This is a genomic window from Streptomyces sp. NPDC049585, from assembly GCF_040675615.1.
GTDB lineage: Bacteria > Actinomycetota > Actinomycetes > Streptomycetales > Streptomycetaceae > Streptomyces > Streptomyces luteosporeus.
Genome location: NZ_JBFAPE010000004.1, coordinates 227,748 through 285,418 on the forward strand (window position 1 = coordinate 227,748; position 57,671 = coordinate 285,418).

The 57,671-nt window shown below is 72.3% G+C and carries 50 protein-coding genes (2 of these 50 cut by a window edge); 27 read left to right on the plus strand and 23 right to left on the minus strand.

Annotation, left to right across the window (positions count from 1 at the left end; genetic code table 11):
* From AB0K17_RS06890 to AB0K17_RS06900, 3 genes are all read left to right on the plus strand, one after another.
* Positions 1-524, plus strand: partial view of an SDR family NAD(P)-dependent oxidoreductase gene (locus AB0K17_RS06890; RefSeq protein WP_365982342.1) — the 3' portion only. The gene continues 6,379 nt to the left of window position 1, outside the view; 524 of the gene's 6,903 nt are visible here — the last part of the coding sequence; its start codon lies off the left edge, out of view; its stop codon occupies positions 522-524.
* Entirely contained in the window at positions 521-9,607 is a 9,087-nt protein-coding gene (locus AB0K17_RS06895; protein WP_365982343.1) for an SDR family NAD(P)-dependent oxidoreductase, read from the plus strand. Before AB0K17_RS06890 ends, AB0K17_RS06895 begins: the two co-directional genes overlap by 4 nt.
* A gap of 470 nt (positions 9,608-10,077) precedes the next feature.
* Positions 10,078-11,796 (plus strand): mycolysin, encoded by a 1,719-nt coding sequence (locus AB0K17_RS06900; protein WP_365982344.1) that lies wholly within the window; start codon positions 10,078-10,080, stop codon positions 11,794-11,796.
* A gap of 181 nt (positions 11,797-11,977) precedes the next feature.
* Here AB0K17_RS06900 and AB0K17_RS06905 read toward each other — a convergent pair whose 3' ends face one another.
* The 4 genes from AB0K17_RS06905 to AB0K17_RS06920 form a co-directional block, all read right to left on the minus strand.
* Positions 11,978-12,496 carry a hypothetical protein gene (locus tag AB0K17_RS06905; RefSeq protein ID WP_365982345.1) on the minus strand — a complete coding sequence of 173 codons (519 nt, stop codon included), beginning with the start codon at positions 12,494-12,496 and terminating at the stop codon, positions 11,978-11,980.
* A gap of 23 nt (positions 12,497-12,519) precedes the next feature.
* The gene (locus AB0K17_RS06910; protein WP_365982346.1) at positions 12,520-13,620 is read right to left on the minus strand and encodes a hypothetical protein; all 1,101 of its coding nucleotides are present in this window, start codon (positions 13,618-13,620) and stop codon (positions 12,520-12,522) included.
* A 150-nt stretch (positions 13,621-13,770) separates the two neighbouring features.
* Positions 13,771-14,538: a carotenoid oxygenase family protein gene (locus AB0K17_RS06915; RefSeq protein WP_365982347.1), complete on the minus strand. Its 768-nt coding sequence runs from the start codon at positions 14,536-14,538 to the stop codon at positions 13,771-13,773.
* A gap of 115 nt (positions 14,539-14,653) precedes the next feature.
* A complete protein-coding gene (locus AB0K17_RS06920; RefSeq protein WP_365964627.1) occupies positions 14,654-15,646 on the minus strand; it encodes a helix-turn-helix transcriptional regulator in 993 nt (330 codons plus the stop codon).
* Between the two features lie 733 nt (positions 15,647-16,379).
* On the opposite strand from AB0K17_RS06920, the gene AB0K17_RS06925 reads away from it, so the two are divergent.
* The 7 genes from AB0K17_RS06925 to AB0K17_RS06955 all read left to right on the plus strand — a co-directional run bounded on the left by AB0K17_RS06925 (position 16,380) and on the right by AB0K17_RS06955 (position 24,590).
* Positions 16,380-17,402 carry an HEXXH motif-containing putative peptide modification protein gene (locus AB0K17_RS06925; RefSeq protein WP_365982348.1) on the plus strand — a complete coding sequence of 341 codons (1,023 nt, stop codon included), beginning with the start codon at positions 16,380-16,382 and terminating at the stop codon, positions 17,400-17,402.
* Positions 17,403-17,457: 55 nt separating this feature from the next.
* Positions 17,458-18,477 (plus strand): HEXXH motif-containing putative peptide modification protein, encoded by a 1,020-nt coding sequence (locus AB0K17_RS06930; RefSeq protein ID WP_365964625.1) that lies wholly within the window; start codon positions 17,458-17,460, stop codon positions 18,475-18,477.
* Complete coding sequence (locus tag AB0K17_RS06935; protein ID WP_365982349.1) at positions 18,467-19,408, plus strand: hypothetical protein; 942 nt, start codon at positions 18,467-18,469, stop codon at positions 19,406-19,408. Before AB0K17_RS06930 ends, AB0K17_RS06935 begins: the two co-directional genes overlap by 11 nt.
* A gap of 53 nt (positions 19,409-19,461) precedes the next feature.
* Complete coding sequence (locus AB0K17_RS06940) at positions 19,462-20,367, plus strand: class I SAM-dependent methyltransferase (RefSeq protein WP_365964623.1); 906 nt, start codon at positions 19,462-19,464, stop codon at positions 20,365-20,367.
* Positions 20,368-20,418: 51 nt separating this feature from the next.
* Positions 20,419-21,642 (plus strand): MFS transporter, encoded by a 1,224-nt coding sequence (locus tag AB0K17_RS06945; RefSeq protein ID WP_365982350.1) that lies wholly within the window; start codon positions 20,419-20,421, stop codon positions 21,640-21,642.
* An 821-nt stretch (positions 21,643-22,463) separates the two neighbouring features.
* Complete coding sequence (locus AB0K17_RS06950; RefSeq protein ID WP_365982351.1) at positions 22,464-22,865, plus strand: hypothetical protein; 402 nt, start codon at positions 22,464-22,466, stop codon at positions 22,863-22,865.
* A 1,071-nt stretch (positions 22,866-23,936) separates the two neighbouring features.
* Positions 23,937-24,590, plus strand: a complete 654-nt coding sequence (locus tag AB0K17_RS06955; RefSeq protein ID WP_365982352.1) for a LysE family translocator — start codon at positions 23,937-23,939, stop codon at positions 24,588-24,590.
* 91 nt (positions 24,591-24,681) lie between these two features.
* On the opposite strand, the gene AB0K17_RS06960 is transcribed toward AB0K17_RS06955, so the two are convergent.
* The gene (locus tag AB0K17_RS06960) at positions 24,682-25,077 is read right to left on the minus strand and encodes a hypothetical protein (protein ID WP_365982353.1); all 396 of its coding nucleotides are present in this window, start codon (positions 25,075-25,077) and stop codon (positions 24,682-24,684) included.
* Between the two features lie 86 nt (positions 25,078-25,163).
* Between AB0K17_RS06960 and sigJ the strand changes: the two genes are divergently transcribed.
* From sigJ to AB0K17_RS07005, 9 genes are all read left to right on the plus strand, one after another.
* Positions 25,164-26,054 (plus strand): RNA polymerase sigma factor SigJ, encoded by an 891-nt coding sequence (gene sigJ, locus AB0K17_RS06965; RefSeq protein ID WP_365982354.1) that lies wholly within the window; start codon positions 25,164-25,166, stop codon positions 26,052-26,054.
* An 85-nt stretch (positions 26,055-26,139) separates the two neighbouring features.
* Positions 26,140-26,574, plus strand: coding sequence for a hypothetical protein (locus tag AB0K17_RS06970; RefSeq protein ID WP_365982355.1), 435 nt, complete (start codon positions 26,140-26,142; stop codon positions 26,572-26,574).
* A 258-nt stretch (positions 26,575-26,832) separates the two neighbouring features.
* Positions 26,833-27,174, plus strand: coding sequence for a hydrophobin family protein (locus AB0K17_RS06975; protein ID WP_365982356.1), 342 nt, complete (start codon positions 26,833-26,835; stop codon positions 27,172-27,174).
* Between the two features lie 197 nt (positions 27,175-27,371).
* Positions 27,372-28,289 carry a GDSL-type esterase/lipase family protein gene (locus AB0K17_RS06980; RefSeq protein ID WP_365982357.1) on the plus strand — a complete coding sequence of 306 codons (918 nt, stop codon included), beginning with the start codon at positions 27,372-27,374 and terminating at the stop codon, positions 28,287-28,289.
* Complete coding sequence (locus AB0K17_RS06985) at positions 28,286-28,603, plus strand: hypothetical protein (protein WP_365982358.1); 318 nt, start codon at positions 28,286-28,288, stop codon at positions 28,601-28,603. The genes AB0K17_RS06980 and AB0K17_RS06985 overlap by 4 nt, the downstream gene beginning before the upstream one ends.
* A 116-nt stretch (positions 28,604-28,719) precedes the next feature.
* The gene (gene gap, locus AB0K17_RS06990) at positions 28,720-29,718 is read left to right on the plus strand and encodes a type I glyceraldehyde-3-phosphate dehydrogenase (protein ID WP_365964608.1); all 999 of its coding nucleotides are present in this window, start codon (positions 28,720-28,722) and stop codon (positions 29,716-29,718) included.
* Between the two features lie 242 nt (positions 29,719-29,960).
* Complete coding sequence (locus AB0K17_RS06995) at positions 29,961-30,731, plus strand: GNAT family N-acetyltransferase (RefSeq protein WP_365982359.1); 771 nt, start codon at positions 29,961-29,963, stop codon at positions 30,729-30,731.
* A gap of 77 nt (positions 30,732-30,808) precedes the next feature.
* Entirely contained in the window at positions 30,809-31,033 is a 225-nt protein-coding gene (gene infA, locus AB0K17_RS07000) for a translation initiation factor IF-1 (protein ID WP_365964606.1), read from the plus strand.
* Positions 31,030-31,623: an SMI1/KNR4 family protein gene (locus tag AB0K17_RS07005; RefSeq protein ID WP_365982360.1), complete on the plus strand. Its 594-nt coding sequence runs from the start codon at positions 31,030-31,032 to the stop codon at positions 31,621-31,623. The genes infA and AB0K17_RS07005 overlap by 4 nt, the downstream gene beginning before the upstream one ends.
* Positions 31,624-31,640: 17 nt before the next feature.
* On the opposite strand, the gene AB0K17_RS07010 is transcribed toward AB0K17_RS07005, so the two are convergent.
* From AB0K17_RS07010 to AB0K17_RS07030, 5 genes are all read right to left on the minus strand, one after another.
* A complete protein-coding gene (locus tag AB0K17_RS07010; protein WP_365982361.1) occupies positions 31,641-33,233 on the minus strand; it encodes a phosphodiester glycosidase family protein in 1,593 nt (530 codons plus the stop codon).
* A 330-nt stretch (positions 33,234-33,563) separates the two neighbouring features.
* A complete protein-coding gene (locus AB0K17_RS07015; RefSeq protein WP_365982362.1) occupies positions 33,564-34,076 on the minus strand; it encodes a VanZ family protein in 513 nt (170 codons plus the stop codon).
* A gap of 178 nt (positions 34,077-34,254) precedes the next feature.
* Positions 34,255-35,355 carry a PP2C family protein-serine/threonine phosphatase gene (locus AB0K17_RS07020; RefSeq protein ID WP_365982363.1) on the minus strand — a complete coding sequence of 367 codons (1,101 nt, stop codon included), beginning with the start codon at positions 35,353-35,355 and terminating at the stop codon, positions 34,255-34,257.
* Positions 35,356-35,708: 353 nt separating this feature from the next.
* Positions 35,709-36,365, minus strand: coding sequence for a hypothetical protein (locus tag AB0K17_RS07025; RefSeq protein WP_365982364.1), 657 nt, complete (start codon positions 36,363-36,365; stop codon positions 35,709-35,711).
* An 80-nt stretch (positions 36,366-36,445) separates the two neighbouring features.
* Positions 36,446-36,844, minus strand: a complete 399-nt coding sequence (locus AB0K17_RS07030; RefSeq protein ID WP_365982365.1) for a DUF4345 domain-containing protein — start codon at positions 36,842-36,844, stop codon at positions 36,446-36,448.
* 87 nt (positions 36,845-36,931) lie between these two features.
* On the opposite strand from AB0K17_RS07030, the gene AB0K17_RS07035 reads away from it, so the two are divergent.
* The gene (locus tag AB0K17_RS07035) at positions 36,932-37,519 is read left to right on the plus strand and encodes a helix-turn-helix domain-containing protein (RefSeq protein WP_365982366.1); all 588 of its coding nucleotides are present in this window, start codon (positions 36,932-36,934) and stop codon (positions 37,517-37,519) included.
* Positions 37,520-37,525: 6 nt separating this feature from the next.
* Here the strand turns inward: AB0K17_RS07035 and AB0K17_RS07040 are convergent, their stop codons facing one another.
* From AB0K17_RS07040 to AB0K17_RS07050, 3 genes are read right to left on the minus strand one after another with little or no spacing between them, the layout of a single operon-like run.
* Positions 37,526-39,577 carry an APC family permease gene (locus AB0K17_RS07040; RefSeq protein WP_365982367.1) on the minus strand — a complete coding sequence of 684 codons (2,052 nt, stop codon included), beginning with the start codon at positions 39,575-39,577 and terminating at the stop codon, positions 37,526-37,528.
* A 52-nt stretch (positions 39,578-39,629) separates the two neighbouring features.
* Complete coding sequence (locus AB0K17_RS07045) at positions 39,630-40,133, minus strand: nitroreductase family deazaflavin-dependent oxidoreductase (RefSeq protein ID WP_365982368.1); 504 nt, start codon at positions 40,131-40,133, stop codon at positions 39,630-39,632.
* Complete coding sequence (locus AB0K17_RS07050; protein ID WP_365982369.1) at positions 40,130-41,632, minus strand: GMC family oxidoreductase; 1,503 nt, start codon at positions 41,630-41,632, stop codon at positions 40,130-40,132. The genes AB0K17_RS07045 and AB0K17_RS07050 overlap by 4 nt, the downstream gene beginning before the upstream one ends.
* A gap of 58 nt (positions 41,633-41,690) precedes the next feature.
* On the opposite strand from AB0K17_RS07050, the gene AB0K17_RS07055 reads away from it, so the two are divergent.
* The gene (locus tag AB0K17_RS07055; protein WP_365982371.1) at positions 41,691-43,046 is read left to right on the plus strand and encodes a cytochrome P450; all 1,356 of its coding nucleotides are present in this window, start codon (positions 41,691-41,693) and stop codon (positions 43,044-43,046) included.
* On the opposite strand, the gene AB0K17_RS07060 is transcribed toward AB0K17_RS07055, so the two are convergent.
* Positions 43,033-43,635, minus strand: a complete 603-nt coding sequence (locus tag AB0K17_RS07060) for a phosphatase PAP2 family protein (protein ID WP_365964594.1) — start codon at positions 43,633-43,635, stop codon at positions 43,033-43,035. The genes AB0K17_RS07055 and AB0K17_RS07060 overlap by 14 nt on opposite strands.
* A 127-nt stretch (positions 43,636-43,762) precedes the next feature.
* On the opposite strand from AB0K17_RS07060, the gene uppS reads away from it, so the two are divergent.
* Entirely contained in the window at positions 43,763-44,578 is an 816-nt protein-coding gene (gene uppS / locus AB0K17_RS07065; RefSeq protein ID WP_365982372.1) for a polyprenyl diphosphate synthase, read from the plus strand.
* A 173-nt stretch (positions 44,579-44,751) separates the two neighbouring features.
* Here uppS and AB0K17_RS07070 read toward each other — a convergent pair whose 3' ends face one another.
* The 3 genes from AB0K17_RS07070 to AB0K17_RS07080 are packed head-to-tail and all read right to left on the minus strand — an operon-like array spanning position 44,752 to position 46,138.
* Positions 44,752-45,255 carry a hypothetical protein gene (locus AB0K17_RS07070; protein WP_365982458.1) on the minus strand — a complete coding sequence of 168 codons (504 nt, stop codon included), beginning with the start codon at positions 45,253-45,255 and terminating at the stop codon, positions 44,752-44,754.
* Complete coding sequence (locus AB0K17_RS07075; protein ID WP_365982373.1) at positions 45,225-45,605, minus strand: DUF6114 domain-containing protein; 381 nt, start codon at positions 45,603-45,605, stop codon at positions 45,225-45,227. The genes AB0K17_RS07070 and AB0K17_RS07075 overlap by 31 nt, the downstream gene beginning before the upstream one ends.
* Positions 45,596-46,138: a DUF6230 family protein gene (locus AB0K17_RS07080; RefSeq protein WP_365982374.1), complete on the minus strand. Its 543-nt coding sequence runs from the start codon at positions 46,136-46,138 to the stop codon at positions 45,596-45,598. The genes AB0K17_RS07075 and AB0K17_RS07080 overlap by 10 nt, the downstream gene beginning before the upstream one ends.
* Positions 46,139-46,423: 285 nt before the next feature.
* Between AB0K17_RS07080 and AB0K17_RS07085 the strand changes: the two genes are divergently transcribed.
* Positions 46,424-47,293, plus strand: coding sequence for a universal stress protein (locus AB0K17_RS07085; RefSeq protein WP_365982375.1), 870 nt, complete (start codon positions 46,424-46,426; stop codon positions 47,291-47,293).
* Between the two features lie 43 nt (positions 47,294-47,336).
* On the opposite strand, the gene AB0K17_RS07090 is transcribed toward AB0K17_RS07085, so the two are convergent.
* Both AB0K17_RS07090 and AB0K17_RS07095 read right to left on the minus strand, forming a co-directional pair.
* Positions 47,337-48,248 carry a universal stress protein gene (locus tag AB0K17_RS07090; protein WP_365964588.1) on the minus strand — a complete coding sequence of 304 codons (912 nt, stop codon included), beginning with the start codon at positions 48,246-48,248 and terminating at the stop codon, positions 47,337-47,339.
* A 43-nt stretch (positions 48,249-48,291) separates the two neighbouring features.
* Positions 48,292-49,011, minus strand: a complete 720-nt coding sequence (locus AB0K17_RS07095; protein ID WP_365982376.1) for a TetR/AcrR family transcriptional regulator — start codon at positions 49,009-49,011, stop codon at positions 48,292-48,294.
* 95 nt (positions 49,012-49,106) lie between these two features.
* On the opposite strand from AB0K17_RS07095, the gene AB0K17_RS07100 reads away from it, so the two are divergent.
* From AB0K17_RS07100 to AB0K17_RS07115, 4 genes are all read left to right on the plus strand, one after another.
* A complete protein-coding gene (locus tag AB0K17_RS07100; RefSeq protein WP_365964586.1) occupies positions 49,107-49,454 on the plus strand; it encodes a darcynin family protein in 348 nt (115 codons plus the stop codon).
* Positions 49,451-49,873 carry a hypothetical protein gene (locus AB0K17_RS07105; protein WP_365982377.1) on the plus strand — a complete coding sequence of 141 codons (423 nt, stop codon included), beginning with the start codon at positions 49,451-49,453 and terminating at the stop codon, positions 49,871-49,873. The genes AB0K17_RS07100 and AB0K17_RS07105 overlap by 4 nt, the downstream gene beginning before the upstream one ends.
* Entirely contained in the window at positions 49,870-51,420 is a 1,551-nt protein-coding gene (locus AB0K17_RS07110) for a multicopper oxidase domain-containing protein (RefSeq protein WP_365982379.1), read from the plus strand. Before AB0K17_RS07105 ends, AB0K17_RS07110 begins: the two co-directional genes overlap by 4 nt.
* Positions 51,421-51,574: 154 nt before the next feature.
* Complete coding sequence (locus tag AB0K17_RS07115) at positions 51,575-53,863, plus strand: excinuclease ABC subunit UvrA (RefSeq protein ID WP_365964583.1); 2,289 nt, start codon at positions 51,575-51,577, stop codon at positions 53,861-53,863.
* Here AB0K17_RS07115 and AB0K17_RS07120 read toward each other — a convergent pair.
* The 4 genes in view from AB0K17_RS07120 to AB0K17_RS07135 are tightly spaced (at most 11 nt apart) and all read right to left on the minus strand, a layout consistent with a single transcriptional unit that may run on beyond the window.
* Positions 53,840-55,147, minus strand: a complete 1,308-nt coding sequence (locus tag AB0K17_RS07120) for an activator-dependent family glycosyltransferase (protein WP_365982380.1) — start codon at positions 55,145-55,147, stop codon at positions 53,840-53,842. The two genes, AB0K17_RS07115 and AB0K17_RS07120, sit on opposite strands and share 24 nt — an antisense overlap.
* Positions 55,144-56,493: a P450-derived glycosyltransferase activator gene (locus tag AB0K17_RS07125; RefSeq protein WP_365982381.1), complete on the minus strand. Its 1,350-nt coding sequence runs from the start codon at positions 56,491-56,493 to the stop codon at positions 55,144-55,146. The genes AB0K17_RS07120 and AB0K17_RS07125 overlap by 4 nt, the downstream gene beginning before the upstream one ends.
* Positions 56,494-56,504: 11 nt before the next feature.
* A complete protein-coding gene (locus tag AB0K17_RS07130) occupies positions 56,505-57,401 on the minus strand; it encodes an alpha/beta fold hydrolase (protein ID WP_365982382.1) in 897 nt (298 codons plus the stop codon).
* Positions 57,398-57,671 carry the 3' portion of a methyltransferase gene (locus tag AB0K17_RS07135; protein WP_365964579.1) on the minus strand. It continues 776 nt past the right edge of the window, so only the last 274 of its 1,050 coding nucleotides appear in the window; its start codon lies off the right edge, out of view; its stop codon occupies positions 57,398-57,400. Before AB0K17_RS07135 ends, AB0K17_RS07130 begins: the two co-directional genes overlap by 4 nt.

Sequence of the window (57,671 nt, forward strand, 5' to 3'; positions counted from 1 at the left end):
GGCGCGTCCGGCTCTCGACGCTGGTGCGGCAGAACGCCGCGGCCGTCCTCGGTTATGCGGGAGCCGCCGCGATCGAGCCCGACCGTTCCTTCCAGGAGCTGGGCTTCGACTCGCTGAGCTCGATCGAGTTCCGCAACCGGCTGGGCGCGGCCCTGGGCCTGACGTTGGAGGCCACGTTGGTCTTCGACCACCCCACCCCGGCCGACCTTGCCGCTCACCTGGACGAGCGGTTCGCCGGCGAGGCCGCGGGCGCGGAGGGCGGCGACCTGCCGGGCCTCTTCGCGGCCTTCGACCGCCTCGCCGCCGCCCTCGCCGACGCGGCGAGCGACGAGGCGGCCCGCGACCGCGCCGCCGAGCGCGTCCGCGGCCTGCTCGACCGGCTGGCGCGGCCGGCCGCACCGGCGGCCGGCGACCCTCTCGCCGGCGTCGTCACCTTCGACGACGCCACCGACGACGAGATCTTCACCCTGATCGACACCGAGCTCGGCACCCCCCTGCCGGGGCTGGAGGACCACACCCGATGACCAACGAGGACAAGCTCCGCGACTACCTGCGGCGGGTCACCGCGGAACTCCAGACGGCCCGGCAGCACCTGCGCGACGTCCGCGAGCGGTCCACCGAACCGATCGCGATCGTCGGCATGGCCTGCCACTACCCCGGCGGCGTCGAGTCCCCCGAGGACCTGTGGACGCTGGTCGCCGAGGGCCGCGACGGCATCACACCCTCCCCGCGCGACCGCGGCTGGGACCTGGACGCCCTGCACCACCCCGACCCCGACCACCCCGGCACCACCTACGTCCGCGAGGGCGGCTTCCTGCACGGCGCCGCCGCGTTCGACGCCGGCTTCTTCGGCATCTCGCCGAAGGAGGCCCTGCACACCGACCCCCAGCAGCGGCTGATCCTGCAGACCTCCTGGGAGGCGGTCGAGCGGGCCGGCCTGGACCCGACCGTGCTGCGCGAGAGCCGCACCGGCGTGTTCACCGGCGTGATGCACCACGACTACCCCGGCGCGCAAGGCGCGGGCAGCGTCGTCTCGGGGCGCGTGGCCTACCAACTGGGCCTGCGCGGCCCGGCCATCACCGTGGACACCGCCTGCTCGTCGTCGCTGGTCGCCCTGCACCTGGCCGTGAAGGCGCTGCGCCGCGGCGAGTGCGACACGGCCCTGGTCGGCGGGGCGACGGTGATGGCCACGCCCACCGCGTTCGTGGAGTTCAGCCACCAGCGCGGCCTGGCTCCCGACGGCCGCTGCAAGCCCTTCGCGGCCGCCGCGGACGGTACGGCCTGGGCCGAGGGCGTCGGCGTCCTCGTCGTCGAACGCCTGTCGACCGCGCTGGCCGCCGGCCACCGGGTGCTGGCCGTCGTCCGTGGCACCGCCGTCAACTCCGACGGCGCCAGCAACGGCCTGACCGCCCCCAACGGGCCCGCACAGCAGCGCGTCCTGCGCGAGGCCCTGGCCGACGCCGGCCTCGCCCCCGAGCAGGTCGACGCCGTGGAGGCGCACGGCACGGGCACCCCGCTGGGCGACCCGGTGGAGGCCCAGGCCGTCCTCGCCGTGTACGGCAAGCAGCGCACCGAGCCGCTGCGCCTGGGGTCGATCAAGTCCAACCTCGGCCACACCCAGGCCGCCGCGGGCGTCGCCGGCATCATCAAGATGGTCATGGCCATGCGCCACGGCGTCCTGCCCCGGACGCTGCACCTGGACGCGCCCAGCCCGTACGTCGACTGGTCGGCCGGCGCCGTGGAACTGCTGGCCGAGGACGTGCCGTGGCCGGCGGGGCAGGCCCCGCGCCGGGCGGCCGTCTCCTCGTTCGGTGTCAGCGGCACCAACGCCCACGTCGTCCTCGAAGAGCCGCCCGCGGTCGAGGGGACGGCAGCGCCCGAGGGTTCGGCGGACGATGCAGCGGGGCCGTGGCTGTGGCCCGTCTCCGGCCGGTCCGAGGCCGGACTGCGCGCCCAGGCCGACGCACTCGCCACCTTCCTGGCCGACCGCCCAGGGCTCCACCCCCGCGACGTGGCCCACTCCCTGGCCACCACCCGCGCCGCGCACGAGCACCGCGCGGCCGTCCTCGGCACCGACCGCTGCGAACTCCTCGCGGCACTGGGCGACCTGGCCGCGGGCCGCCCCTCGCCCGCCGTCGTGGAGGGCACCACCGGCCCGTCCGGCCCGGTGGCCTTCCTCTTCCCCGGCCAGGGCTCGCAGTGGCGGGAGATGGCCGTGGGCCTGCTGGAGACCGACGAGGTCTTCCGCGAGCGCATCGCCGCCTGCGAGGCCGCCCTCGCCCCGTACATCGACTTCGACCTGCGGGCCGTGCTGCGCGGCGAGACGCCCCTCGACCGCGTCGAAGTCGTCCAGCCCACCCTCTTCGCCGTCATGGTCGCCCTCGCCGAGGTGTGGCGCGCGCTCGGCGTCCGGCCGGCGGCCGTCGCCGGCCACAGCCAGGGGGAGATCGCCGCCGCCTGCGTCGCCGGCGCCCTCACCCTCGACGACGCCGCCCGCGTGGTCGCCCTGCGCAGCAAGGCGCTGACGGCGATAGCCGGCCGCGGCGGCATGATGTCGCTCGCCCTGCCGGCCGACGAGGCCCGCGCCCGGCTGCAGGACTGGGACGGCCGGCTGTCGCTGGCCGCGGTCAACGGCGCGGCCTCGGTGGTCGTCGCCGGCGACGACGACGCCCTCGACGAACTCCTCGCCGCCTGCGAGGCCGACGGCGTCCGGGCCCGGCGCGTCGACGTCGACTACGCCTCGCACAGCGCCCACGTCGAGGCCGTGCGGGAGGAGGTGCTGGACGCCCTCGCCCCGGTGAGCCCCCGCGCCCCCGAGATCCCCTTCTTCTCCTCCGTGGAGGGTCGCTGGATCGACGGGAGCGATGAGGGATCCGCGTTCGACGCCGACTACTGGTACCGCAACCTCCGCGAGACCGTGCGCTTCGACGAGGCCGTCACCGCCCTCGTCGAGCGCGGCTGCGCCACCCTGCTGGAGGTCAGCCCGCACCCGGTTGTCACCACCGGCGTTCAGGAGACCGTCGACGCCCTGGGCACCGACACCACCGTCGCCCACACCCTGCGCCGGGACGAGGGCGGCCGCCGCCAGCTGCTCACCGCCCTCGCCCAGCTGCACGTCAAGGGCGTACGGCCCGACTGGTCCGCGGTGTGGCCCGGTGCGCGCGCTGTCGAGCTGCCCACGACGGCGTTCGTCACCGAGCCGTACTGGCTGCGTGCCGACGCGGCCGCCGGTGAGGCGACGGCGCTGGGGCTCGATGCGGTCGACCACCCCGTCCTGCGTGCCGCCCTGCCCGGCGCCGAGGGGCTCGTCCTGACCGGCGCGCTGTCGCTGGCGACCCAGCCGTGGCTGGCCGACCACACCGTGGAAGGGCACGTCGTCCTGCCGGGCGCGGGGCTCGCCGAACTGGTCACCAGGGCGGCGGACGAGGCCGGTTGCGCGGTCGTCGACCAGCTCACCCTGCTGACCCCCTTGGTGCTGCCCGAGGACGCCGACGTCCGGCTGCGCGCCGACATCACCGAGGCGGCCGCGGACGGCTCCCGGGGGCTGACCCTCAACGCCCGTACCGGCGCCGGCCAGTGGACCACGCACGCCACCGCCGTCCTGCGGCCGGTGGGCGAGGAGCCGCCGGCCGGGGGAGAGGCCGCGGCCTGGCCGCCGCCGGGCGCGGAGCCCCTCGACGTCGAGGCGCTGTACGAGCGGCTGTCCGGGGCGGGCCTGGAGTACGGTCCGGCGTTCCGCGGCGTACGGGCCCTGTGGCGCGGCGCCGACGGGGACCTGTACGCGGAGGTCGCCCTGCCGGGCGGCGAACCCGGGGACTTCACCCTCCACCCGGCCCTGCTGGACGCCTGCCTGCACCCGGTGGCGCTCGGCTCGTTCCTGACCGGGGAGGGTGGCCGGCCGTCTCTGCCGTTCGAGTGGCAGGGCCTGCGCGTGCACGCCCGCGGCGCGGACACCGTCCGCGTCACCCTGGCCGCCGCCGGGCCCGACGCCGTACGCATCACCCTGACCGACCCCGCCGGGGCCCCGATCGCCTCGGTGGAGTCCCTGGTACTGCGGGAACTGCCCGCCGGCGCCCTGGGCCTGCCCGACCGCGGCGACCTGCTGCGCCCGGTGCGGGTGCCGCGGCCGCTGCCGCGTGGCGCGGCGGACGACTACGTGGTGCGCGAGGCGGAACTGGCACGGTTGCTGAAGCGGCCGGTGAGCGATGAGGCCGCCCCGTACGTCCTGGTCCCTGCCCCGGGCGGCGAGCCCGCCGAGGCCGTCGCCGAGGCGCTGCGGCTCGTCCACGCGTGGGTGGCCGACGAGGCGGCGGCCGCCTCGACGCTCGTCGTCGTCACCCGCCGGGCCGACGACGACGTGGCGGAGGCCGCCGTCGCCGGCCTCGTGCGCTCCGCGCAGCTCGAACACCCCGGCCGTTTCCTGCTGCTGGAGCTGGCCGACGAGCAGGACGCCACCCTGGCGGCGATTCCCTCCGCGCTGGCCGCGGGCGAACCGCAGATCACGCTGGCAGCCGGTGCTGCGAGCGTGGTGCGACTGACCCGTACGTCCCCCGAGCCGGCCGAGGGGGGCAGCGATCCGGGCCGGACCCTGGTGACCGGTGCGTCCGGCACGCTCGGGCAGCTCGTCGCCCTGCACCTGGTGCACACCCACGGCGTACGGGAGCTGGTGCTGGCCGCCCGGCGCGGCGCCACGGCACCCGGCATGGCCGACCTCACCGCCGAACTGACCGCAGCGGGCGCCACCGTGGACGTCGTCGCCTGCGACGTCGCCGACCGCGCCGCGCTGGCGGAGCTCGTGGAGGGAGCCGGTTTCGACACCGTCGTGCACGCCGCCGGCGTCCTCGACGACGGCCTGGTGACCGACCTGACTGTGGAGCGGCTCCGGCACGTGCTCGCGCCGAAGCTGGACGCGGCCCTGCACCTGCACGAGCTGCTGCCCGGGGCGCGGCTGGTGCTGTTCTCCTCCGCCGTCGGCGTCCTCGGTGGTCTCGGCCAGGCCAACTACGCCGCGGCCAACGCCGGTCTGGACGCCCTGGCCCGGCTGCGGCACGACCGGGGGCTGCCCGGCGTCTCGCTGGCGTGGGGTCTGTGGGAGGCGACCAGCGGCATGACCGACGGCGTCGACCGCGACCGCCTCGGCCGCTCCGGGTTCCTGCCGCTGCCCAGCGCCGATGCGCTGGCGGCCCTGGACGGCGCGCTGGCCTCGGGCGAGCCGGTGCTCGCCCCCATCCGCATCGACTCGGCCGCCCTGCGCGCCCAGGGCGAGGCCGTGCCCGCCCCCCTGCGCGACCTGGCCGGGGCGCCGGCGCGCCGCAGCGCCGCCCCCGGCGGGCCGGCCGCCGGCTCCGACCTCGCCGTCCGCCTGGCCGGGAAGTCCGGGCCCGATCGGCAGCGCGTCCTGCTCGACCTGGTGACCGGCCACACGGCCGCGGTGCTCGGCCACCCCTCGCCCGACCTGGTCGACCCGGCGCGGGCGTTCAAGGACGCCGGGTTCGGCTCCCTCAGCGCCGTCGAACTGCGCAACCGGCTGGCTGCGGCCACCGGGCTGCGGCTGCCGGCCACCCTCGTCTTCAGCCATCCGAACCCGGAGGCGCTGGCGCGCCACCTGGACGAGCTGCTCGCGGGCGCGGCCCCGGTGCCGGCTGCCGCGGTGGCGCGTACGACCGTTGCGGACGGCGACGATCCGGTCGTGCTGGTCGGCATCGGCTGCCGGCTGCCCGGCGGCGTCCGCTCGGCGGACGACCTGTGGGAGCTGCTGGTCGGGGAACGCGACGGCATCAGCCCCTTCCCCGACGACCGCGGCTGGCCGCTGGAGTGCCTGTACGACCCGGATCCGGCGGCCGCCGGCAGCTCCTACGTCCGGCACGGCGGCTTCGTGACCGGCGCCACCGCCTTCGACGCGGCCTTCTTCGGCGTCTCGCCGCGTGAGGCCGTCGCCATGGACCCGCAGCAGCGGCTGCTGCTGGAGACGGTGTGGGAGGCGTGCGAGGACGCCGGCATCGACCCCACCAGCCTGCGCGGTACCCGTACCGGGGTGTTCGTGGGCGCCATGTACCAGGACTACGGCCGGCTGTTGGAGAACGCGGCCGCCGAGGGTTTCCTCGCCCCCGGCGTCGGCGGCGGCGTCCTGTCGGGGCGGGTGGCGTACACGTACGGGCTGGAGGGCCCGACGGTCACCGTGGACACGGCGTGCTCGTCGTCGCTGACCGCCCTGCACCTGGCTGCCCAGGCGGTCCGGGCGGGGGAGTGCGAGCTCGCGCTCGCCGGTGGCGTGACCGTGCTGTCCACTCCTGTGCCGTTCGTGGAGTTCAGCCGCCAGCGGGGCCTGGCCGCCGACGGCCGGTGCAAGCCGTTCGCGGCTGCCGCCGACGGCACCGCGCTGGGCGAGGGCGTCGGCGTGGTGCTCGTCGAGCGCCTGTCGCGGGCCCGCGCGCTCGGCCACGAGGTGCTGGCCGTCCTGCGCGCCAGTGCGCTCAATTCGGACGGGGCGAGCAATGGTCTGACGGCTCCCAACGGCCGTGCGCAGGAGCAGGTGATGCGGGCCGCCCTCGCGGCCGGTGGCCTGCGGCCGGCGGACGTGGCCGCCGTCGAGGCGCACGGTACGGGCACGGCTCTCGGCGACCCGATCGAGGCGCAGGCCGTCCTGGCCGTCTACGGCCAGGACCGGCCGGAACCGCTGCGGCTGGGTTCGTTGAAGTCCAACCTCGGCCATGTGCAGGCGGCGGCGGGTATCGCCGGCGTCATCAAGGCCGTCCTGTCCATCCGGCACGGTCTGCTGCCGCGCAGCCTGCACATCGACGAGCCCTCCCCGCATGTCGACTGGAGCACGGGCGACGTCGACCTGCTGACGTCGGCGCAGCCCTGGCCGGAGCAGCCGGGCGGGCCGCGACGCATGGGTGTGTCGTCGTTCGGTATCAGCGGCACCAATGTGCACGTGGTGATCGAGCAGGCGCCTGCTGCGGGTGGGGAGACGGCTGCTCGTGCTCTGGCCGGGACGCCGTGGCTGCTGTCGGCGCGCTCGGAGGAGGCGCTGCGCGCCCAGGCGCAGCGGCTGCTGGAGAGCGGAAGCGGTGAACCTGCCGAGGTCGCACGGGCCTTGGCCACGACCAGGGCCGCCCACCGTCACCGGGCGATGGTGACCGGTGGCAGTGAGGAGGAGCTGCGTACGGCGCTGGAGGCCCTGGCGGCCGGCCGCACGGCCGACGGCGTGCGCCGGGCGATGGCGGGCCGGCAGCGGCTGGCGCTGCTGTTCACCGGTCAGGGCAGTCAGCTGGTGGGCATGGGCCGGGGGCTGTACGAGACGTTCCCTGTCTTCGCCGAGGCCTTCGACGAGGTGTGCGCGCTCTTCAAGGACACCGGCCTGGAGGCCGGGTTGCGCGAGGTGGTCTTCGAGCGGGACGACCTGCTGGACCGTACCGAGTACACGCAGGCGGGGCTCTTTGCCCTGCAGGTGGCGCAGTTCAGGCTGCTGGAGTCGTGGGGTGTCGCGCCGGAGGCGCTGATCGGCCATTCGATCGGCGAGCTGTCGGCCGCGTGCGCGGCGGGCGTGCTGCCGCCGGCGGACGCGGTGGCTCTGGTGGCCGCTCGCGGCCGGGTCCTGGGCGCGCTGCCCGCCACCGGGGCGATGGTGTCGGTGCGGGCGGGCGAGGAGGAGGTGTCGGCGGCACTGGCCGGCCGCGATGGCGTGGAGATCGCCGCGGTCAACGGCCCCCGGGCGGTCGTCCTGTCCGGGGACGAGGAGGCGGTACTGGCCGTCGCCGGGGAGCTGGAGGAGCGCGGCCACCGCACGCGCCGGCTGCGCGTGGGCGTCGCCTTCCACTCGGCGCACGTCGAGCCGGTGCTGGAGGAGTTCCGGACGGTTGCGGAGACGGTGCGGTTCGGACAGGCCCGGATCCCGGTGATCCCGACCGTCCCGACCGAGCGGGCGATGGACACCCCGGAGTACTGGGTGGACCAGCTGCGCCTGGCGGTCCGCTTCGCCGACGCCGTACGGCAGGCGCAGGAGACGGGCATCACCGCGTACCTGGAGGTGGGCCCCGACGCCGTGCTCGCACCGGCAGCCGAGGCGTGCCTGTCGGAGGTGCCGGTGCGCCCTGTTTCGCTGCTGCGGCGGGAGCGTGACGACGTGCGCACCGCGACGGAGGCGCTGGGCCTGCTGCACACGCACGGCGTGGACGTCGACTGGCGGGCCGTTCACGCCGGCCGGCCGGGGGAGGGGGTGCGGCTGCCGACGTACGCGTTCCAGAGCCGCCCGTACTGGCCGGAGGTGGCGCATGCTCCTGCCCCCGCAGTGGCCCCCGAAGAGGACCCGCTCTGGTCGGCGATCGAGAACGAGGACGTGTCGACGGCCCTTGACCTGCTGGACCTCAAGGGCGACGAGTCACCGGCCCAGGTGCTGGCGGCCCTGGCCAGGCTGCGGTCGGGAGTGGCGACCGCGCACCTGGAGCGGGCGCAGTGGCAGCCGGTCCAGGATGCCGCTGATGTCATGCTTCCGCTGGACATCCTGCTCCTGCCCGGGACCGACGACGACCTGGCCGACACGATCGCCGGCGCGCTCGTGCGCCACGGCGCCCGCGTACGGTCCGGCGGTGACCGGCGGTCGGATGTGGTGGTGGCCCTTCCCGGCGCCGAACCGGTCGCCGAGGCCGGCGTCCCCCGCTGGGCGCTCACCGACGGCGGTGCCGTACCGGCGGGGTGCGACCACGTCGTCCACCTGCCGCAGCGGACGGACGCCGCGGCCCGTACCCGGCTCTGCGCGGCGATCGCCGCCGGCCACCGGGAGGCGTGGATCCGCCCGGACGGCATGGTCGTGCGCACGTACGAGCCCGTGGAGCCGGCCGGCTCCTGGCGGCCCGAGGGCGACGTCCTGGTGGCGGGCCCGGCGGACGAGCTGACGGCGGCGTTGGCCGAAGCCGTGACGAAGTCGGGTGCCCGCCTGCTGGTTGCCGGTGACGCACCCTGCCCGCCGGGGGCCGTCGCGTACGACGGCTCGGTGCCGCTGACAGCGGCGATCGTGCGTGAAGGCTGCGGATTCGACGACGTCGAGGCACCACTGGTGGCCCTGGTCGCCGTCGGCGACCACCCGCCCATCCTCCTTGGGGACGACCGCACCCGCCTCGCGGTGGCGGTGGACCCGGCCCTCGACGCCCGCGCCGCCGTGGCGGGGCTGCGCAGGGCGCTGGCGACGGGGGAGCGGGCGGTACGCGTCGCCGCGGAGGCGCGGGCAACCGAGCCCGAGCCCCTGGTCATCCCTGTTGTGGAAGAGGCGCCCGAGTCGACGCCCGAGTCCGCGCCGGAGTCGACGCCCGAGGACAACGAACTGCGGGCGGCCCTGAGGAATCTGCCCAAGGAGCAGTGGCCGGACGCCGTCCTCGACGGGATACGCGGTCTCGCGGCCGCCGTCCTGGGCCACGAGTCGGCGTCGGAGATCGGTGCCGAGGACGAGTTCTTCGACCTCGGCCTGACCTCGGTGGCGGCCCTGGAACTCCGTGACCACCTCAACACCCTCACCGGCCTCGACTGGCCCGCGGACGTCCTGTACGAGTGCCCGACACCGAGCGACCTGACGGCCCTGGTCGTCGACCGCCTGGCAGCCGACATGGGCTGACCGATACGTCGCAGGAGCCCGCCTTTGCATCTCAGCAAGGGCGGGCTCCCGGCGTTTCAGCGGGCCATTCTGTTCAACTCCGAGACGGACAGCGCCCCTTCCGTGTGGAGGAGCAGAGCGTCGAGTCCGATGTTGCCCTGCGGTCACATGCCGTAATCGGCTGACGCGGTTCGGACCGTGCTCCCCGAACATGCGCTCACGGATGCCGGTGGTCGATTGTGGCGCAATGTCCCAGCTTGTTGCGCTAGTTGAGCGGGGCCACGACATCTGGTCAGGCGTTGGCATGCGCGAACCGCAGTGTTATGGTTTCGGCCGCTGTCACTCAGAGTGCTGCTTTGGCCAGTGGTTCATCCATGGGCGGAACGCATCGGCGCCCTGGGGGGCAGTGCGCAACTCCCCCACAGCGGTTCCCCACCGCCCGGATCTGATCGGCCAGGTCCGGGTCGTGAGCGCCGCAGAAAGGTTTGCTCATGTCCGGAAAACGGGCCTTGAAAAGACGGGTTTTAAAGCCTGTTCCTCTGACCGCTCTGGCCGGCGTCGCTGCCTGCCTGGCCGTCGTCGTCGCACCGACCGCGTTCGGCACCAGCGCCCCCGACAGCCCGGCCGCCCCGAGCGGGACGTGCACGATCCGCTCCGCGGACAAGAACGCCGAGGCGCCGCTCAGCTGCCTCGGTGTCAACGCCTCCCTCGACCGCCTGCCGGCCGTCGGCGAGCAGGCCACCCTCACCGTGGACATCAAGGCGCAGGCCGATGTCAAGAACGCCGGTCTGTCCGTCCAACTGCCACCCGCACTGCGAATAGTCGACAAGGGTGCCGGCCTCGCCGCGCCCACCACGGACGCCTTCGGCCAGCGCACCAGCCGGAAGCTCGCCCTGACCCCCGGCACCCGCAGCGTCGAACTCAAGGTCAAGGCCGTCGCAGCCGGGCCCGCACAGATCCAGGCGGACATCAGCGACATCGACCACCCCGATCCGCGCCGCGCCGGGCACGACTCGGTGGAACTCACCGTCGGTACGTCCAAGGGCTCCACGGACAAGGGCATCTCGGTCTCCACGGCCCGCTCGACCAAGGTCGCCGACCCCGGCCCCGGCACCCGCAAGCCGCGCGAGGTCGACCCCAAGGTCCCGGCCCCCGCCCCTGCTGCGACTGCCTCCGCTCCGGCGGCGCGCGCCCAGGTCTGCGTCAGCGGCACCTTCCGCAACCGTTTCCAGTCCGCCGAGGGCGGCAGCTGGAACGCCAAGGCCAACCGGGACGAACCCGTCAGCAACGCCAACGTCACGCTGTGGGGCAAGCCGACCGCCAACGGCGACACGCTCAAGCTCGCCACGGGGATGACCGGCAACGGCGACGGCAAGTTCAACCTCTGCTACACGCCGACCACCTCCGTCACCTCCGTGGCCTGGGTGGAGTTCCAGACGAAGGCCGGCCGGATGTGGTCGGTGGTCGGCGCCAACGGTGGCGCCTACGCCACGTCCTCCTACGCGCTGAACAACATCTCGCGCAGCACCAGCCTGGGCAACGTGTATGCCAACGACGCCCAGAGCCGCGCCTGGCACGCCCTGGACACCCTCAACAAGCTGTGGTGGAACCGCGGTTCCACGACCAACTGCTGGGCCAGCAGCGAGCAGGACGGTCGCTGCACCCCGATCACCGTCCAGTGGTACCCCGGTTCCACCGACGGCACGTACTGGAACACCGGCGAGGACAAGATCCACCTCGCGGACAACGACCCCGACTCCGAGCACACCACCGTCCACGAGGCGGGCCATGCCCTCCAGGGCAAGCTCTACAAGGGCTGGTGGCCGCAGGTCAGCAACTGCTCGCCCCACTACGTGGACCGCACGTCCTCCACCAGCTGTGCCTGGACCGAGGGCTTCGCCAACGCGGTGGCGTTCCACACCTTCAACGACACCACCTACTACTGGGGCAACGGCGGCTCGCTGGACCTCGCCAATGACCGCTCCACCAGGGGCATCGACCCGGGCGACGCCTGCGAGGCCCGGGTCGCCACCACGCTGGTCGACCTGTGGTCCCAGGTCGACGGCGGCTGGACGAAGAGCAACACCATGATGTCCCGGAACCCGCAGTCCAGCTTCCGTGAGTACTTCGTCACCGACCGGCCCGCCCACGGCCTGGACACGGGCACGAAGGCCCGCGACATCATCTGGAAGCACACCATCTGGTACTGACAGTCCCTCCCTGCTGATCGACGCTGATCAGTGCTGATCAGCAGGGAGAGCTGTCGGCTGCGCACGCAGACCCATGGACCGGGCCGCCTGTCGGCCCGGTCCGTGTTCGTCGTGGCCGCGGGAATTTCGCCGGGGCCGTGCACCGTCACGTCCTGCGACGGCAGCCGGGCGGCCGGAACCGTCAGTCGGGGGCGCTGCGCCAATAGGCGCCCAGCTCGTCCGTGGCCTGGTGCACGGCGGGTGGTGACGCGGGTGCGGGCCAGGACTGGATGCGGTGTTCCTCGACGGGGTCCTCGTCGTCGTCGAGCCAGTCGGCCGCGGCCCCGGCATCCCTGCCCCGGGTGCTGACGCGCAGCCGGTAGGTGCCCGGTCCGTCCCAGGCGAGATCCGGGAGGGCCTCGTGCGCGCCGCCGCCCCCCGCGCAGAGCCGGGCCTCCGTCGTGGCGGGGTAGCTCACCTCGACGACGTCGTCCCAGCCGGCCAGCTCCAGCGGGGGAGCCGCGGCCCAGGTCTCGGCGCGCACCCAGATGTCGCCGGTGTTCATGCCGGGCAGGAGCAGGGCGCCGTCAGGGGCGGCGATGATCACGCCGGTGGCCACGGGCTGCCGGATGCCGGGTACCCGCTCCTCGTCGCCGACGATCACGTACTGGCCTTCGGCGACGAACAGGCGGGCGCGTACGTCCCGCAGGGGTCCCGGCATCGGCGGCTTCCTTCTTCCGGCGGTCAGCGCTTGACGTGTACCCAGTACGCGTCGTGGTCGAGTATCCGGTTCTCGCGCAGGAACTTGCCGCGGTACTCGGACCCTCCCTCGGTGGTGTTCTGGTTCAGGGGCACCGCGTGGGTGGAGTAGTCGGAGTTGAGCCCGGCGCCCTCATAGGTGGCCGCGAACGGGTACTCGTCGCAGCTCTTCCCGGGGTACTTCCCCCGCGGGCAGGCGACCTGGCGGTTGTACCTCTGGAGGTCCACGTCGGACAGGTGGTGCAGCGGCCGTCCCTTGCCCTGCAGGCCCCACTTGAAGCGCAGGTTGTTCTGCGCCCAGTACACGTGCCAGGCGACCTGGGTGATGCGTGGGTCGTGGGTGTCGAGGGTGTACGTGGGTTCGTAGGTCCAGTTCACGCACCCGCGCCCGGTGCCGCTGCCGACGGGCTCGCTGTCGCAGCGGACCTGGGCGGTGTCGCCCAGTTTGCGCGTCAGCTTGTTCGGCGCGGCGAGGTTGGACACCGTGACCTTCACCGGCGGCTGGTGGTAGCTGATGTTCTTGCCGGGTGAGGTCACCTTGAAGGTGAAGTGCTGGTTCTGCGCCGGGTAGCGGAGCCACTGCTCGCCGCCGCCACCGGTGACCGTGCAGCCGCCGCCGGAGGACGCCTTGCAGTCCACGGCGACCTTGGCCCGGGACAGCAGGGTGGCCACGCCGGACGCCTGGACGAGGCCCAGGTTCACGTCCTGGACGTAGGTGCTGGACTTGTAGTCGAGCTGGGTGGTGTTGCCGGAGCCGATGACTCCGCGGCCGATCTCCTTGCCGCTGGGGAGCTGGACCACCCTGAAGGGGATGAACTCGACGAAACACGACGAGCGCCGGTCCGCGGTCTGCCGGCCGACCTCGCAGCCGACCTTCGCGGCGAGCGTGTTCTGCTTGGTGAGCCAGTCGCGTTGGGCGGCGTTCTGCGGAGTGCGGAAGGACTCGTCCAAGGACAGGACCGCATTCTTGTCCCCGGCTCTCGCCGAGGGCGCGGGTCCGTCCGCACCGGCGGGCAGTGCGCAGGCGAGGACAAGGCTGGTCGCGGCGGCAACGATGGTGACGAGTTGACGACTTGCAGGCAGCAAGACTCCCCCTAGTGCCGGACGTCGTGTGAACGTCATGTGCACGACAGGCCGATGACTGTAGCACCGCATTCGACAACCGGCCGCCGTTCGAAGGGAGTTGGCGCCCCCGGTGTCCGCGGGTGGTGTCCCGGGCGCTCAGGAGGTCATCCGCTACGGACGCGGACCCCACGGGTCACCGGGGACCCAGTTGCCGTGCAGCCCGAGCGGCACCCGAACGGGCAGATGGATGCAGGCGACCGGCTCACCCGTGAAGTCCTGGGCGGAAAGGATCACCAGGTCCGCCGCGCCGTGCTCGGGGTCGTGGACGTACGCCATCACGTATCCGTCGTCTTCGGCGACGGGCAACTCCGCGGGAACGAACACGCCCTCCCCGACGGCCCCCAACCGGCCGAACTCGTGCGCCTCGGCGGTGCCGCGCACCAGGTCGTGTTTGAGCAGAGCGCTGCTGAACCCGGTGTCGGGCCGCGGATCCCCGGGGCCGGTGGGCGGCGCGTAGAGCTCCACGGCGGCCGCGTACCCGTAGCGGTAAGGACGTCCGGCACAGCGGGAGTTGACCCGGGGGAATTCCCGGATGCGGTCGTCGAGCCGGTCCTTCCGTACCTTTCCCGCCGCAAGGTCGACCCGCCAGCGGTCCAGGGTGGGGCGGCTGCCGCCGAAGCCCCTGATGTCGAAGCCCTCGGGGTGCCGGACGATGTCGACGACGACGTCCGTGCCGTCCTCGTAGGCGTTGAGGGTGTGCCCCACCAGGCTCGGCGCTACCTCGAACCACCGCACCTCGCCTCCCGCGCGCGGCATGACACCCACGCGCGCCTGGTGCGAGTCGTCCCCGACGAAGCGGACCCCGGTCGGCAGATGGGCGGCGCTGAACACCACAGGGGCGTCGAAGAGAAACTCGCCGCACTCCAGGTGGCGATCCACCTTCCCACCTGCAGTTGCTCCGGGACCAGTCGCCTCGCTCACCGGCTTGGCGGCTCGGCTGTCCGGGTTCGGTGGAGGCGCATCGCCGATGACGGTTGTCACGCGCTTTTGCTGCTCATCGCGAGTCCAGGAGACCCATCTGGGTAGCGCGCTGACCCAGTTGGAAGCGGCTCTTTGCCCCCAGGCGTTCGGAGAGTTCCGAGATCATGCGCCGTTCGGTTCTCAGGGATATGCCGAGCTTGCGGGCCGCTACTTCATCGGTGTGTCCCTGCGCGAGAAGCTGCAACAGCTGCCTGTTCTGAGGGGAGAACGGCTCGTGGCTTCGGGGCTTGGCCTCGGCCATTGGAGTCGCTGTCCTCCAGACGGTGTCGAAGAAGGCGCACAAAGTGGCGACAATGCCCGGTTCTCTTACGACGACGGCCCCTTGGGAGCTGTCCTCGGGGTTGAGGGGGAGCAGGGCTGCTTTGCGGTCGAGGATCTGCATGCGCGCGGGCAGGTAGGGGGCGGTGCGTGTCTCGGCTCCCATACTTACGAGCCAGCGCGCGTGCTCGACGCTGCCCGGGTCGTTGCGGATGCTCTCGAGGTAGATGGTCTTCATGGACACCGAACGGCCGAGCACCGACATGGCGAGGGGGCGGCTCGCGGCCCGGTTCTCGGGTGTCTGAGGCCCACCGGGGGCGAAGGCCAGCGTCTCGTCCTCGACGTTTTGCACCAGCTCATGGATGCGGTGCCTGACGGCTTCGACGGTGGTGAGCCGCTCAATCTCCTGTCCGTACCGGAAGAAGAACTCCGAGGTGTAGTCGGCAACGAGCTGTGCCGCTTCCGCCTGTATCTGCTCGATCTCCAACTGCCGCCGGGTGACTTCGGCCTGCCGTTTGGCCATGAGCGCCTTCAGTCCCGCTTCGGGGTTCACGGGCAGGATGGTCGAGGGGTCTTGCCAGGATCTTCGGATCAGGGCCAGATCGGCGAGAGTGTCCAGAGCACGTCGCACCTCGCCCTCTTCCATGCCCAGACTTGCGGATACTTCGGCTGTGGTGATGCCTGGCTCGCGCAGCATCGCGCGGTAGACGGCTTCAGCAGGCCCTTGCAGGCCGAGTGAGTCGAGCATGCTTCTCCCCGCTGCCCCCGGTGATCGGTTTCACCGACGCGGCAGTCTACGAGATATGTGTGGTCGGCAAGAGACGCTTTTCAGCACACGTAGCACTGGTACGTGCATAGTTGTCCGGGTGGCCGCCGCACTCCCCGGTTCATGGACGAGCGGCACGGTGCTTGCGTACAACGGGGTGGGCGGCAGGCATGCCGGCCCGGGGCCCCCGGCCCTGACCACGCGAAGCGCCCCTTGCTGGAACCGGCCTCGACCACGTCGGCTGCGCTCCCGAGCAACATCTGTCGCGCCGCGCCCGGTAGCCGGTCCCGCGTATCCAAAGACCGCAGTAGGCACGGATGTGCCACGACTCTTTTATGCCATCCAATCACTCTGGTGGGCCTGTTCATCACCGCGCAGAATCAAATGCGTTGAAGGAGGGCAGCCCAAAACCACCGACTGAGGAAGGCGGATGAAAATCCGCCTGCACGTCTGCACGCCGGCAGTGAGGGCAGAACTCTTCAACCAAAGAAATTCATTCTATTGAGAGGTGAACAGCACATGGAGAACAACGAGATCCAGACCGAGGCTGTCGAGTCGGCCGAGATCACGTTCGGGGAGATCCCGGACAGCTACCTGTCCCGTTCCTCGCAGCTGATGCAGTCCGACTGATCAGCGGTCCAGGGCTGGGTGGCACGAGTTCGCCTCGTGCCACCCAGCCCCAACGCGTCGCCCAACGCCCGTAAGGAGAGAGTCCATGAGCACTGCAGTAGCGACCCCGGCCGACATCGAAGCACTCTTCCGCGCCCAGCCCGACCGCGCGCGAGCCGCACGCCTGCGCCAGAGCATCAACGACGTCCTCGTCACCGACCTTCGCGCCTACGTGGCCGCCGCAGCGCAGCAGCTTCCCCACAGCGCCGCAGCCGCCGCCAAGACGGTCGAGGAACTGGACGTCACACGTAAGCTCAACCCCCTGCTGTTTACGCTGCATTGGCAGCTGAGCGCGGGCCTGCGCAGCCAGCAGCCCGGCACCGTCTCCGCCGCCCTCGGGCGCCTGGCCCAGGCCGGCGTCGACGACGACTGCTACGGCGACCGTTTCCAGGTGGAGACAATGAGCTGGGACGTCGTCGATGCCGAAGCCGCGAATTTCTTCACCGGCGTGGACGGTCCCCGCTCCGACCGCGGCGAGTTCGTCGAAGTCGCTCCCGTCAGCGGGGAGGAGCTCACCACCGGCCGTACATGGGTCTCCCAGGCCCTGGCCACTCTGCGCGAGCTGGACGGCGAGCTGCACGACGAGTTCCACGAACTGGTCTCCCGCCTCCGCCTGGTGCATGGCAGCGTGATTCGCGGAGCCACCAGCTCTCGCTGCTGGGGCATGAACTACCTGCGCTTTCCGGATGCGGGTGCCGAGTCCGCCGAGCCGATGAATTACTTCCTGGACCACCTGGTCCACGAGTCCTCGCACTTGATGCTGCACGCCATCATGAGCGCCGACCCGCTGCTGCAGAACCCCTTCGAAGCCCGCCACTCGGCACCCATCCGCAAGGACGCCCGTCCCCTGTACGGCATCTACCACGCCACTTTTGTCCTCAGCCGCATCTCTCGCGTGCTCTCCCGCCACGCCAAGGCCGACCCGCGCGCCGCGACGAAGGCCATCCGGGACGAGTCCGTGGCGCGCTTCCACAAGGGCTACGCCACCATCATCGAGCACGCTGAGCTGACCGAGGCCGGGCGCACGATCCTCACCTCCTGCCGCGAGCTCGTCGAAGCCGAGCTGTAGGGCAATCCGGCCTCCTCAAGCACTGGAACACCGGCCCCACTACCGGAGACCTCACGTGACCATCGTCGAATCCGAGGCGGACACGCTGTTCACGGCGCAACCCGAAGCAGCGCGTATCCCGGCATTGCGGCACCACGTCAACGAGACACTCGTTCGTGATCTCGGCCAGTACATCGCCTCCGCGGCGCCCCTGCTGCCCCGCACCGCGGCGGCCGCTTCCCGCACCGTGCGCCACATCGCCCCGACCCGCCGGCTCAACCCACACCTGTTCACCCTGCACTGGATGCTGCAAGGTGCCCTGCGCACCCAGCAGCCCGGCGGTGTTCTGACCGCCCTTGGCCGGCTCGCCCGGACCGGGTATACCGGGGAGTGCTACCGCCCCGCCTTCACCGTCGACACGGTCCGCTGGGACCTCGCCGATGCCGAAGCCTCCGCCTTCCTGCTGAGCAAGGACGGCCCCCGCTCCCGGCTCAACGAAGTCGTCGAAATCACCGATGTCCCGGCATCCGAACTCGACCAGGGCCGCCGACGCATCGACGATGCTCTGACAGCCCTGCGCGAGCTCGATCCTGCCATGCACGGAGAGTTCAGCGAACTTGTCGCCACGGTTCGCCTCTTCCGCCGTCCTGCCATCACCGGTTCCACCACCACCGGCATCTCCAGCCTCCGCTACTGGGGGCAGATGTACCTGCGCTACCCCGACCCCCGCGAGCAGGGCGACTGGACCGTCTTCCTTCTGGAGCACCTCGTCCACGAGGCTTCGCACATCCTGCTGCACGCCCTCATGAGCCGCGACCCCCTGCTCACCAACGGCTTCACTGCCCGCCACGAGGCCCCCATCCGCAGCGACCGCCGACCTCTGTACGGCATCTACCACGCCATGTTCGTCCTCAGCCGCGTCCACCGCGTCCTGACCCGCTACGCGGGTGCCGTCGCCACCCCCACCGCACGGGCAGCACGCGACCTGGCCCTGAAACGCTTCCAGATGGGCTACGCGACCGTCATGGAGCACGCCGACCTCACCGCTCATGGCCACACCGTGGCGGCCTCCTGCAAGGAGATCGTTGCTGCGTAACGCTGAGGACCTCCATCGGCTGCCGGTCAGACGGCACGAACACGCCGCCGCCTGCGCGCCGGAGTTCCTCAGCGTCTCCGCCGGCCTCACCTTCTCCGTCGACGGACAGCAGCACAGCGCACTCGGCTTCGGCTGCTCCCGCACCCCCGAACAGGCCCGCCGGTCGGCCCAGTGGGAGACCTACGAACGACTACTCATGGTCGCCGAGCTCTCCGGCAGTCTGGGCCGGTCCATCACCGGTCGCATCAAAGGCGGCAACCCCGTCGCCACGCACACCTTCGAGCAGATCGTTCCCCGGCCCTGGCACGACACCTACCGCCCAGGCCAGGACGCCACCGGACTCGCCGTCCACACCACCGTCGAGGCCGCGCAACAAGCAGCCGAACGCGAACTGCTCGAAAGAGCCCTACTCGCCGCGATCTGGTATGGCACCACGCCCATCCCCAGCCGGATCACCGAACACACCTGCGTCACCACAGGCCGACTGCACACCTACAGCTTCCCCTGCCGGCTGGGCTTCTTCGCCCTCGCCACCTGGCACGACGCACGCAGCCAGATCTTTGTCACCGGCTCCGCGGTGCGCGACGCCCTGCACGACGCCACCGAACACGCACTGGGGGAAGCGGTCATGGTGTTCGACGGCGTGTGGCAGGGCAAGACCCCGCGCTACACCACACACGCCTCACGACAGCGGTACGCCTCCCTGCGGGGAGACCTGCACGCCCCGCGGGCCCAGCACATGGCAACCCGGCTGATGCAGGGACAGGCCGGCGCAAGTCGCCCGTTCGACGTACCCGGGGACGACATCACCTTCTACCCGCTCATCGAGTGGGATGGCGCATGCCTGGTCCGCGCCATGTCCCACAGCATGGAGACCACCAGCACTCTTCGGGCCCGCAGCCGCAACCTGCCGCCGGATCCGTTCACTTGAGCGCCGGGCCGGTAGGCTCCCGCGCATTGAGCCAACAGGACAAGGAGCCGAGAATGCCCAGCATAGAAGATCAGCCGGCACCCCCCATCGAGCTTGGCCTCGACCGGCGTGAGCGCGGGGACTCCTTCGAAACCCTCTCGCACATCTACTCCGCCGGACGGCCCTCCTACCCGGGTGAGTTCATCGCATCACTGACCAGCCCCTTGATCCAGGCACCGGATGCACACGTGCTGGAAGTGGGCGCCGGAACAGGCCAGGCCACTGCCCGCCTCGCCGAACTCTTCGCCCGTGTGACCGCGATCGAACCCGGCACCACGCTCTGCCGCCAGACCCGCGAACGCATGACCTCGCACAGCCACGTCGACGTCCACGAGTCCTACTTCGAAGACTGGACACACGGCGGACCGTACGACTGCATCTTCTCCGCCTCGGCCTTCCACTGGACCGACCCCACGCGCTCGTACGGGCTGGCCCGGAACCTACTCAAACCCGGCGGCACACTCGCCTTCGTGACCTACTGCGAACTCATCGGCGACAATGCCTGGGAACAGCGGTGCACGGAGATCAGAGCCTTGTTCACCCGCCACGCCCCGCATCACAAAGGCCCGCGCTTCGGCACCCGTACCGCCCAAGAACTGTCCAGCGGCCTCCACGCCTATGGCGAATCCATCGGCCAAGCCCTGGAATTCGTGGAATTCGGTAAGCCCCTGGAAGCCGCACAGGTCCCCGTCCAGGACATGTTCGGCCCCGTCACCATCAAGATCGAGCTTGAACAGCGCCGTTACAACGCCGAAGGATTTGTCGCCGCACTCGAATCCTACGGCGCTTTCCGCCGCATGAACGAAGGCGCACGCGTCGCGGTGAAGAAGGATGTCCGTGCCTACGTCCTCAGCGACTGCCAGGACTCCATCGACCGCCCCTTCGCGCTGGTCGGACTCGCCGCCGCACGCACACCGTGACCAACACCGCCCGCTGATAGACCAGTACAGTCCGGCCAGGAGGCACCGGTGGTGACACCGATATTCCCGAGAAACAAGTACCGCGTCACACTCGCTGGCATCACCGTCAACGCCTTCGGCAACGGCCTCATGTCGCCCTATGTCATCAGCTGGCTGGCAGCCCTGCCTCATGCATCCACCCAGACAGCAGGCATCGTCTTCGGCGCAACCGGAGCCGGACAACTTATTGCCACCTTGTACGCGGGGCGGCTCCTCACGGCGCTGTCCCCGCGCAACGTCCTGGCAACAGGGCTGTCCCTATCAGCAGCGGCCGCCGCTCTCCTCACCGCGGCACACGGCCTGGCCCTCGCCGCCGCGGTGCTCTTCGCCCTCGGGTCTGCCCAGGGCATCGCCTCAGCAGCCCAGGCAACGGCCCTGGGAACCGTGAAATTCGCCGACGGCAACGAAGACCGCGTCTGGTCCCACCTGCAAGTCGTCCTCAACGTCGGCCAAGGATCGGGCTTCCTCCTGGGCGGCTACCTGGTGACAGGCAACCTCGTCCAGACCATGCGCCCCGTCTTCCTCCTCAACGCCATCTCTTTCGCCTTCTTCGCAGCAGTCGTCCTCCTGGCCCTCCCCCGCCACCCCGCCTCACCAAACCGCAGAGGCCAGGCAGCCGACGGCTCCTATCGCACCCTGCTCTCACAACGCCATGCCCGGCACCTCATTCTTGGTGACGCGACGTTCTTCACCTTCGGCATCGGCTTCCTTCTCCTGCTGCCGCTCCTCGCCAGTGAGGCCGACTTGCTGACGCTGCACCAGGTAGCCCTCCTCCTGGCCGTGAACACGCTGATCATCGTCTGCGGTCAGCTCGCCGTCACCCGCCTCGCGCGGCGCATCCCCCGCGCAACAGGCATGCGCCTGCTCTTCCTCGGCGCAGCAGCCTCCTGGGTACTGATAGCAGCAGCAACCGAACTGCACAGCCAGACAGGAAGCCTCATCGCCGTGTGGAGCGCAGTAGTGCTCTTCTCCGTCGTCGAGTGCCTCCACACGGCCTGCCTGGTCCCGCAACTGCGCGAAGCGGTGCCGCAGGCAGATCGGCCCCGTATCCTCGCGCTCCACGTCTTCGCCAGCAAGGCCGGCCTCATCGCAGGACCGGCCCTCGGCGGCATCGCCATCGCCGCAAACATCCCGCTCACCTGGGCAGCCGCATCCTGCCTGCTCCTCGGACCCGCCTTGTTCAGCTACAGCCCAACCAAGACCACCGCCGAACTGCCACAGAAGACACCCGTGTGACGGCGGCTGCCTAGTGGTCGACCGCCCAGCCCGCACATCGCAGGCGTGAGCGCGTCACGCAGGCTGCCGGGCAACCGGCCGAAAGGCTCACCATGCGCCTGTTCTACGTAGCGATGAACCGCGGAGCCGCCCGGCCCATCAACGATCCCGAGGTCGTCAGTGCAGCCCTCCGGCAAGCCGACCAGGACTGCGGGGCGCTGGAGCACGCAAGGATCCACACCTCCCGCGCGGGTGCATGTGGCGTGCTGTTCCTCAACGGTCGCGCACCAGCCGACGCACACGACTACTGCCGGAAGCTCGTCAGCCTGGCACTGGACGAGGCACCGGCTCTTGCCGGATGGTCTTTGTGCGACTGTGAACCTCTGCCTCCCCTCTGATGGTCACCACCCGGCACATTCGTGCCGGGTGCGCTTTGTGCCAGGCGCCAGGTATGGAACCGGTGTGAGCGCTCGGCAAGAATTCAAGGCATCCACCGACATGACAGAAATGAATCTGGAGCCTTGCCGTGCGTGCATCCACGTTCGTACGAATCATCCTGGCGCCCGCTCTCAGTGCGTTGATCCTTTTCTCAGGTGCACACGCGACACCTGCCGCAGTCGGACATCCGGTCACGGAATCAGCGGACGACCTCGGGTGGCAATAGGTTCAGGAACAGACGGACATTGCGTGCAACCCCCGTCGCCTCTGAATCTCGTACTCAGCTCCCAAAAGCGGCACCTTCGGTACAACTGAGAAAACTTCACACGGTTCCGCCACAATCTCATTGGTGCCCCTGACACTGTCCGTATGGGCAGCGTCAGGGGCAGCTACGTGAGCACCGAGTGTCCACGGTTGCGATCAATCTGGCTTTATCGCCCTGCTCAAGGCCACAACCACCGGGGTATTTCGGCCGCTGCTGGAGCGGTAGTCGAAGTGACCGAGATAGCACCGCGCTGGGCGAACTGAACGACCGCCAGCACACCGGCGGGCGCGCGTTCGACACCGTCGCGATCCGCCGCTCCGCCGGAATCGAGGTGTGCTTCGACCAGGGCCTCGTCGCGCTGCGTCACCCGGCACCGGACGAGCGTGCCGCGATCGCCGCCGAGCTCGGGCTCACCGCGAACGATCAGCATCCGACCGACGCGCCACGGATCGCCGCGCCCGGCGCACCACGCATGCTGGTACCCGTCCACGACCGGTCGGCGCTGCTCCGAGTCCGCTCCGCCCGCACTTCGGCAGGCTGACGGCGGCGTGCCGGCGGTACGGGCTCCTCGGCTGTTTCGTGTACGTACCGCCGGTGGGCGACCGACCGGGTGCGGCGCGGATGTCCGCGCCGGCGATCGGTGTGGACGAGGACGTCGCCAATGCCAACAGCACCGGTTGACTGGCCGCCCACGTGCTCGACACGACAGGGGCGCAGACGGTTGCGATCGAGGTGGAGCAGGGCGACACCCTCGGTCGGCCGGCCAGTGTGCTCGCTTCGGCCCGACGCGGGCCGGCGGGCATCACGACCCGGGTCGGCGGGTTGGCGGTGGTGCGCGACGGACACTGAGGCGACGTGGTAACCGGCATCCTTCTCGCACCACAGCGCGGGCGGGCCTCCGCCGTGTCAGTGGGCCTTGACGGGAAAGTCCGTGGCGGAAAGGGCTTCTTCCGTACGTGCGATGTCTCGCTGGGAGACCGCGAAGCAGGCGACGTAGGGGTGGGGCGGGGCTAGGTGCCCTCGGGCTTGTTGGGTGCAAGACCTGCTGTCCGGAAGGCATGCGCGGTGCGGTACGCCGGCTGCGGTACTGCTGCCGCATGGCCGAATAGAGGGGTTCGGGCAGTTCCAGGGCATGGACGGCCAGTTGCTGCAGTGGTGTGGGTGGGGTTACGGCTTCCAGCGAGTACTCGTCCGGCTTGGTGAGCCCGGCGCAGTATTCTTTCTCGATGAACTCTTCGTAGCGGTCGAGACGAGACTTCATAGAGTCGGTCAGCTCCCTTTCGCGATGACGAGTGTTCACGTGTCATCCAGTCGGCCTGACGGGCAGGCGCTGGCTGTGAGAAAAGGCCGTGTTAAGCGGCGCCTTGGCCGGATCATGCTGATCCCTTCGAGGAAACCGGACGTCAGGTGTCGGTATTGAGAGTGGCCCAAGGGCGGGATCACTGCGGCGAGATTGGGCAATGCGTGCACTCTCGAGGCGGGTTGTGATCCATACAACCCCCGAAGATCGGCCACGGTGGCGTCTCAATAAATGGACAAGCGCCCGCGAGGCTGGGATCGAAAGGCCCGTGGCCCCTGAACGGATGCTTGACCGGTGGCATGATGAGGCGGCATGACCACTCAGCTCATGGGCTTCATAGCCGCATCTCTTGTCATCATCGTGGTCCCCGGCCCCGACCTCGTTCTGTTACTGCGCAACGCGGCAACGGACGGTCGCCGGGGCGCGGCGGCAACAGCCGCCGGCATCATGCTCGGCAACGGCATCCTCGCGGCCGCGGCCGTCGCCGGCCTGACGGCACTGCTGACCGGCGCGCAGATGCTCTACACCGCACTCCGCATTGCCGGCGCCGTCTACCTTGCCTACCTCGGCGCACGGGCACTGATCGACTTCGTCCGGCACCGCAAGCAGCACGACGACGACCCGTCACCCATGAACCAAGCGCAACTGCTCACCGGCCACCGCAAGAAGGGCGCCGACCAAGCCTTCCGCCAGGGCCTCGTCAGCAATCTCCTCAACCCCAAGGTGGCGGCCTTCTACCTGTCGCTGTTCCCGCAGTTCGAACTGCCGGGCGTCCCCACCCTCACCCAGCACGTCATCATGGCGGGGCTCTTCTGGGGTCTGGCACTCATCTGGTACATCGTGGTCGTGACCGTCCTCGGCCACGTCCAGGCCCTCCTGCGCCGCCGCCGCGTCCAGCGCGGCATCACCGGCACCTCGGGAGTCGTCCTCGTCAGCCTCGGCGTGGCCATGGCCTTCCGGGACTGACGGCTGCCACCGGAGAGCTGCCCACCGGGTCCAAGCGGCGACCTCCGCGCACCACAGCGGGGGCGGGCTCCCGTACGGATCGCATGACGCCTCAGCGCCGGGCCAGTGCCAGCACGCTCAGGCCGAACATCAAAACGCCCAGGGGAACATGCATCGACGGGACGTGCGCGATGCCCAGCACCACCTGGAGCGAGGCGAGCACGAGGAAACCCGACGCGTACAGCACGGGCCGGACCGGGCCGCCGCCCGGCTTCCATGCCAGCACCGCGGCGAGGACGTACAGCATCGACGCCCCGTACATCACCCGGGCTCCGACGCTGTGCAGCGTCTCTCCGTAGGACGAGGTCAGCAGCAGTCCGGCGGAGAGCGCCTGAAGGAAGATTGTCAGCGTCTGCAGGGTGATCGCGACCTGCAGGAACGAGGAGGTGCGCCGTGCGCTCGCGGTCTTCGTCGTCTTCGTCGTCGTCTTCGTCGTCGGAACGGCCATGTCCCAGCCCCCCAGCAGATCGATAAGGTCTCACCAGTCCGACGACGCAAGGCTGCGAAAGGTAAGGCGAGGGGGCCGCCGGAACCATGGAAACTGCCGGGACAACAGCCGAGAGACGCCAACTGCTCAACCTGGCATACCGGTTGCTCGGTTCGGTCACCGAGGCCGAGGACGCCGTCCAGGACGCCTACGCCCGCTGGTACGGGCTGCCGCGAAGCCGGCAGGAGGAGATCCGCTCGCCCGGCGCCTGGCTGACGACGGTGACCAGCCGTATCTGCCTGGACCTGCTCGGCTCGGCACGGGCCCGCCGCGAACGCTACGTCGGCCCGTGGCTGCCCGGGCCGCTGCCCGACAGCGCCGAGTGGACCCGTGCGGTCGGCGCCGACCCCGTCGACCAGATCGTCGTGGACGAGTCCGTGACGATGGCCTTCCTCGTCGTCCTGGAGTCGATGACGCCCGCCGAGCGGGTGGCGTTCGTCCTGCACGACGTCTTCCGCTACCCGTTCGTCGAGATCGCCGGCGTTCTCGACCGGACCCCCGCGGCCTGCAAGCAACTCGCCTCCTCCGCCCGGCGGCGGGCGGGCGCCGCGCGCACCCCGGCCACGGCGACCGGCCGGGCCGGCGTGGTGCGGCAGATCAAGGAGGCCTGGGAAGCCAAGGACATCGCAGCCCTGGTCGGCCTCCTCGACCCGGCCGCCGTGATGACCGCCGACGGCGGCGGCATGGTCGGCACCGTCCTGCGCCCGGTCGAGGGCGGCGCCCGCATCGCCCAGTACATGGTCGCCATCGCCGACAAGGCCCCGGGGCTCGAACTCCTCGAACGATCGGTCAACGGCACGCCGGGCCTGGTGGCGCGGCGTGCCGGCGTCGTCGTGACCGTGGCCTCGTTCGACGTCTCCGACGGACGCGTCAGCCGGATCTGGGTGGTCCGCAACCCGGAGAAGCTGCGACCGTGGTCAGGGAGCGTTCGAAAATAAACAGCACCAAGGATCTACGTCCTCATATGCTCGGCGCATTCCCTTCCGGTGATCTTCCGGAAACCGAGTCATGCGAGGTGGAACAATGATTCTCCGTGCATTACCGCGCATCGCGGCATGGGCGACAACCGCCCTTTCCCTGGCAGGCATCGCCCTGGTCGGCACTCCGGCCACCGCAGTGGCGGCAGCAACAGGCGGCGGCTGTACCGGCCCCGCGACCAAACAGGCCTGCGTCAGCCTCGTGGACGACGGAGGCCACGGCGGCGACATCCTCTTCGAGGCCCGCAGCGACTGGCCCGAAGCGGGAGGCGACTGCCGCATGCGACTGGTGGCCTTCGACGACACCACCGGCTGGCAGTGGGAACGTGAACTGCGCCGCTGCGACCGGCCGCTGGAACAGATCTACAAGCTGCCCAATCCGACCCCCGGGCATGTGTACCGGGCGGAATTGCAGATCCTTCCCAACGGGAAGAATTACGCCTTCGCCGAGTTCGTGAAGAGCCCGGAGCTCACCTATTAGCCTCGACCTCTCATGGAGATCCGTCGGCTTTGCCGACGAACCTTTCTGCCGTGCCGGGCGATCGCGGAGGCCCGGGCGGCGGCAGGGGCGCCCTCCGCCGCAGGTCCGGTCGCACAAGGCATCGTGGTGTCCCTTGTTGGAGTGAGTCGGAGCGTGGCTGCTGGAGGTGCGGGAAGGCTGCTGCCGCTACCGGGACCTACCGGGACCTCGCGTGTCCGCCGCCGGACTGCCCGGCTTCCGCCGGAGAAGGGGACAGACATGATCCGGATCACCCGCACCCGTGTCGTGACTGCTGCGAGCGCCTTGGCCCTCGCGGTATCCGCGACCATCACCACCATTACCACCACGTCGGCGTACGCCGCCGACACCCTGCTGTGCTGTGATCAGGCCGTCGACACCAACAACCCGGCCGCGCAGAATTTCGCAGGCCAGTTCGGTGTCGACCTCTCCCGCACGGTCGGAGAAGTCGGCCTGCATTGCAGGCCGGTGGGGTCCGCCGGCGGTGCCGGGAGCTGTAGCGCCGCCTCCGTCCTCTGCGCCAACAACAACTTCGGAGGGGTCCTCGCGACAGGCTGCAGGCCCGGCGACGCGGACATGTGACCGGTTCGGCGCAGCCGCGGCAGCCTGCGCCGAACACCGTCCCGATGACGCGCAGGCCGCCGTGCCCTGGGCCCTCGGACCCGCGCCCGGCCGGCAACGTCCGGCGGCTGTGACGCCTGTCGTCGTGGAGTGATCGGCCCGCCCGTTAGGGTGAGCCGATCACGCACCTGATGACTTGAAAGGCCACGCAGCCCACCGTGACCGAGCACCGCCCGCACACCCTGTTCACCTTCGGCACCCTCAGGGACGAGCACGTCCAGACCGCCCTCTTCGGACGGCCCGTACCCAGCTCCCCGGCATCGCTGCCCGGGTACGCGACCAGGCCCCTTGCGATCACCGACCCGTCCGTCATCGCCACCAGCGGCCTCGACGTGCACCTGACCCTCGTGCGGAGGATCGGCGCCGAGGTCGAGGGCGCCGTACTGCACCTGACCGACGCCGAGCTCGCGGCCGCCGACGCCTACGAGGTCGACGACTACGCCCGCCGACGCGTCGTCCTCACCTCCGGCGAGAACGCCTGGGCCTACCTCGACGCCAACCCGCTGCGCGCCGCGGAACGCATCGTCATTGTGGGCGACAGCATCGCCTACGGCCGCTGCGACCCGCACGGCGGCTGGGCCTCCCGCCTGGCCACCGCCCACATCGCGCAGAACGAGACCGCACACCGCGTCTTCAACCTGGCCATCCCGGGCAGCACCCTGACCGACGTCGCCGAGCAGACCCCCGCCCTGCTGGCCCCGCGCCGCCCCGACACCCTCCTGGTCGCCGCCGGCATCAACGACTCGGCCGTCCCCGACGGTCTGAAGGCCCTCACCGACAACCTCGCCGCGCTGGCCGCCACGGCCCTGGCCCACACCGCACGCCTCGTCGTCATGGGCCCCACCTGGCTCGACGAGACCCGCACCGCCGACTACGAGGGCCTGTGCTTCACCCGTGAACGGGCACTGACCCTGCGCGAGGCCCTGCGCACCTGGTGCGAGGAGCACCACGTCGACTTCCTCGACATGTGGCAGCCCCTCCAGGACCGGCCCGACCTCTTCACCGACGGCCTGCACCCCGACACCGAGGGCCACGAGGCGCTCCACCACCACCTGAGCACACTCGCAGCGCAGTGAACGTACGACGCCTGAGAAGGCGGGCACGCCGGGCGGACGGGAAGGCGGCCCGCCTCGTCGGCGTGGGCAATGTGCTGCTGTGCGGTGTGCTCTTCCTCGTGGCCATCGGAGGCGTGGGGTTCTTCGAGGCCACCACGCGCGCGCAGGAGACGGCCTGGGCGGACGCCGCGGGCTCGGTGTACGGGTGCTGGCTCGCCGGCGGCCTGATGGTGTTCTCCGTCCTGGGCATGATGCGCACGCTGCTCACGCACCTGACGACGATGTTCCTCGTTCCCGTGGTCTCCCTCATTCTTGTTCTCCTGCTGGTGGGCTGACGGCCGGGTTGGCCCGGCACCGAAGAGGGCAGGATGGGGATCACGCCGACCGTGCTGTGCCCGGGGAATTCCGATGCCCCGCACAGCCCTGCAGGTGAAGGGAAGGGGAGGAACAGATGACTCGCATCGCCATCAACGGGTTCGGTCGCATCGGACGCAATGTGCTGCGCGTCTTACTCGAGCGCGACAGCGCACTCGACGTCGTCGCCATCAACGACCTGACCGAGCCCGCCGCCCTCGCACGGCTGCTGAAGTTCGACTCGACAGCGGGCCGACTCGGCCGCCCCGTGGAGGTCGACGGTGACACCCTCGTCGTCGACGGCCGGCGCATCAAGGTGCTGGCCGAGCGGGAGCCGGCGCAGCTGCCGTGGGCCGATCTCGGGGCCGGGATCGTGCTGGAGTCGACCGGCCGGTTCACGGCAGCCAAGGCAGCGAGCGCCCACCTCGGCGCGGGCGCGAAGAAGGTGCTGGTCAGCGCGCCGTCGGACGGCGCCGACGTCACGCTCGCCTACGGCATCAACACCGACATGTACGACCCGGCCGCGCACATGATCGTCTCGAACGCGTCGTGCACGACCAATGCGCTGGCGCCGCTGGCCAAGGTCCTCGACGACCTGGCGGGCATCGAGCACGGCTTCATGACCACCGTGCACGCCTACACCCAGGAACAGAACCTGCAGGACGGCCCGCACCGTGACGCCCGCCGTGCCCGCGCCGCCGCCGTCAACATCGCCCCGACGACGACGGGCGCGGCCAAGGCCATCGGCCATGTACTGCCGGGTCTGGACGGGAAGTTGTCCGGCGACTCGATCCGCGTACCCGTACCGGTGGGCTCCATCGTCGAGCTCAACACGCACGTCGCGCGCGAGGTGACGCGCAGCGAGGTGCTCGCGGCCTACCGTGCCGCGGCGCAGGGCCCTCTCGCGGGCATCCTGGAGTACTCCGAGGACGCGCTCGTGTCGTCCGACATCACCGGCAACCCGGCCTCGTCGATCTTCGACTCGGCCCTCACCCGCGTCGACGGCCGGTACATCAAGGTCGTCGCCTGGTACGACAACGAGTGGGGCTTCTCCCACCGCGTCGTCGACACACTCGAACTCCTCGCCGGCGGCTGACAGCGATCGGGGCGGCCGACGTCCAGCGCGTTCGCGGCGCTTTTTGCCGTGCGGTCCTCAAATCGTTTGGGCCGGACGGCCATGGGCTGCTACGGTCATCGCAGCCGTGAAGAGAACGCAAGGAGGTGAGAGACCCATGAAGGCTGTATCCGTATGGGTGCTCCCCCTTTCCGTCACGGTGGGTGGCTGACGAAGGTGTCGCCGGGAGCGCCTGGACAAGGCACTCCCGAGAGGCAACACCTATGAACTCTTTGCACCCCACCGTCCTGCGCGTTGCGGACACCCAGTGGCAGGCCGTGGAGGACGACCGCGTGGTCGGCTGCGGCGACACCTCGCAACGACCCGACGGGCGGCTCTTCATCAGCATCGACGCGTGGCACGAGACGGTCTTCGACCGCATCGCCCATGCGATGCTCGCCGACCTCCCCGCACCGCTGTACACCGTGGTCGACGAGGATGACCACGAGGCGGCGTCCGCCTGGGAACGGGCCGGATTCACCTTCGCACGCCGCGAGTGGGGCTGCCGCGTGCCCACCGACCCGTACATCACCGGGCTCGGCGCGGTACCGCTCCCGGACGGCGTGACGATCGTGCCTGCCGGCGAGGCCGAGGAAGGCCCGCTGCGTGCCCTGGACCGCGTCGTCCGCGACGAGGTCGAAGCCGCCGCCGGATGGCACACCATGCCCGCCGAAGTACTGCCCCGCCCGGCGGGGACCACCGTGATCGACCCGTCGAGGTACGCGGTGGCACAGCACGCCGGCCAGTACGTCGGACTGATCCGGGTGGCGTCGCTGCTCCGGCAGCCGCGGATCGGGCTCGTCGCCGTCCGCGCCGACCACCACCGCCGCGGCATCGCCCGGGCGTTGCTGGCCCACACCCTGGGCTCGCTGCACCGCGCCGGGAAGGCTTCGGCATGGGCCGAGGTGGACGAGTCCAACGCCGCGGCCACCGCCCTGTTCGAGGGCATCGGCGCCCGGCGCGCGGGCAGCACCGTGGAACTCGTCCGCCGCTGACGCAGCACACCGTCCGTCGCAGCACGAAGGACAGCAGGAAAGACAGCACGAATGACAGAACACAGGAAGTGAGAGTCATGACGAAAACATCAGGCGGTATCGATGTGGAGGGCACCGTCGTCGAGTGCCTGCGCAACGCCACCTTCAGGGTGGAGCTCGAGAACGGTCACACCGTGCTCGCCCACATCAGCGGGAAGATCCGCAAGAACTACATCAAGATCCTCCCTTTTGACCGGGTGCTCGTGGAACTGAGCCCCTACGACCTCACCCGCGGCCGGATCCGCTACCGCTACCGGTCATGACCACGAGCCCGGCCTCCCCTCCGTCCTGGGACGGCGCCGCCGTGCGGGGTCGTGTCGCCGCAATGGCGCGCGAGGACGCCGGACTGCGCCGCTTCGGCGCCGCAACCCACCGGTACCGGCTGCGCCCAGTGCTGGGGGAGGCGGACGTCCGGGCGTTCGAGCGCCGGCACGGCGTCGAACTGCCGGGCTCCTACCGCCGTTTCCTCCTGCACGTCGCCGACGGAGGAGCCGGCCCCCACCACGGGATCGTCGGGCTGACGGAGGACGTCGACGAGGACGAGGCACTCCACGACGTCCGGCAGGAGGACCTGCAGCCCGGCACCCTGGCCACGGCCTTCCCCCACACCCGCGCCCACCCCGGGCCCGGAAAGGGCGGCGAGGCCACGTACGCGGTGCACGGGACGCTCGTCATCGGCGAGATCGGCTGCGGGGCCTTCTCCCGGCTCGTCGTCACCGGCGCGCAGGCGGGCCGGGTGTGGTGCGACGACCCCCTGTGGGGCGGGCTCACGCCCGGGCCGGACTTCCGCGCCTGGTACGGGGCATGGCTGAACGGCCCCGAGGGCGCCCGGCCGGTGCCGGGCGCCCTGTGACCGACAACCGGAAGGCCTCAGCGGACGATCAGGGCCGTGGCCATCTGGCGGGGGCCCGTCGCGTCGGACGGACGGTTGACCACCTTCTCGCCCACGACCATCGTCGTCGAGCCGCCACCGTCGAGGTTGATGGCGTCGACCGCCCCCAGCGAGCGCGCCACCAGCGCCGATTCGCGGAAGGACAGGCCCTCGCTGTAGCCGGGACGGCGGCCGTCGACGGTGATCAGGAGCAGCGAGCCGTCCTCGGTGACGCCGGCGATCGTGCGCGGGTGCCGGTGGGTGGAGAAGTAGTCGAAGAAGCCCGGGTCGTCCGGGTGGTCGAAGCCCTCGGCCTCCGAGGGGATCTCCACACGCCCGTCGCGCAGCAGTTGCGGGCCGCCCGAGACGATGTCGGCGGGGCCGTCGCCGAGGGCGCGCAGGGAGCGGTGCGAGGCGGCGTCGTTCACGTCCTTGGTGACCGTCAGGACGCTGCCCGGCCGGGCGTGGTCGCGCAGCCAGTCGGCGCCGTCACCGGTACCGGCGAGCAGCGTCGTGCCGGCCGGAACCGCTCCGCCGCGGTGGTCGCGCAACTCGAGCACCGTGCCGTCCTTCGCGACGACCGCTGCCGCTCCGGCGCCCTCATGGGTGGGGCCGTAGAAGAAGCCCGTGTACTGGATGATCTCGGAGTCGTCCGTGCACTGCACGTCGTGCAGCGGCCGTTCGGTGGGCAGATCGCCGCCCACACCGCCGCAGTTGCGGATCTTGCCGGGCTGCCGGTTGATCCCGTCGACCTCGCGGTCGGCACCGTCCTCGGAGCGTACCCGCAGGTCGGTCGTGAACTGGCGGACCGACGGGCGGCGGTCGGGATCCACGGGCAGGACCAGGGCGCTGCGGCCGTTGACGGCCTCGCTGACCAGCTCGCCGTTGATGACGGACAGCCCGGCCATGTCACCGAACGTGCCGTCCTCCTCGTCGGAGCCGTAGCCCCCGTTGATCCCGGCGATGCCGCCGGTGCGCTTGACCATCTCGGCGACGGTCTCGGCGCCCGGCACCCGGTCCAGCGACTGCCGGGCCCGGACGCGGTCCCGGTGCGCGGCGTCGACCTTCAGGACGTCGACGACCCACGGGCCCGAACCGCTGCGGCCCCGGCCGTCCTCACCGGTGAAGTACGTACGGGACGGGTTGAACCCCGCCGTGCGCAGCTTCTGCACCAACTGGGCGGCGGCCGCCTTCTCGGTGAGGCTGCCGACCCGCACGCGCCAGCCCCACGGCAGGGAGGACGGCAGGTCCTGGGGGCGGTCGTCGACGCGGGTGACGGTGGGCGGGAAGCCGGCCTTCGCCAGGCGGTCGGCCAGGGCGCGGGCGGCGTCCTCGTCCCGCAGCAGGTCGACCTCGACCGTCCAGCGGTCGTTCGCGTCCGCACGGCCGCGCTCGATGTGGGTCCAGGTCACCCCGGGCGCGAGGTCGCTCGTGCGGCGGGTCTCGGGAAGGTTGTAGGCGCCCAGCGGCAGGCCGCTCGCGGCCCGCGGCGCCGCCGCCTGGGCCCGTCCGGCCGCGGCGGGAGCGACGAGCACCAGCGCGGCGAGGCCGGCTGCGAGCGCGGCCCCGGGCGTGCGTCTGATCTTCACCACGTTCTCTCTCCTGCCCTGTCGATGGCATGACACATACGCCTCGTCACCTCGCAGTCTTCGCGGGCGGTGTGACGCCCGCGCGAACGCTCAGGTCGCAACGGCGTACGGGGAGGCAAACAGGGATGCTGTGCGTGCAGAGGGGTGGGGGGACTGCGGTGAACCAGGAAACACCGTAGTCCTCGGGGACCACCGCGTCAGCAACTGCCGCAGCGGGTCACGGGTGCAGTCGCGGGCGCGCGCCCGCTGCCGCGACCCCGGGCGCCCCGGGCCTCCCGCGAGCCCCGGGCGCCGCAGGCTCCTGCCGGACCCGGGAGGGAACGCGGGCCGGCGTCAGGCCCGCAGGCGCGGCCCGGCCGCCGTCGCCGTCGCCGTCGCCGCTGCCGTCCGTCGGACGGCCGCCCGCAGCGCCGCGGCGCAGGCGTAACCGACCACGCAGCCGGCCGTGTTGGAGAGCAGGTCGTTGATGTCGGCCGTCCGGCCCGAGGACGTGAGGTACTGCGTCGTCTCGATGGCGAGCGAGCCGGCGAAGCCGCAGGCGACCGCGCTCGCCAGGCGCGTGCCCGCGCTCGCCAGCAGCAGACCGCCGGGGACGAACATGAGCACGTTGAGGAAGAAGTCCCAGGTGTCGGCGGGGTTCGAGACGTCGAGCAACTTCAGGTTCACCGCCTGCCCGCCGCCGGAGCGCGTGCCGAAGGTCAGACCCACCACGCCGGCCACCCACAACCACCCCAGCGCGGTGCACACGCGGTGCGACACCCGCCGGGGGCGCCCCAGCAGGAACGTCACCGCAGCGAGGACGACGCAGCCGAGCACGCCGACGGTCAAAGCCAGGGCAAAGGACACGATGTTGCTCTTTCCTCGACAGCGAATGCCGAGGAAAGAGACGCAACGGGAGAAAAGCCCAGTTCTCGGATGAACGGTGACCTGGCTCACGCACGCCTCGACGCAGCAGCGTACGAAGTCCCGCACCTGCGCACGGCCGTCGCCTCCCCGGCCCTGGCGACGGCCGCCCCGTGAGCGCTCACCGGTCGCGGGTGAGCGCGAGCAGGGCCATGTCGTCGGTGATGCTGCCCCCGGTGTGCCGGGTGACATCGGCCAGCAGCGCGTCGAGCAGCTCCTCCGGCCCGCGGAAGCGACGGCCGGTCAGCGCGGCGACGGGGTCGTAGAAGGCGCCCGAGCGGTCCTTGGCCTCCGTCAGGCCGTCCGTGTACAGCAGCAGGGTCGCCCCCGGCGGAAAGGCCATGACATCGGCCGCCTCCCCGTCGGGCCCCAGCGATGCCAGACACAGGGGCAGCGCCGGATCGGACGGCTCCGCGCAGCGCACCTCGCCGTCCGGCCGCAGCAGCAGCGGCGCCGGGTGGCCGCGGTTGACCAGGAGCACCTCGTCGCCCGCGTACGGGATCTGGGCCAGCACGGCGGTGACGAACCCCTCCGTCTGCTCCAGCCCCGCGCGCTCCGCCGCCTCGCGCACGAGAGCCCGTTCGAGCCGGGCCGCGATACCGGTGAGCGACGGCTCGTCCTCCGCGGCCTCGCGGAAGACCCCGAGGGCCACGTCGACGGCCTTGACCGCCTGCATGCCCTTGCCCCGCACGTCCCCCACCAGGCAGCGCACGCCGTACGGGGTCTGCTGCACCCCGTACAGGTCGCCCCCGATCTGCGCCTCCAGCACGGCCGACTGGTAGCGCACGGCGATGCGCACCGGACCCAGGCGCGACGGCGGATGCGGCAGGACGGCGCGCTGCACCGCGAGGGCGACCTCGCGCGCGGACTGCAGCCGGACGTCCCGGTAGTGCATGAGCCGACTGACGACGACGGCGAGGGCCGAGACCGTGGCGACCGTCGCCAGCTCGCTGCGGCCGCCGGATTCGTCGAGGAAGCCGAAGTGCGCGAGCACCAGCGCGTCGGCGATGCACGCGCCGATGCCCGCCAGGATCGTGGCGCGCAGTGACAGCAGGGCGGCGGCCGTCATCGGCGCGGCCGTGTAGACGGCCTCCAGGCTGAAGTGCGGTGGGGTGTTGACGTCGATGAGGGCGCCGCCGACCAGCATCACGACCGGAACCAGCGGCAGGTGGCGCAGGAACCAGCGCATCACGGCGGTGCGCCCCGCGCTCGGTGCCCTCACGTACCCGCTCCCGGTGTGTTGGTGCCGTACGCCCCGCAGGCCCAGCATCCGTCGGAGGGCCCACGGCTGCCAGCGGTGGGACGGCGTCCGGGTGAACCGGGCCGCCCGCCCGCCATGGGCGCCACCCGGAGGCCGCCCAGCGGGCGGTGCTGCCCACGCCGCCGGAGCGGAACCGGGCGCCGCCACGGCGCCCCGTAGGGGCGCGGGGAACTGCGCGACAAGCCAGGACGTGCCCGCAGTCGACCCCCGGGGGGTGGCGTGTCAGCTGCGGGCCGTCGCGGGTTGATCGCGCAGTTCCCCGTGCCCCTTACGGGGCGCCGTGGTGGCGCGTGACGACGATCTGCCGGCACGCCCTAGGCGAAGGTGAGCAGGATCGCCACCGTGTCGCCCTCGGCGTCCAGGCACTCGGTCGTGTTGGAGCCGTCCGGGCTGACCAGGACGCCCAGCACGGTGCCGGTGCCGGCCTCGTCCGGGATCATCAGCCAGTCGTTCGTGAAGTCCCCCTCGACCGGCTCCACCGGCCAGTCGGCGGGGTCCACCGAGGCGCGCTGGAGCATCTCGCGGAGGTTCTCCAGCATCCAGTCGTCGCCCTCCGCGGCGCGCGCGTGCAGGGTGGCCCAGGCGCGCTTGAGTATTGCGGTGCCCGGCTCGATCCAGGTGCTGCTGGGGTTCGCGTGCACCACGGCCAGGCCGGACGGGGTCGCCACGCGCTCGCCCCAGTCCTGCGTCCGGACCGGGACGGTCTCGCCGGGGTGCACCAGGACCGCCACCGGCACGCCGGGCGCGTCCTCGTGGGAGACCAGGTAGACCGGCGTGCCGCCGGGCCGCATCGGGAAGCCCTCGCCCTCCGGCCCCAGCGGGTCGTAGATCGTGCCGTGGCCGGCGGCTCCCTGGATCAGGCCGAGCCGCTCGATCCGCCAGCCGTCGACGGTCCGCTCCTTCACGGACGGATCGGCCAGGGCCGTGCTCAGCGCGGGCAGGTACTCGTACTCGTCATCGTCGTAGGACATCCGGTCTTCCCCAGAACTCGTAGGTGACGGGGAGCGTAGACCGTGCCACTGACACACCGGTGACCGCCCCGGGGCGGCCTTCACCCGGTACTCGCGCCCTTTCGCTCGGTCTCCCCGGCGGTGGCCAGCCACAGGAACAGCGGCGGCAGGAGGAGTTCGGTGCCGGTGAGGACCACCTGGAACCAGTGCGGTGACCCGTGGGAGAGCAGGGACAGCAGCCGGCCGCCACCGCCGAGCAGCAGCAGGCCCGCCAGCCACCGGACGGCCCGGGCCGGGATCGGCGACTGCCGGGCGACGTGGATCCAGGCAAGGCCGTAGCCCATGAAGATCGCGCCGTAGAAGCGTTCCCGGCTGTCGACGGTCGCGCCGGCAAGGCCCTCCCCGGGGACGGAGCCGACCCCGGTGACGAGGTGCACGGCGCCGATCGCCGTGCAGGCGACGCCCATGACGATCAGGAGCCCTCTGAGCAGTCCGGTCACGACCCGCCCCCCTTAGTAGACACGTATCTACTAGCCTGGGAACGAACGTACGACACCGCTCGAACGGGCGTCAACTAGCCTGGGGACGTGACCACTCGGAGCCGGCTGACCCCTGCAGCGCGCCGCCACCAGCTGCTGACGGTGGCGGCGCAGCTGTTCGCGGCCCGGCCGTACGACGACGTCCTCATGGAGGACGTGGCCCAGCGGGCCGCCGTCTCCCGGGCCCTGCTCTACCGCCACTTCCCGAGCAAGCGCGACCTCTTCGCGGCGGTCTACCGGCAGGCCGCCGACCGGCTCCTGGACGCGACACCGATCGACCGGTCCCTGCCCCTGATCCCCCAAGTGCGTGCGGGACTCGATGCCCACATCGACTACTTCGCCGACAACCGTCACACCGTGCTCGCCGCGAATCGCACACTCGCGGGCGACCCCGTCATCCAGGCCGTCGTCCTCGGTGAGATGACCGTGCTCAGCGAACGCCTGGCCGGTGCGGCCGCCTTCGCCGCGGTGCCCGCCGAGCTGATGTCGGCCGTCCTCATGAGCTGGCTGGCCTTCGTCCGTGCCCTGTGCGTGGAATGGCTCACCCGGCGGATGTGCTCCCGCGAGGAACTGCGCGAGACGTGCCTCGGCGCCCTGACGGGCGCACTCGCCCCCCTCGTCGGCCCCTCCCCGTGAGGACGCCTACTGCCGCTCGCGGCCGTGGTGGGCGAAGGGATGGTGGTGCTGGTGGAGGGGCAGCGGTTCGCCGCGGCGGATCGCGCCCGGGGCGCGGCGGGCGGGGTGGTCGGCCCGGCGGGAGGAGCTCAGCTGCCAGGGCACGCTGGTGACCATCACGCCGGGGGTGAACAGCAGCCGGCTCTTGAGCCACAGCGCGGACTGGTTGTGCAGGAAGTGCTCCCACCAGTGGCCCACCACGTACTCGGGAATGAAGACCCCCACCACGTCCCGGGGGCTCTCGCGCCGGATGGAGCGCACGTACTCCACGACGGGCCGGGTGATCTCCCGGTAGGGGGAGGCGAGCACCTTCAGTGGGACGTCGGCGTCCAGGGCCGTCCACTGTCCCTGCAGGGCCTTGGTCTCCTCCCGGTCCACCGAGACGGTCAGCGCCTCCAGGTGGTCCGGGTGCAGGGCCCTGGCGTAGGCCAGGGCCCTCAGCGTCGGCTTGTGGATCGTGGAGACCAGGATGATCGCCACCACGCGCGTGGGGCGCACGAGTTCGGCCCGCGGGTCGCCCACGGCCAATTCTGCGGCGACCGCGTCGTAGTGCCGGCGGATGCCGCGCATCGTCGTCCACAGCACGGCCGCGGCCACGACGGCCAGCCACGCGCCCTGCACGAACTTGGTGGCCAGCACGATCACCAGCACCAGGCCCGTGACGACGGCGCCGGTGGCGTTGATGACCCGTGCCGTCAGCCCCCGCCGCCGCAGGGCCGCATCGCCCTCCTCGCGCAGCTCGCGGTTCCAGTGCCGGACCATGCCCGCCTGGGAGAGTGTGAAGGAGGTGAAGACGCCCAGGATGTAGAGGTGGATGAGGCTGGTGACGTCCGCCTTGTAGAACCACAGCAGCAGCACGGCGGCCAGTGCCAGGGCGATGATGCCGTTGGAGAACGCCAGCCGGTCGCCGCGGTTGTGCAACTGGCGGGGCAGGTAGCGGTGCTGGGCGAGGATCGAGGCCAGCAGGGGGAAGCCGTTGAAGGCGGTGTTCGCGGCCAGGATCAGCACCAGGGCGGTGGCCGCCTGGACGAAGTAGAAGCCGGCACTGTGCTCGCCCCCGAAGATCGCCGCGGCCAGCTGGGCGATGACGGTGCGCTGGGTGTACGCGCCGCAGTCGCCCGGCAGGCCGGTCAGCCGGCAGGAGTTGTCGGTGATGTGCACCTTCGTCAGCAGTGCCAGGGCCGTCACGCCCACGAACATGGTCACCGCGATGGCACCCATGATGCTCATCGTGGCGGCCGCGTTCCTCGACTTGGGCTTGCGGAACGCCGGCACGCCGTTGGAGATCGCCTCCACGCCCGTCAGGGCCGTACAGCCGCTGGAGAATGCGCGCAGACACAGCATGACCAGCGCGAAGCCGGCCAGCCCCGCGTCGCGCGGATCGGGCGCGATGCCGAAGCCGGCGCTCTCCGCGACGGGTGCGTGCCCCAGCGCCCAGCGGACCAGCCCCGTGCCGACCATGATCAGCACACCGGTGATGAACAGGTACGTCGGCGCCGCGAAGGCCTGGCCGGACTCCCGTACGCCCCGCAGGTTCACCCCCGTCAGCAGGGCCACGAAGCCCACCGCCATCACCACGCGGAAGTCCGCCAGCTGCGGCACGGCCGAGATGATGTTGTCCACGCCCGAGGCGACGGAGACCGCCACCGTCATCACGTAGTCGACCAGCAACGACGCCGCGACCACCAGGCCGGCCGAGGGGCCCAGGTTCCGCGAGACCACCTCGTAGGAGCCGCCGCCGCTCGGATAGGCGTGCACCACTTGGCGGTACGACAGCACCACCACCGCCATCAGCGCCACGACCGCCGCGGCGATCCAGGGCGTGAAGTGCAGGTACGCCATGCCGCCCAGGGTCAGCACGAGCAGGATCTCCTGCGTGGCGTACGCCACCGACGACAGCGGGTCGGAGGCGAAGATCGGCAGCGCCAGCCGCTTGGGCAGCAGCGTCTCGCCCAGCTCCTCACTGCGCATCGCCCGGCCGATGGCCAGCCGTTTCACAAGCCCCGTCAGGTTGATCACGAGGCCGAGCCTAGGTCGTACGGTCCGTATGTACGGTGATTTGCCCCCCTGCTCAGCGCGTCAGCGGCTGCAGCCGGAACACCCGTACGCCCCGGCCCGCGGCCCGGGCCGCATACACGTCGTACACCGGCAGCACCGTAAGGATCCGGGCGCGCTCCGCGTGCTGCGCCGCGGGGGAGAGCAGGTGGGCGCGCACCGGGTGGGCCACGCCCCGCCAGGTGACCGTGGCGCGCGGGGTGTGCAGCAGGTTGGTGCTCCAGTGCGGGTGGCGGGGGCGGCCGAAGTTGGTCGCCGCGACCAGCCAGCCGCCGTCGTGACAGCGGTACGCGCACAGGGGCGTCAGGTGCGGCCGGCCGCTGCGGTGCCCGGTGGTGGTGAGCACGACGGTCGGCAGGACCAGCCGGCTGGGCAGCAGCCGGCCGCCCGTCAGCCGGTGCACGGCCCGGTCCAGGCGCGGCAGCACGTGCGGCGCGAGCAGCAGGAACGCACGGCCGGCCCCGACCCGGGCGAGGACCGGGTGCACGGGCCGGTCGCCTCCGCTCCCGCGGCCGCTCATGCGCCCGGCCAGGCGGAGAAGGCGCGCTCGGCCAGGGCGGTGACGGTCAGCGCCGGGTTGCAGCCGAGACCGGCCGGAACGACCGAGGCGTCGGCGACGTGCAGCGTGGGGTGGCCGTGCACCCGGTGATACGGGTCGGCGACGGACGTGCGCGGATCGGTGCCGAGCGGGCAGCCGCCCGTCAGGTGCGCGGTGAAGGGCAGGCCGAGCAGGCGGCTGCACCACAGGCCGTAGGCGCTGCCCCCGATGTGCGTAGCGAACGCCCGCGCGAGAGCGTCGGCGGCCGGCAGCCGGGCGGGCTCGCCGGGGCCGTCGTCCGGCACGAGGGCCAGGCGCCCGTGGCGCAGCCGGCCGGTGAGCGAGGACGGCCGGGCCTCCATCGCCAGCAGCAGCGCCGTGCGCCGGCCGAAGCCGCGCACGGGCCAGTGGGCCAGGGCGCCCGGACCGGCCCCGGCCAGCGGGGAGAGCAGGGCGGACAACGGGTGGCCGGCGCCGCCGACCCGGCACAACTGCACCACCGTCGCCGCATCGGCCCGCAGCTGCGAGCCGACCGCGACACCGGGGCCCACGTCGAAGCCGGGGGCCGCGACGGCCAGGAGCACTTCGCGGTTGGTGCAGGTCCGGGTGCCCAGCGCCGGCCCGATGCCGGGCAGCGCACCGGCGGCACGGCAGCGGAGCAGCAGCTCGGGCGTCCCCCACGCGCCGGCGGCCAGCACCACATGGTCCGCACGCAGGTCGCCGCCCCGGCGGCAGGGCGGGCCGCCGGTGGGCGCCGTGCGCACCCACCAGCCGCCGTCCGGGCGCGGGGCCAGCGCCGTCACGGTGGTCAGGGGCAGGATGCGGGCGCCCAGCCGCCCGGCCAGATGCAGATAGTTCTTGACCAGGGTGTTCTTCGCCCCCACCCGGCAGCCCAGGACACAGCGCGCACAGCGGGTGCAGCCGGTGCGGCCGGGTCCCCGCCCGTCGAAGTACGGATCCGGCACGGGCCGGCCGGGGGAGTCGAGCACGATGCCCACCCGCGTGGGCCCGAAGGAGCCGCCCACCCCTACGTCCCCGGCGACCCGGCGCAGTACCGCCTCACCCGCGCCGTCCGTGTCGGGCAGCGGCGCCGGGGCGGCGCCCAGCATGCGCTCGGCCACCGCGTAGTGCGGGGCCAGTTCGGCCGCCCAGTCCACCGCCGGGTCCCACCCGGCGCAGCGGAAGGCCTGCACTGCGGGCCGGTGCAGCACCCCGGCGTACGCCAGCGAACCGCCGCCCACCCCCACGCCCGTGAGCACCAGCAGGTTGCGCAGCACCCGCACCCGCAGAATGCCGCGCAGGCCGAACCGAGGAGCCCACAGCAGGCGGTGCACCTGCCACGGGGAGGCGGCGAAGTCGCCGTCGGCGAAGCGGCGGCCGGCCTCCAGGACCGTCACCCGGTACCCCCGCTCCGCCAGGCGCAGCGCGGCCACCGAACCGCCGAAACCGGAGCCCACCACGATGACGTCCCCGACCGTCATGACGGGTATGTACCCATGAAGGCGGGGAAACCTCACGGACCGTCCCCTGGGGGTGCCGATGGACGTCCCGACGGCTCCCGGCGCACTGCCGCTCATCGGCCACGGCGCCGAGCTGTGGTTCCGTCCCATGGACTTCGTCGCCGGGATGAACGAGCTGGGCCCCCTCGTCCGCTTCCGCCCCGGCCTCCACCCCTCCTACCTCGTCACCGACCCGGGGCTGCTGCACCACCTCCTGGTCACCGGGGCCCGCGACTTCGTCAAGGGCCGCCTGACGGACACCGCCGGGCCGCAGATCGGCGTCAGCCTGGTGATGGACATGAGCTTCGAGGGCCTGACCCCCTTCGCCGCCCACCGCCGCCACCGCCGGGCGATCCAACCGGCCTTCCACCCCGAGCGGCTGGCCGCGCGGACGGCCCTGGTCGCGCGCGTGACCCGCCACCGGCTCGCCCACTGGCGGCCGGGGCTGCGGCTGCGGCTGGAGAAGGAACTGCTGGCCCTGTCCAACGAGGTCAACGCGCTGGTCTTCTGCGGCGAACCGGCAGCCGCCGTGGCCGGCGCCCTCGCCGGCGTCCAGCGCAACCTCACTCCCGGCCTGTACTGGCGCTCGGTCGCCCCGCGCTGGACCGACTCCCTGCCCGTACCCGGCACCGGCGGCTTCCTGCGGGCCCGCGACCGGCTGCGCGCCGCGATCCGCGCAGCCCTGCACGAACGCCGCACCGACCCGCGGCGCGACGACGGCGACGTTCTGTCCGCCCTGGCCCGTGCCCGCTACGCCGACGACGACAGCGGCCTGGACGACGAGCAGATCGTCCACGAGTTCGTCTTCTACCTCATTGCCGCCGCCCACGGCATCGGCGACATCCTTCCCTGGGTCTTCCACGAACTGGCCGCCCATCCGGACGTCGAGCGCCGGCTGCACGACGAACTCGACACCGTCCTGGCCGGCGAGGACGTGACCGCCGAGCACCTGCCGCACCTGGTGTACACGCGCCGGGTGCTCTCCGAGGCACTGCGGCTGTACCCGCCCGTGTGGCTGCTCGCGCGCCGCGCCCTCGAAGCCGTCGATCTGGGAGGCGTGTTGCTGCCGGCCGGTACGGAACTGGTCTTCAGCGCCTATGGAATGCACCGCCACCCGCGTCACCACACCGACCCGCTGCGCTTCGACCCCGACCGGTGGCTGCCCGAGCGGGCGGCGCTGCTGCCGCGGTGCGCCTACGTGCCCTTCGGGGCCGGGCCCCGCAAGTGCATCGGCGACCGGTTGTCCCTGCATCAGATGCTGACCGTGGTCGCCACCGTCGCCACCCACTGGCGGCTGCGGGCCGTGCCCGGGTCCCACCCGCACCCGTCGGCGCGCGTCTTCCTCTCCCCGCGCTGCGTCGAAATGCTCTGCGCACCGCGCGTCAGCCGGCGATGAGCAGCACCGCCGCCGTCAGCCCCGCACCGAGCAGGCCGCCGGCCCACACCTGGGCCGTCGTGTGTGCGCCCAGGCGAATCCGGGCCCACCCGACGACCACCGGCAGGGGTGCCAGGAGCGCGCACACCGGGTCCACGCGCAGCGTCAGCAGGGCCACGCTGCCCGCGGCCGCGCAGGTGTGCAGCGAGACCTTGCCGAAGCGGGTGCACAGCACGAACGCCGCCCCGCCGGCGGGCGCCAGGGCGCCCGGCACCAGCACGTCGCGCGGTGCGCCCGCACGCAGGCAGGCCAGCCACACCACGGCCGCGGCCGCCGAGGCGCAGGTCAGCGGCAGCGGGCGCTCGGCGCGCCGGCTCACCTCCAGGTCCGACCACCAGCCGCACCGCACGCCGAGAGCCATCACCGCCACGCCCACGACGCCGCACACCGCGGCCGCACCGCCCCACACCAGCCCCGCGTAACCGGGCCGGCCGGCGTGCCAGCTCACCGCGCAGCCGGCAGCCACCGGCAGCACGGGCGGCGAGAGACAGCGCGCGGTGTGGCGGGCCAGCCGGTCGGCGGCGCGAGGGGTGGAGGGCGGTGGGGTCATGTCGTTCAACGACCCTATCGCCAGACATAGTTGGTGGTTTCGCCTCTTCGGGTGGTTTGAGGTGTGAGGGGCGCCGGTGCGGCCGAGACTCCCCTCGGCGTGCGGGAGCGCGAGGTGAGGAGGCGCCGTGCCTCGTCGAGGTGCCCGGGCCGCGAAGCGGCGGATATCCGTGGCCAAGTGGCTGCTGCGTGGGACCTTTCGCATGGCCGCGGACGCCGATGCCCGGCGCCCTGCAGCGGCAGGGAGCGGCCATGGGCCGCGCCACGTGGCGCTCATCATGGACGGCAACGGCCGCTGGGCGGCGCGGCGCGGCCTGCCGCGCGCGAGCGGACACGAGGCCGGCCTGCGCGCGGTGCGGTCCGTGCTGGACGGTGCGCTGGAGGAGGGCATCGCGTACCTGTCGCTGTTCGTCTTCTCCACCGAGAACTGGAACCGGCCCTCTGCCGAGGTGAACGCCTTGATGCGGCTGGCCGAGGAGGCCTCGGACTCCTTCGAGGAGTACGTGGAGCGCGGAGTGCGCCTGCGGTGGCTCGGCTCGAAGGACCGGCTGCCCCCCACCGTGATCGGCGCGCTGCACGAGGCGGAGGAGCGCACCCGGGCGGGCCGGGCGATGACCGTGGCCTTCTGCTTCAACCACGGCGGCCGTGACGAGATCGTGCGCACCGCGGCCGTGCTGGCCCGCCGTGCCGCCGCCGGACGGCTGGACCCGGAGGCCATCGACGAGCCGCTCTTCGCCCGGCACCTGCCGCTGCCGGACCTCCCCGACATCGACCTGCTCATCCGCACCTCCGGCGAGCAGCGCCTGTCCAACTTCATGCTCTGGCGCGCCGCGTACGCGGAGTTCTTCTTCGTCGACACCCTGTGGCCCGACTTCACGGGCGATCAACTGAGGGCCGCCGTCGCGGCGTTCGCCGCCCGCAAGCGCCGCTTCGGCACCGTCTGAGCCACTAGAGACGTGTCCGGCGCCCCGTAAGGGGCGCGGGGAACTGCGCGATCGGCCACCGACGAGCCTGCAGTCGACGCACCGCCCTCGGGGTCGGGGCGCAGCACGGCACACTCCATCTGCGGGCGCGTCCGGGCTTGTCGCGCAGTTCCCCGCGCCCCTACGGGGCGCGGTCACCGTGCGATCGTCAGCCCGGCGGCGCGTACCCGGCCGCCGCCGACAGCCACGCTGTCCGCGCTGAGGGTGACGTCGGTCAGCACTAGCGCGGGGGCGACCGCCGCCGGCAGCGGGGCATCGGCGGTGGCGTGCACCGGAAGGACACCCAGGAGCCGGGCATCCAGGCGGGTGAAGTCCCCCTCGATGCCGCCGATCAGCTCGGCGTGCGCGAGGTACGCCGCGGTCGGCCGGCCGGCGGTGCGCACGGTCACCACCGCGTCGGTGAGCGTGGCGCGCTCCAGACGGCAGTGCAGCACCGGGTGCCCGGCGGCGCGGCGGCGGATACAGCCGGCCGGGCCCGTCACCGCCCTGCGGGCGACCAGCATGACCGGCGCGACCGCGACGTCGTCGGCGCCCACGCGCGGCGGAAGGGCCCGGGCGTCCGGGGCCGTGCAGACCAGCAGCGCACACAGCACGGCGGCGCCGGCCCTCACCCCGCTTCCCGCTCGGGCGGCAGCCACGCGAACCCCCACACCCCGCCCGCCCCCGCGAGCAGGCTGCCCAGCAGCATCCCGCCGGCGTTGCAGGTGACCAGGGCGAGAAGGGCCAGCGCCAGCACCATCAGCCCGACGGGCGTGTGCAGCCCCGGGTGCGTGGCCAGCATCACCGCGGCCACCAGCAGCGGCACGCTGGTGGAAAGCCCGGCCCCGGCCACCACGCCGGCGACCTGAACGGCCGCCGGGAAGCCCGTGAACGGCAGCCACAGCAGCTCCAGCGCACCGAGCACGGCCAGCACCGCCGCGCCCAGCGGCCGGCCACGTCGCCAGGCCCCGAACCGCCGCCGCGCCGCCCTGGCCCTCGTCAGGAGCACTCGTGCCGGCCCGCCTCGATGCCGACGTCCACGTCGCTCAGCCGGAAGGTGCCCGCCGTGGCCAGCCAGGAGGTGAACTCCGGCCGTTCGACCGTCACATGGCGCGTACGGGCACCGACGCCGCCCTCCGGCAGCACGCCGACGCGCAGGTCCTCGAAGACGGTCTCCCGGCCGCGCACCCGATCGGTGTTGACGACGATGCCGGTGGCCAGCACGGGCCTCATGCGCCCGGCGCTGCCGCGCAGCGTCACCGGCCCGAAGGGGGTGGGCACGAGCAGGCTGGCGCACAGGCCCTTGAGCCAGGCCCGGTCGGCGGTCACCACGCCGACCGGGTGCCGGGCACCGTCGTGCTCCACGAGCACGTCGGTGCGCTCGCTGAAGCCCTCGCCCTCCAGCCGCTCGCCCGTCAGCTTGAACGCGCCGCCGGAGGCCGCGGCCGAGACCGCCAGCACCCCGTCGGCCGTGGCCGCGAGCAGCCCGCAGGCCGCGGCCAGCGCGGCACCGCCCGCCACCACCAGCCGCGCCCGGTTCACCCTGCGTCCGCGCGTCCTCCTCGCCCGCTGCACGCCCTTTCCAACGGACGGGCGGCGGCCGCGGTGACGGCGGTCCGAGGGCGCCCGGGGGACCGGCAGGGCCGTACGGAGCGCGGGGGAGCGCACATGGCAGGCGCCGCGCCCACGGGTGTGACGGACGACGCGCGCGGTTCCCGGGGGCCGGCCCCGGCCTGCGGCGCTCCCCGTCCGGCCCGATGATGGAAGCCGTAAGGGGAAGCCGTAAAGGGAAGCGGACCGGCCGACGGAAGGGACCCGCGGATGCGCGTGAGCGGACCCGTGCTCGTCGACGTCACCCGCGCCGCCGTGAGCCCGCACGCCGTCGCGTGGGCGGCCGACGAGGCCGCCTGGCGCGGGCTGCCGCTGCACCTGGTGCACGCCCAGGAGTGGCCCACCGGCAAGCCGCCGCGCGGCGGACCGGGACAGGAGCCGCCCTCGTGGGTCACCCACTTCCGGGCGACCGGGGAGGCCCTGCTGCAGGACGCCCTGGAGACGGCGCTCATGCGCCACCGCGGGCTGGAGCTCGTCCCCTCCCTGGTGGCCGGGCGGCGGGTGCACGTGCTGCGCGAGGCCGCCGAGTCGGCGGGGATGCTGGTGCTCGGGGCCCGCCGGTACACGGGCGTGGACACCCTGTTCACCCCGGGCGACAAGAGCGACGCCCTGATCGGCCACCTGGCCTGCCCGGTGGTCCTGGTGCCCGAGCCGACCGCCGGGCTGCCCGCGGACGCGCCCGTCGTCGTCGGCGTGGACGGTTCGCCCGCCTCGGACCTCGCCGTCGCCCTCGCCTTCGAGGAAGCGGCCCTGGCCGGCACCGGGCTGGTCGCCGTCGACGTGCGCCGGCCGCGCGACGCGGAGCTGCCGGAGTTCCTCGACGCGTCGCGGCTGGTGCTCTCCGAGGCGCTCGCCGGCCACTGCGCGCAGTACCCGGAGGTGCAGGTCCGCCGGGAGGTCCTCACCGGGGACCCGGCCGGGATGCTCGCCTCCGCCGCCCGCCGCGCCCGCTGCCTGGTGGTCGGGGCGCGGGGCCGGGGCGGCTTCCGGGGCATGCTGGCGGGCTCCACCAGCCGCACCCTCGCCCACCGGACGGAATGCCCGCTGATCGTCGCACCCCCGCCGCAGGCTACCGGGCACGGCTGAACGCCGGGGCGGGCCACGACTTAACGCCGGGGCGGGCACCGCCTCACTCGTGCGGGACGACGGCGACCGGGCACGGCGCGTGGTGCAGCGCACGGTGGCTGACCCGGCCCAGCTGCAGGCCGCGCAGGCCGTGCCGCCGGGTGGCCCCGACGACCAGCAGGGCCGCCCCGGCCGACAGCCGCACCAGGGCCTTGTGCGCCGGGCCCTCGACGACCGTGCGCCGGACGGTGACCCCGGGATGGTGCTCCAGCGGGGCGCGCAGGGAGTCCTCCAGCAGGGCGGCGGCCTGCTCGGCATAGGCCCGGGCGGCCTGGTCCAGCACGACGAGGGGGTCGGCCTGCTGCTGCGGGCTGCGCCAGGCCCGTACCGCCTCCACCTCGCAGCCGCGCAGCTGCGCCGCGGCCACGGCGAATTCCACGGCCGCCGGGGCCTCCTCCTCCCGGCCGACGCCCACGACGACGCGCCGGCCGTCGCCCCGGACGTTCTCCTCGGTGCCGCGCACGACCACCACCGGGCAGTGCGCCCGGCCCGCCACCGACAGGCTCACCGAGCCCAGCAGCAGCTCCCGCACGGCACCGCGCCCGGAGGAGCCGGTGACCAGCAAGGACGCCCGGCGCGACTCCTCCACCAGGGCGTCCACCGGCTCGGCCGGCAGGACCTCGGTGTGCACGTCGAGCCCGGGGGCCGCCTGCCGGACGCGCTGCCCGGCCGAGGCGGCGACGTGCTCGGCCAGCATCTGTTCGGGGAGGTCCTCCCCGCCGGCCGAGGGCAGCTGGGCCTCGTAGCGCTCGAACAGCGAGGCGCACACGATGCGCAGCGGCAGCCCGCGCCGGGCCGCCTCGGCGGCGGCCCAGTCCAGGGCGGGCAGGCTGCCGGGGGAGCCGTCCGCGCCCACGACCAGGGGTCGCTCCACCGCGTCCACCACCTCGCTGTCGTACCGGACGTCACCTTCCACGATGCCGCGTGGTGGCGCAGGTCCGCGATTCGGGCCGCTGTGGCTATGCCTCCGGGGTGCCCAGGGCGGCCAGGACCTCGCGCAGGGCGTGCTCGAAGAGCGGTTCGGGGTCCGTGAGGGCGAAGTCGAGGTGGCCGAACACCTCGACGGCCACCGCGCCGTAGATGCGGGCCCAGCAGGAGACGAAGACGTAGATGACCTCCAGGGGGACGGGCTCGCCGGCCAGGTGCTCGCGCACCTCCTCCAGTTGGACCGTCCACGCCGGATCCAGTCCCGCCGGCGGCGTGATGGTGCCGCGGCGCCACAGCTGGACCATCAGCTCCAGGAGGATCGTGCCGAAGCGCCAGCTGGGGTCGTGCGCGGCCGACCCGGGTGCGGTGTCGGCGTCGGTGACCGGCTTGGCGAACAGCAGCCCGAATTCGCGGGGGTGGGCCAGCGCCCAGCGGCGCAGCTGCCGGCACACCTCCCGCAGCCGCCCGCCCGGGTCGTCGGCCGGCCGGCGCTCGCGGGCCTCGGCCAGCGAGGCCGCCAGCTCGTCGTACAGGCGCGAGACCAGGGCCTGGACGAGGTCCCGGTGGCCGGCGTAGTAGCGGTAGAGGGCGGGTGCGGTCATGCCCATCTCGCGGGCGATGGCCCGCAGCGTGACGGCGGAGGGCCCCTCCTCGACCAGGAGCCGGCGGCCGGTGTCCAGGATCTCGGTCAGGGCCTGTTCGCGGACGCGGTGGCGGCGTCCGCCGGCTGGGGTTCCCGATGTGCCCGGCACGAGGGTGCCCTCGCCTTCTCTTGACAAAGTGAACACCCGTAACTTTAGCTTGTGCCGAAAGTTAACGGTGTTAGCAAATCTCTCGGGGGACTCTCATGACCTACGGCATCGTCCTGACGTACACGGTCACGCCGCGCTGGCTCGCCCTCTCGCGCGAGGAGCGCAACGCCTTGCGCGCCCGGCACCTGGAGCCGGTCTTCGCCGCCTACGCGGACCGGGTGAAGGCCCGCTTCTTCGACGCCGAGGCCTTCAACGGCCGCTTCTCCGACTTCGCCCTGCTGGAGACGCAGGACCTGGGCGCGTACTACTTCCTGATCGAGGCCCTGCGCGACACGCCGATCATCGCCGAGGGCTACCTGGCCTTCAACGACGTCCTCCTGGGCGTCGAGGACGGCTTCCACGCCTACGAGCAGGCCCTGACCTCCACGGCCGGCCCCCGATGACCCTGCACGGACACCCGCCCGCGCGCCGCTGGCCGCTGGCGGCCCTGCGGACCGTGGCCGTGCTGGTGCTGCTGGACACCCTGGCGCAGGCGGCACTGGCCGGTCTGTTCGTCACCGGCGACCTCGACCTCCTCGCCTGGCACGCGGCCAACGCCGGCGTGCTCAGTGCCCTCACCGTCCTGCAGACGGCCGCGGCGCTGGCCGTGTGGCGCGCCGCGCGCGGGCCCCTGTGGCCGGCCGTGGCCAGCGCGGTGCTGGTCGCCCTCGTCGGCGTGCAGCAAGGGCTGGGGGAGGCGCGGATCCTGGCCGGACACCTGCCGCTCGGCATGGCCGTCTTCGGCTGCGCGGCAGGCCTGACCTGCTGGGCCTTCGCCCGGCACGCCTTCGCCCGCCCCGCGTCGGCGGGGGTGGCCGGGTGAGGCCCCCTCTCCCGGGCCGGCGGGGGTTCCTCGGACTGACCGTCGCCGCCGGAGCGGCGATCACGGTGGGCGCGGCCGGCTGGTCCCGCCTCGCCACGGCGTCCACCGGGCGCGTCCTGGCCAGCGCGGGCCCGCTGCCCCGGCCCTTCGCCGTGCCGCTGCCCGTGCCGCCGGTGGCCCGGCCGGTGCGCAGCGCGCACGGCACCGACTTCTACGAGGTCGAGCAGCGGGAAGGCACGGTGCAGATCCTGCCCGGCCGCAGCACCACGGTGTGGGGGTACGACGGGAACTTCCCCGGCCCGACCTTCGCCGCCCGCTCCGGGCGCCGCACCGTGCTGCGGGTGCGCAACAGCCTCGCCGTGCCCACCGTCACCCACCTGCACGGCGGCGTCACCCCGCCCGAGTCCGACGGCCACCCCACCGACCTGCTGCTGCCCGTGCGCTGCACGCCCGGCGGGACGGACGACGGCATGGCCGCCGCACACGGCGGGCGCACGGCCGTGGGGTACCGCAGCTACGAGTATCCGCTGCCGCAACGGGCCGCGACCCTCTGGTACCACGATCACCGCATGGACTTCAGCGCCCCGCAGGTCTGGCGCGGCCTGGCCGGCTTCTTCCTCGTCACCGACGCGGAGGAGGACCGGCTGCCGCTGCCGCGCGGGGAGCGCGACGTGCCCCTGATGCTGTGCGACCGCTCCTTCGAGGAGGACGGTTCCTTCCGCTACCCCGCCCGGCACGACCACGACGCGTTCCCGGACGGCGTGCTCGGCGACGTCCAGCTCGTCAACGGCGCGCCCTGGCCCGTCCTGGACGTCTGCGCCACCCGCTACCGCCTCCGGCTGCTCAACGCCTCCAACGCCCGCCGCTACCAGCTGCGGCTGGACGTGCGCGACGGTGGGCCCGCGCGGTTCGTCCAGATCGGCAGCGACGGGGGCCTGCTGGCCGCGCCCCGGCCCGTGCAGGACCTCGCCATGGCACCCGGCGAACGCTGCGACGTCGTCGTCGACTTCTCGGCCTTCCCCCTCGGCAGCGAGCTCACCTTGCGCAACACCGCGGCCAGGGGCGGCATGCGCGACGTGATGCGCTTCCGCGTCGTGCGCAAGGGAAAGGACGACAGCCGGGTGCCGGCCCGTCTGTCGCCCTCGTTCACCACCCTCGTCCCGGACCGGACGATGCCGGTGCGCACCTTCGACTTCCGCCGCACGCACGGCCCGGACGACCGGCAGATGTGGACGATCAACGGGCGGCCGTTCGCCACCGATGCGGTCCTGGCCTCCCCGCGGCTGGGCACGGTGGAACGCTGGCGCTTCAGCAGCGACTTCCACCACCCCGTGCACGTGCACCTGGGCCAGTTCCAGGTGGTCGCCCGCGGCGGCCGGGGGCCGGGGGCGGCGGACGCCGGCTGGAAGGACACCGTCGACGTCCGCCCGTACGAGGTGGTCGAGGTCCTCGTGCGGTTCACCGGCTACAAGGGCCGTTACATGCTGCACTGCCACAACCTCGAACACGAGGACATGGCGATGATGGCGAATTTCCGGGTGGTCTGACGACAGGTGGGCGCGACGAATGACGCCCTTCCCGGCGCCCGCGGCCAATTGCGGCCACAAGGTGTCCGCGATCGTCGCTAGCGTGAGGAACGAGCGCGCGACGCAGTTCCGTCCCCGGTTCGCACCGGCTCGCCCCTCAACCCGAGGAAGGCTCATGCAGCAGAAGAACATCCAGATCATCGGCGCCCGCGAGAACAACCTCAAGAACGTCTCGGTCGAGATCCCCAAGCACAAGGTGACCGTGTTCACCGGCGTGTCCGGGTCCGGGAAGTCCTCGCTGGTCTTCGACACGGTCGCGGCGGAGTCGCAGCGGCAGCTGAATGAGACCTTCACCGCGTTCGTCCGCAACCGCCTGCCCAAGTACGGCCAGCCCGACGCGGACGTGATCGCGAACCTGTCGACGGCGGTCATCATCGACCAGAAGCGGATCGGCGGGAACTCCCGCTCCACCGTCGGCACCATCACGGACATCTACGCCCTGCTGCGCCTGCTCTACTCGCGCGCCGGCGACCCCTGGGTCGGCTACTCCAACGCCTTCTCCTTCAACGACCCCGCCGGCATGTGCCCGGACTGCGAGGGGCTCGGCCGCCGGGTGGAGCTCGACCTCGGCAAGCTCCTGGACACCTCCAAGTCCCTCAACCAGGGCGCGATCCGGCACCCGGCCTTCGCGGTCGGCGGCTGGTTCTGGAAGCTGTACGCCAACTCCGGCCTCTTCGACAACGACAAGAGGCTCGCCGACTTCACCGAGGCCGAGTGGCAGGCGCTCCTGCACGGCGCACAGGGCTCCATCCCGCTGGACTGGCAGGGCGGGCAGATCAACTCCAAGTACGAGGGGCTGATCGAGAAGTTCAACCGCGTGTACCTGCGCAAGGAACCCGACGAGATGAGCGCCAGGAACCGCCGGGCACTCGAGCGCGTCGTGTCCGTGTCCACCTGCCGCACCTGCGACGGCCGGCGGCTGAACAAGGCGGCCCTCGGCTGCCTCATCAACGGCCGCAACATCGCCGAACTCGCCTCCCTCGAGATCGGCGACCTGATGGCCGCGGTCAAGAAGGTCGACAACCCCACGGTCGGCACGCTCGTCGCCAACCTCGTCCAGCGCCTGGAGCACCTCGTCGAGCTCGGGCTCGACTACCTCAGCCTCAACCGCGAGACCTCCACCCTCTCCGGCGGCGAGTCGCAGCGGATCAAGATGGTCCGCCACCTCAACAGCTCCCTCGTGGACGTCGTCTACATCTTCGACGAGCCCACCATCGGGCTGCACCCCAGCGACGTACGGCGGCTGAGCGCCCTCCTGCAGGAACTGGCGGAGAAGGGCAACACCGTCCTGGTGGTCGAGCACGACCGCGACATCATCGAGATGGCCGAGCACGTCATCGACCTCGGACCGCGGGCCGGCCGGCACGGCGGCGAGATCGTCTACCAGGGCGACGTGCCCGGGCTGTGCGCGGCGGACACCCTCACCGGCCGGTTCATGAAGCGCGAGCTCGGCATCAAACCGGAGGTCCGGCGGCCCGCCGGCCACATGCTCGTCTCCCACGCGGCCGTGCACAACCTCAAGGACGTCACCGTCCGCATCCCCACCGGGGTGCTGACCGTGGTGACCGGGCCCGCCGGATCCGGCAAGTCCACCCTCATCCACGACGTCTTCCTGCGCCAGCACCCCTCCGCCGTGGTCATCGACCAGTCCGCGGTGAGCACCAACCGGCGCTCCAACCCCGCCACCTACACCGGCATCATGGACGAGATCCGGCGCCTGTTCGCCCGGGAGAACGACGTCAGCGCCTCTCTCTTCAGCTTCAACTCCGAGGGTGCCTGTCCCGGTTGCCAGGGCCTGGGCATCATCTACACCGACCTCGCCTTCATGGACCCGATGATCACCACGTGCGAGGTGTGCGCGGGCCGGCGGTTCACCGACGAGGTGCTGCGCTGCACCCTGCGCGGCCGCACCATCAACGACGTGCTGGGCATGAGCGCGGGGGAGGCGGCCGAGTTCTTCACCGAACCGCGCATCGCCGGGACGCTGCGCTCGATCAACGAGGTCGGCCTGGGCTACCTGCAGCTCGGCCAGCCGCTGAACACCCTCTCCGGCGGCGAGTGCCAGCGCATCAAGCTCGCCACCGAACTGGGCAAGAAGGGCAGCATCTACGTGATGGACGAGCCCACCACCGGACTGCACATGTCGGACATCGACAGCCTGCTGCACGTCATCGACGGCCTCGTCGACCGCGGCAACTCCGTCGTCGTCATCGAGCACAACCTCGACGTGGTCAAGAAGGCCGACTGGGTCATCGACCTGGGCCCCGGCGGCGGCAGCTCCGGCGGCGAGGTGGTCTTCGAGGGGACGCCGGCCGAGCTGGCCACGGCGGAGCACTCCCTGACCGGCGTCTTCCTCGCCGCGTCACTGCCCGGCGCCACGTCACTGCCCGGCCGGACGACCTGACGTCAACGGCCCGCCGGCCCTGAGCGCAGCCACGCGTTCCTCCAGCAGCGGCACCACCGCGTTGGGGGAGGGCGTGGCGAGCATCTCCCGCCGCAGCCGGCCGGCGCTCTGCGCGAAGGAGGGCTCCTCCAGCAGCCGGGCGAGCCCCTTGCGGACCGCCTCCGCCCCGCCGCCCGGCTCCTGCGCCAGGCACAGCCCCGCACCGAGCTCCTCCAGCCGCCGGGCGCGGAAGACGTCGTCCCACTGCCGGGCCAGCACCAGCTGCGGCACCCCGTACAGGGCCGCCGTCGCCCATGTGCCCGCGCCGCCGTGGTGCACCACCGCCGCACAGCCCGGCAGCACCGCGTGCAGCGGCACGCTGTCCACGATGCGGACGTTGGACGGCAGCACCGGCAACGCCGCCCGGGCGGCGGGCCTGACGGTGGCGACGACCTCGGCGTCCAGCTCCGCGATGGCTTCGAGCACCTCCCCGGCGCCGGCCATGCCGGCGAAACCGGTGCCGCTGCGCTCCGTGATGCCCTGGGTCAGGCAGACCCGCGGCCGCTCGGGATCCCGGCGCAGCCAGTGCGGCACGACCGCGGGCAGCGGCCCGTTGTACGGGACGAAGCGCATCCCCACCACGGGCCGGTGCATGTCGAGGCGCGCGCCGGGCGGCATCTGGTCGATCGTGAACTGCCCGGTGACGACGTCCGGATGGAACTCCTCGCCGTAGCGGCCGAGGGTCCACGTCAGCCACTCGCGCAGCGAGTCGTCGCGCAGTGCGGCCGGGGCGGCGTCGAGGACCTGCCGGAACCGGTCGTACATCCGCAGGAACAGATCCGGCCCCCACAGCAGGCGGGCGTGCACGGCACCGCCGGCCTGCGCGGCGACCGCGCCGGCGAAGGTGAACGGCTCCCGGATCACCAGCTCCGGCCGCCACCAGCGGACGAAGTCCACCAGGTCGTCGACCATCGAGTCGTTGTTGATCACGGCGTAGTAGACGGCGGTGAGCATCGTGTGCGACGCCACCAGGAAGTCCCCGCCCAGCAGCTCCGGCCGCACTTCGAGGTAGTCCGGGTTCCCGTGGAGGGCGAACACCCCCGGTGCCGCCGCCCCCATCACCTCGTCGATCCGGTGGTCCGTGCCCACCGGCACGGCCGTCAGGCCCGCCCGGGTGATGCTCCCGGTCAGCGCAGGCTGGCTCGCCACCCGGACCTCGTGCCCCGCCGTCCGCAGCGCCCAGGCCAGCGGTACCACCCCGTTGAGGTGCGCGTCCATGGCGAACGCCGTGAGCAGCACCTTCATGCGCGGTCCCCGGTGCACGGCACCGACAGCGGCGCCCGGGTGATCGGCGAGCGGGCGCGCCGCAGCACCTCGCCGGCGAGGCGCAGCCGCGGCAAGCGGTCGGCGACGGCCCGCAGCACCACGGCGGACTGCAGCCGTACCAGTGGCGCCACCACCTCGTCGTACCCGGCACCGGCGGTCGGCAGCAGCCGGAAGCCGGACCGCCGGGGGCGGGTGATGTCGAAGCGCTCCGGGTCCTCGTGCAGCCGCGGGTCCCGGTGGGCGGCGTCGACGACGACCACCACGTGGTGGTCGGCCGCCAGGTCCTGCCCGGCCACCGTCAGCGGCTCCTGCGTGATCAGGCTGTGCATCCGTACGGGCGGTGCCCAGCGCAGCGTCTCCTCGACGGCGTCCGGGGCCCGATCGGGGTCGGCGCGCAGCAGCGCCCACTGGTCGGGGTGGTCCAGCAGGGTGAGCAGGGCGTTGGTCACGGTCACGGCGGCCAGTTCGCCGGCCGCGACGGTCAGGAGGGTGCAGGCGCCGGGGAGGGCGGCCCGGGCCTGCTCGTCGTCGCCGGCGACGGCGAGCAGGGCGCCCGTGGCGTCCGCCGACGGCCCGGCCGCGAGCACACCGTCGAGCAGGTGCCGTACGCGTGCGAGGGCGGCGTTCATGGCGCGGGTGTCGGGCAGCCGCTGCGGGCACAGCGTGGCGTCCAGGGCCCGGCCGGCGTGGGCCAGCAGTCCGGCCAGCTCCTGCCGTACGGGCCCGGGCAGGCCCAGGACGGCGGCGAGCGAGCCGGTCACGGCGGGCCGCACCACGTCGGCCACCAGGTCGAAGGAGCCGGATGCGGCGGAGGCGGGGCCGAGCCCGTCCAGGACGCGGTGCACGGCCCGTTCGGCGTCCACGGTCCAGGCCGGGCAGGACACCGGACCCAGTACGGGGCGTACCAGCCCGGCCAGGCGGGCGTGGCCGGCGGCGGGGAGGGCGAAGGGGTCCTCCGGAAGCGGCGTCGCGTGGCACGTCCGCCACGTCTCCCAGACGTTGTCGTGGACGTGCGACTGCTCGCCCGCGCTGCCCGGGTGCCGTACGCCCAGCCGTGCGTCGCTCAGCAGGGCGGCGGCGGTGTCCGCGTCGCCGGTCACCCAGGCGCCCAGGCTGCTGCGCAGCAGCGGCCCCTGCTCGTGCAGCGGCGCACCGGGCGCCTCGGGCTCGCTGCTCAGCCGCCGGGCGTACGGGTCGCCCAGTGCGCCGAAGACGAAGTGGAAACCGCGCACGGTCAGCAGGTGGCGGCCCAGCACGCTGTCCGTGACGTCCGCCGCGGCGGGGGCGGGGGCCGCCTGCGCGGCCGTCGTGGTGGTGGTCGGCATCGTGGGGCTCCTCAGGTGCCGGCGGCGCGGGCGTGCGCGCAGATGGCGGCGGCGAGCGGTTCGTGGACGGCCAGGGGCAGGGCATGCCCCATGCCCGGGATCTCCGCCACCCGGGCGCCGGGGATCAGGCCGGCCAGGTGCCGGGCGTGCGGTGGCGGGGCGGCGGGGTCGCACATGGCCTGGATCGCCAGCACCGGTGTGCGTACGCGGCCCAGTGCGGCGGCGCGGGCGACGGGCGGCTGGGGGATCAAGTGGTGCACGACGGGTTCCTCGAAGGTTCCCGCGTGGGCGACGGCGAGCAGTTCGCGGCGCCGGAACTCGTCGGCGTCGAAGGGCACGCCCTCGCCGTTGAGCAGCCGCCACTTGGCCACGCGGCGCTCCAGCAGCGCCTCGGCGCCCTCGGCCGGCTCCCGCATCAGCTCCAGCATCTCAAGGAAGCGCGCGGTGGGCAGCGGCAGCGCTCCCGTGGGCGGCTCGCCCTTGACGGCGCGTTCGATGTCGGCGTCGAAGTCCACGTCCAGGGCGCCGCCCAGCATCACGGTCAGGCTCAGCAGCCGCTCGGGCGCGTCCAGGGCCAGCAGCTGGCCGATGGTGTGCCCCAGCGACATGCCCACCACGTGGGCGGCCGGCACCTGCCAGCCGTCGAGGATCGCGAGGGCGTCCGCGACGAGCTCGTCGAAACCGTAGGGGTGCTGGAAGAAGTCCCGCCGGGTCGACCGGCCGGTGTCGCGGTGGTCGTAGCGGATGACGCGGTGGCCGCCGGCGGCGAGGCGGTCGACGAACTCCTGCGGCCACGCCTTGGCGGTCAGATTGCCGCCGCTGATCAGCAGCAGGGGCGGGGCGGCCGGATCACCGGTGGCCTCGCTCCACAGGGTCACCTCACCGGCCTCGACCAGGCGTACGGTCACGGTCGTTCCTCCGTCCGGGCCAGCACCAGCAGCGAGAAGTCGTAGGGGACCGTCGGGGACGGCAGCCGCCGCACCGACTCGACCACCAGGCCCGCGGAGCCGGCGAGACCGGCCCACTGCTCGCGGGTGCGCAGCGCCCCGCCGAGGAAGACCAGCATCCGCAGGTCCAGTTCGGTGAACTGCTCGTTGCAGGCGCTCTCCTGCGGGTCGTCGCGTTCGTACACGAGGATCCTGCCGCCCGGCTCAAGGGCCTCGGCGCACCGCGCGAGG

Bases quoted from the DNA above. Each gene is read 5' to 3' on its own strand.
- AB0K17_RS06960 (WP_365982353.1), bottom strand. From the start codon at position 25,077: ATGGCCGTTCCGACGACGAAGACGACGACGAAGACGACGAAGACCGCG.
- AB0K17_RS06955 (WP_365982352.1), top strand. From the start codon at position 23,937: ATGACCACTCAGCTCATGGGCTTCATAGCCGCATCTCTTGTCATCATC.
- AB0K17_RS07120 (WP_365982380.1), bottom strand. From the start codon at position 55,147: ATGAAGGTGCTGCTCACGGCGTTCGCCATGGACGCGCACCTCAACGGG.
- AB0K17_RS06920 (WP_365964627.1), bottom strand. From the start codon at position 15,646: ATGCTCGACTCACTCGGCCTGCAAGGGCCTGCTGAAGCCGTCTACCGC.
- gap (WP_365964608.1), top strand. From the start codon at position 28,720: ATGACTCGCATCGCCATCAACGGGTTCGGTCGCATCGGACGCAATGTG.
- AB0K17_RS07025 (WP_365982364.1), bottom strand. From the start codon at position 36,365: ATGTCCTACGACGATGACGAGTACGAGTACCTGCCCGCGCTGAGCACG.
- AB0K17_RS07115 (WP_365964583.1), top strand. From the start codon at position 51,575: ATGCAGCAGAAGAACATCCAGATCATCGGCGCCCGCGAGAACAACCTC.
- AB0K17_RS06905 (WP_365982345.1), bottom strand. From the start codon at position 12,496: ATGCCGGGACCCCTGCGGGACGTACGCGCCCGCCTGTTCGTCGCCGAA.
- AB0K17_RS06900 (WP_365982344.1), top strand. From the start codon at position 10,078: ATGTCCGGAAAACGGGCCTTGAAAAGACGGGTTTTAAAGCCTGTTCCT.
- AB0K17_RS06940 (WP_365964623.1), top strand. From the start codon at position 19,462: ATGCCCAGCATAGAAGATCAGCCGGCACCCCCCATCGAGCTTGGCCTC.
- AB0K17_RS07055 (WP_365982371.1), top strand. From the start codon at position 41,691: ATGGACGTCCCGACGGCTCCCGGCGCACTGCCGCTCATCGGCCACGGC.
- AB0K17_RS07100 (WP_365964586.1), top strand. From the start codon at position 49,107: ATGACCTACGGCATCGTCCTGACGTACACGGTCACGCCGCGCTGGCTC.
- AB0K17_RS07105 (WP_365982377.1), top strand. From the start codon at position 49,451: ATGACCCTGCACGGACACCCGCCCGCGCGCCGCTGGCCGCTGGCGGCC.
- AB0K17_RS06970 (WP_365982355.1), top strand. From the start codon at position 26,140: ATGATTCTCCGTGCATTACCGCGCATCGCGGCATGGGCGACAACCGCC.
- sigJ (WP_365982354.1), top strand. From the start codon at position 25,164: ATGGAAACTGCCGGGACAACAGCCGAGAGACGCCAACTGCTCAACCTG.
- infA (WP_365964606.1), top strand. From the start codon at position 30,809: ATGACGAAAACATCAGGCGGTATCGATGTGGAGGGCACCGTCGTCGAG.
- AB0K17_RS07050 (WP_365982369.1), bottom strand. From the start codon at position 41,632: ATGACGGTCGGGGACGTCATCGTGGTGGGCTCCGGTTTCGGCGGTTCG.
- AB0K17_RS06995 (WP_365982359.1), top strand. From the start codon at position 29,961: ATGAACTCTTTGCACCCCACCGTCCTGCGCGTTGCGGACACCCAGTGG.
- AB0K17_RS07125 (WP_365982381.1), bottom strand. From the start codon at position 56,493: ATGCCGACCACCACCACGACGGCCGCGCAGGCGGCCCCCGCCCCCGCC.
- AB0K17_RS07045 (WP_365982368.1), bottom strand. From the start codon at position 40,133: ATGAGCGGCCGCGGGAGCGGAGGCGACCGGCCCGTGCACCCGGTCCTC.
- AB0K17_RS06925 (WP_365982348.1), top strand. From the start codon at position 16,380: ATGAGCACTGCAGTAGCGACCCCGGCCGACATCGAAGCACTCTTCCGC.
- AB0K17_RS06895 (WP_365982343.1), top strand. From the start codon at position 521: ATGACCAACGAGGACAAGCTCCGCGACTACCTGCGGCGGGTCACCGCG.
- AB0K17_RS06975 (WP_365982356.1), top strand. From the start codon at position 26,833: ATGATCCGGATCACCCGCACCCGTGTCGTGACTGCTGCGAGCGCCTTG.
- AB0K17_RS07005 (WP_365982360.1), top strand. From the start codon at position 31,030: ATGACCACGAGCCCGGCCTCCCCTCCGTCCTGGGACGGCGCCGCCGTG.
- AB0K17_RS07060 (WP_365964594.1), bottom strand. From the start codon at position 43,635: ATGACCCCACCGCCCTCCACCCCTCGCGCCGCCGACCGGCTGGCCCGC.